The following is a 57,671-nucleotide window of genomic DNA, read 5'->3' as shown; positions in this document are numbered from 1 at the left end:
ATAATTGTACTAATTAATAAGGGTTTTAATAATATTTTTTAATTCTTCGGATTCTTTTTCGTGAAGAGGTTTTAAAGGGCTTCTCAGATTCCCGCCATCTTCACCCAGAATATTTAGTCCAGATTTCACAGCTCTTGGCAATCCTTTATTCACAATAAATTTTAAAAGATCAAACTGCTGGTAGAAAATCTTTTTTGCCTTTTCAAGATCTCCTTCTTCAACGGCATGATAAAGACTGATATTCAACTCAGGAATAAGATTGGGAGCAGCAGTACACCAACCTCTTGCACCTGCAGAAAATGCAGCCAGTGCCAGAGGATTGGAACCATTATAGAATGCTACTTCTTCTCCCAGTTCCCTTCTCAGACAATGCATTCTCTGGATGTCTCCCGTACTTTCCTTGATCATAGTTACATTGGGAATTTCAAGCAGTCTTTTCAGTAAAGCCGGTGACATATCTACTCCACTTGTTGCGGGATTATTGTACGCCATAATAGGAATTGATATTTTACTGGCTACGGCATCATAATGCGTTACAATTTCGTCGTCAGTTAGCTTCCAGTAGCTCATAGGAATGATCATCACCGCATCTGCTCCTGCTTTTTCTGCAAACTGAGCATGATGGATGGTTTTTTCTGTCGTAAGATTGGAAACCCCTACCAGTGTAGGAATTCTTCCTCTTACCTGCTGTAAAGTAGCTTCCGTAACTTCTTCTTTTTCTTCATCGGACAGATAAGGCATTACTCCTGTACTTCCCAGGGGCGCAATACCGTGACTTCCGGAAGTGATTAACCTTTCTACCAGATGCTTGAAAAGAGGAATGTCTACTTTTTCTTTTTCATCAAAAGGAGTTATGGGATACGCTATAATCCCTTTAAATGGAACATTTTTCATATGCTGTTCGTTTAAAATTTTAAAATAATTTTAAACCATTAAGAAGATTAAGCAAATTTCGCTTTGAAATGAAAATCATCTCCGATATCAAAATAGTTTAGCAATGCCAGATCTCTTAATGGTTTAAATTTCTGATATTAAAGATCTCTTCCTTCCTCTTCTCTCAATGCCACTCCCAGATTTTGTAGTTGAGGAGCATTTTCGCAGGCGATATATTTGGCAGATTCCGTATCACTTAGATTCTGATGCTTATGCCATGCCCATGAAGGAATGTAAACAGCGTCTCCAGCCTCCCAGTACACTCTTTCATCTTCTACTTCTGTCCAGCCTTTACCTTCAATCACAAATAATACAGTTTCATATGTGTGGCGGTGTCTGTTGGTTTGCTGCCCAGGAGTTAATCCACCAATGGTCATACTCACATTTTTGCTTGGCAGATCTACAAAAAAAACAGGGTGTTTTCTTTCTGTTGAAAACTGATTATGCTCTCCTGCATTTTCTACATTTTTATGGATCAAATGGCTTGGTTTTACATACTTTGGTCTTGCAAATGTTTCGTGGAAATCTTTAGAACTGAATTGTTTCTTGTCCATGATTTTAAAATTATTATGGTTTTGTGCTTTATTGCATGACAAAATTACCCTATATTTGGACTGTTTAAATGATTCAGTTTTTACATAAATAGATAGTCCAGATGTTGCGCCCTTGGAAATTGGAATTAGAAATTGATAAAAAGCTTGATAAAGCCGTTTATTTACAGATTGCGGATACCATCATCGGTGATATCCGTTCAGGAAGATTAAAAGCCGGAGACACCCTTCCCGGAAGCCGGAATCTTGCCCAGTCCTTAAAAATTAACCGGAATACGGTTGTAGAAGCCTATCAGGTGTTGATTAATGAAGAATGGGTAATTTCCAGAGAACGAAAAGGAATTTTTGTCTCTGAAAATCTTCCTGCCTTACAGGAAAAGAATGCAGATGTATTGCATCATCCTCTGGACCAGCAGACCGTTTCTAACGGAATGGTAATTAATTTTGATGATGGCCACCCGGACAGTAAAATAGCTCCCGTAACAGAGCTGGCAAGAGCCTACAGACAGATTTTTAGCATCAAAGCCAAATGGCAGATGATGGGTTATGGAAATGAGCATGGTGATGTGGAATTCCGCAAAATGATCTCTCAGATGCTCAATCATCAGCGTGGAATGCATATTCAAGAAAATGACATTTCTATCACCAGGGGAAGCCAGATGGGCATGTTTCTCACCGCCCAAAGTCTTTTGAACCCTGAAGACATAGTCATTGTAGAAGATCCCGGATATCAGCCGGCATGGCAAGCATTTCAGTATGCCGGAGCGCAGCTTTTGCCCGTTCCAGTGGATCACGACGGAATCAGTATTGAGGCTGTTGAAAAGCTCTTAAAACAGCATCAGAATATAAAAGCGATATATATTACTCCTCACAGACAATATCCTACCACGGTTACTTTAAGCCTGGCAAGAAGATTAAGATTGATTGAATTATCCAACCAATACCATATCACCATCATTGAGGATGATTATGACAACGAATTTCATTTCGGATACCGTCCTATTCTCCCGATCTCAAGCTTTCCGGAGCTTCACAATTATGTATATATCGGAACTTTAAGCAAGGTGGTAGCTCCTGCTTTAAGAATCGGCTATCTGGCTACAAAAAATCAGGAACTTCTGAAAAGAATCGGTGATCTGAGAAAGATTATTGATGTACACGGAGATGTCATCATGGAACAGGCAGTTCTTCAGCTGATTAAAGAAGGAGCCATAAAAAAGCATATCAGAAAAGCTACTGTTCATTATAAAAATAAAAGAGATTTTGTCTTTGAACTGTTGACAAAATATATGAAAGACATTGCCGATTTTACATTACCTGAAGGAGGTCTTGCTTTTTGGATCGTTCCTAAAGCAAAACCGGATTGGGATGCTATAACAGAGCTTTTACTGGAAAAAAATATTAAGATTATTCATCCTAAACAATACAGTAAAAACCATGTGAACGGATTCCGGTTAAGCTATGGAGCGCTTTCTGAAGAACAGCTGGAGCAAAGTATCCCTGTTATCGCAGAGATTATCTCGGTTTTTTAACTCCCGCGGATTTCTTTTAGATTTACACGGATGTTTGCGCAATCAAAAAAGCAAAGATTTTTTGACTTATGTAGACTTCTTTGCAGCTTATTTGTACTTAAGCCAACTTAAGTGTTTTAAACTTTTGTGGTAAAATAAATATTTTCTCCTACAGATATCACGGATTACACGGATGTTTGCGCAATCACAAAAGCAAAGATTTTTTGACTTATGTGGACTTCTTTGCAGCTTATTTGTACTTAAGCCAACTTAAGTGTTTTAAACTTTTGTAGTAAAATAAATATTTTCTCCCACAGATATCACGGATTTACACTGATGTTTGCGCAATCAAAAGCAAAGATTTTTTGACTTATGAGGACTTCTTTGCAGCTTATTTGTACTTAAGCCAACTTAAGTGTTTTAAACTTTTGTGGTAAAATAAAATTTTTCTCCCACAGATTTACACGGATGTGTGACTTTGTTGTTTAAATTGGAAAATTATTCCACTTCAAAAACTGCCTGAATCTCTACGGAAGAACCTACGGGAATGGAAGAAGCTCCCAAAGTTGCTCTGGCATGTTTTCCTTTATCTCCAAAGACTTCAACAGCCAGATCAGAAGCTACATTCATAAGGTCTGCATGTTTTGTATAGTCATCTTTGGTATTGAAAATTCCGGTAAGCTGTACACATTGTTTTACTCTGTTCAAATCTCCTCCTACAGCTTCATTTAACACTGAAATCACATTCAGCATCGTTACTTTTGTAGCTTCTTTTACCTGTTGTTCATTCACTTCAACGCCTAATTTCCCGGGATTTAAAATTTTACCGTCTTTTAAAGCGACCTGATTGATAAATACCAAATTTCCTGAACGGACGAACGGCTGATAATTTCCTGCCGGTTTGGGAACCTGAGGAAGGGTGATATTCTTTTTCTTCAGTATTTCACTGAAATTCTGGTGATTTTCAACAGCAGCTAATGTTTTTTTAGGATGCGTATCCTTTAATGCCAATGCTACTTTTGCGAAATGTCTTCCCTGGAGTTCAGCAATATTTCGTTCTCCTTTGGTAGGTCTTTCCACATCTTTTAAAGAAGCCATGCTGGTAACTCCCAAAACAGTATTTCCCTGTGGAATAGCTTTATTCAGTTCTTCTGTTCCACGAATTCCATTAGAAACCAGTACCATTCCGTGTACGGCAAGACTGTTCCAGAATGCCTGAAGAGCAAGTTCTTTTCCCGCTCCGCTTCCTGCAGACATAAAAACGGTGGCAGGTACTCCTTCCAATGCATGATTGGTCCATAACTGAACGGTTTTGGATAAAAATTCGCTCATTCCTGTACTGATATTCCCGAAATAAACAGGCGAACCAAAAGCAATCCCGTCATAAGACGTTAATTCATCCACTGTTGCTACCGGAAGATTTTTCAGGTGTGGATTTTCTGAAGCTTTGACAAGTTTGATATAAGAAACTGCATTATCTTCGCTTTCGATCCCTTTAGCGACTTCCTTAGCCAGTTCATAAGTTCCACCATTATCTGAATGGATCAGAACCAATATTTTAGCTTTATTTTGTGCCATGATGTAAGTGTTATTAAATAATAAAATTAAAATAAAAAAAAGACATAGTTTTTTCATTCTGAGTAAGATAAAGATTATAATTGATAGTAATGATGTAGTGATTACATTGACTATACAAAATTACTATTGTCGTTTTTATTAAATTTGCCAAAATATACATACCAAACGACAATATGAAATGTGGACTGACTGAAAAAACGGAGAGCCACTTTGTAGATTCTATCAACAAAGAAGCTTATGTATGGTGCGAAAAAAGCTGGAAACATGATGATTACGAGCATAAACACAGCCGTGCACAGCTTACTTTTGTAGAGGAAGGTTATCAGTATTTCCATATTGACCAGAAAATTTATCTTGTCCCACAACATCATGTCATCTGGATACCTTCAGGGAAAGCCCACAAAATAACTTCAGAAGCGCAAACGGTGAATTTGATGGTATTTCTTTTTAAATCTGTTTTTGAGGATGAATTTTATCAGAATGTTCAGGTTTTTGCTGTTCCGCCGGTTTTAAAGGAAATGCTTTTGTATGCTTCAAAATGGAATCAATCTCTGGATGAAAATGAAGAACAGGACATTTTTTTTAAAGCCATTTTAAAGAGTCTTCCCAATTTCTGCAAAGAAAGCAGCGGTCTGGAAATCCCTGTACCCACTGACACCAGGCTGATTCCCGTGTGCCATGATATTAATTCCAATTTTAAATATAATCTGGATATTGATTCATTAGCTGAAAAAGCACAGATGTCTGTGAGAAGCCTCCAGAGAATTTTTAAAATTGAAACGGGAATTACCTTACAGAAATACCTCCAGCTCACCCGAATTTTAAAAAGCATTGAGTTAATAGATACCAAACAATATACTTTGAGTGAAGTAGCTTATAAAGTGGGGTACCAAAGCCTGTCAGCATTCACAGCATCCTATTTTGCAATCATGCAGACAAAGCCAAAGGTGAATAAAAATTAAGGAGTTTCATCATGAGGCATATCAACAGGTTTTGATTCGGGAGAGCCTTTTTCACGAAGCCATATCGATAGAAGAACGAGAGAAGCTACGGCCAGAAATTCACTCTGCCAGTTCTGAAAAGATTCAAACCAGAACCTTGATTCTGACATGTATTGAATTGCCGTTATAAGGGGTTTCCCTTTCATTATTTGTTCATCATTAAAATCTTTAAGACTTCCATAGAAATGCAAAATAAAGCTTGCCAGAAATAGAATTGCAAAAGCAAGTGATAAAGAGTGTTTGTAGAGCTTCAGCCATATGCCGCCTTTTTTAACAGGCCATGGCGCTTTGGGATGTGCCACAGGTTCTTTGTCAACATCTTCCTCTTCTGTCATAGATTTTGATTCACTGGAACCTTTTTGCCGCAGAGAAATCGTTAATACAACATATAACATCATCTGGAGAAATTCGCTTTCCCAGTTTTCAAAGGTCGCCTGTATAAAATGTCCGCTATGGATATATTCACCGATCTTTAAAGCAGGCTGGCCGTTTTCAATGAGTTCTTTATTCTCTGTTCTCCAGCCCATAAAGAACTGCCCTGCAAGAAAAATAATCATCAGAGTAATCAAAACAATGCTTAAGCTGTTGCGATGAAGGAAACTGGTGCGTTGCATATTTCTGAGTTTAAAGTTTAAAGTTCAAGGTTCCAGGTTTAAGGTTTATGAATCACGTTTTTGATAAGGAAATACTTTCTGCAGATTCTTTGTGGTGGGCCCGGTAAGGATTTTCCCATTGACACTGAATCTTGATCCATGGCATGGGCAGTCCCAGCTTAGCTCAGCACTGTTCCACCTGACCTGACATCCGGCATGCGGACAGGTACTTCTGAGAAGATGCAAGGTACCGTCATTTTCTTTGTAAAGGGCATACGATTCGGACTCATACTTAATGACTTTTGCCTCTCCTTCTCCAACTTCTGAAAAAGAATCGATTTCCTCAGTTAAAATTTTATCCTTTATAAAATCAAATGCTACGGTTGCGGTTTCCTTTACAAAATCTGAAAATCCGGCAATAGGTTTTATTCTTGAAGGGTTGAACAGATCTCCATATTTACTTTTTCCGGTAATAATCAGATCATGCAATATCTGCGAGGAAATAGTCCCGAATATCATTCCGTTTCCTCTGAAACCAGTAGCTGTAAAAATTCTTTCGTTACTTCCGGGAAGTTTTCCAATATACGGAAGCCCATCTACGGGTTCATAATATTGGCTGGACCAGCTGTAAAATACAGTTTCCACATCAAAATATTTCCTGACATAATTTTCAAGAATTGAAAAACATTCTCCGGTATCATCGGCATGCCCTGTTTTGTGATCCTCACCGCCTGCAATCAATAGATTTTCACCATCAATATTCTGAATGCGGTAATAATGATAAGGTTCACAGAGATCATAGCCAAGTTCCCAGGGATATTTATCATTTTTCATGGTAAATGCCATGGCGTAGCTTCTGTAAGGTGCGTTCGTAAAATGAAGCAGATTCACTCCCGGCGGAATATGAGTGGCATAGACTACATGCTTTGCTTTTATTTCTCCCTGAGAAGTTTTTAAAATAACATAGTCTTTCTGCTCATCGTGTTCTTCAACAAGACAATTTTCCAGAATAGAACCTCCCAGTTTTATAAAAGCCTCGCAAAGTCCTTTAATATATTTTACAGGATGAAAATGCCCCTGACCCGGAATGAGCACTGCTTCTCTGAATGGGATTGGAAAAGGAATCTCATTCACATAACTCATTTCGTGCCCTACCTTAGCTGCTCCCTCTACAATATCTTTTAACTGCTCTTCCTGTTTTTCATCCAGGGCAAAGAGATAAGCTGATTTTCTTGTGAAATCACAGCTGATCTGATATTTCTGAATATTATCTTCAATAATGCTGATGGCATCAGTTCCGGATTGTGCATATAGTTGGGCATTATCCGGCCCAAAATCACGGATAACCTGATTAAAAGTTGTATCAAAGAAATCATTTAAATGGGCAGTTGTACCTCCGGTTGTCCCGAATCCAATATTCGCAGCTTCCAGGATAATGCATCTTTTTCCTGATTCCTGGAGTTTCAGCGCTGTTGAAGTTCCGGTAATCCCGCCGCCTACTATGACTGCATCATATAATGAATTGAGATCAGTTTCTGTAGAAAATTTTCTGACTTCTTCCTGCCATATGCTTTTTCTTGCACCGTCTCTGTACATAACCAAATATTTTATTGTTAAACTTATCTGATACTCAAGGTATCGCTTTCAGGCAGACCGGATTTATCGGCATTGGGCGAACTGCTTTTCTGGTCTCTTTTTCGGTTTTCATCTTCATCAATATTACATCGGCAGGAAGTAAAAGCAAACAGGCTGATAACGCCTAAAATAAGTGCTGTAGTTTTCATATTTTAACTATTTTGATGTTTTATACTTTATATACTTTAACCGTTTACTATCAGCCCTCCGTTGGGATGCAGTACCTGCCCCGTAATCTGTGAAGCATCTTTACTTGCAAGAAACAGGAAGCTGGAAGCTATTTCCTCGGGAGTAGCATTTCTTTCCAAAGGAGGTTTATCCGGATTTTCTTTCTCCTGATCAAAAGTTTCTTCGGTAAGCGGCGTAGCAACAGGTCCCGGAGCAACGGCATTGATCCTGATTCCTTTTGGCTTTGCCTGTAGTGCCAGCGAGCGGGTGAAGGAAACGATAGCGCCTTTTGTTGCGGAATAATCAATAAGTTCCGGATGTCCCTGATACGCTGAAACTGAGGTAGTGTTGATAATACTTCCGCCTTCGTTCAGATAAGGAAATACTACTTTTGTTAATAAAATCATTCCTATAATATTGGAATCAAAGGTTTGCCGGATGTTTTTCTCTTCAAGCTGCTCAATACTTTCTGCAGGAAACTGAATTCCGGCATTATTAATGAGAATGTCAATTTTTCCGAATGCCGATATCACTTCTTTTACCGTTTCTTCACAGAAATCATAATCATTGATATCTCCTTTAAAAATGATACATTTTTTATTCAGATTTTCAATTTCCGCCTTTGTTCTTCCTGCGTCGTTGTCACTGGAATGATAGATGATTGCAATATCCGCACCCTCCAGAGCAAAAAGTAGTGCTACCGCCTTACCGATTCCGCTGTCTGCTCCGGTAATTAAAACAGATTTATTTTCTAATTTTCCTGTCATACATATCCTTTTATTCTTCTGCTGAAGGCTTCTGCATTTCTGCCATTCTATGAGCTGCCATACTGTCACTGGCTATATTCGCCATTGCTACAGAAAGCTTATTTTTTAAACCTGATACTATTTTATCATCACCGTTCATCAGAGCATGATAACCATCAGCAGCCACTTCTTCAGGAGAGGCCAGATTATCTCTGTCTTCCAGTATTTTACTTCTGTTCATATCTGCTTTATTAAAGAAATCAGTATCGGTTGGTCCCGGTAAAAGTGCTGTCACTGTAATTCCTGAATCTTTAAGTTCTTCACGGATGGCTTCAGACCATGATAATACAAATGCTTTCGTACCATGATAAACCGAATGCCACGGACCAGGGGCTTTACTGGCTACAGAAGCCAGATTTAAAATTTTTCCTGAACCCTTGGGCAGACGGTCCTTTAAAAACAGTTTGGTCAATATGATGACTGAAATGATATTTAACTGAACAATGTCTACTTCTCTGTGGATATCCGTATCCTGAAATTTTCCGTACACTCCCTGCCCGGCATCATTCACCAATATTTCAGGGCTTATTCCATTCATTTTTAATTCTGAATAAAGAGAATAAACTTCTTCCTCCAGGAATAAATTTTTGGAGATGCTGATCACGTTTATTCCGTAATTTTTGAATTCATCGGCTTTCATTTTCAGCTCCTCATGATTCCTGGCCACAATAACAAGGTCATAACCATTCTTTGCAAACAGTTTTGCCAGTTCGTAGCCTATACCGCTGGTAGCACCTGTAATAAGGGCATATTGATTTTTGCGTTCCATAGATCTATTTTAAGATTAAAAGCCTGTTGAGTTCACTTTTAAAACATCCCAAAATAAATTCGGTGTAATACAGCTGGGCATTTAGAGCTTGTGTTTTCGGATGTAATTCCAGTTTTTTAGTTAAGACAATCTCACCTTTGTAAGAAAATGAGAAATAGGCAAAAATTTTATATCCTGAATTTCTGATTGGCGTGCAGTAGCCGGTAGTGGCAATAGACCAGTCGGATTCGTAAAGTCTTGCTACATTTAAAGCCATCGTCTCCGCAATATTCTCTGAAACGCAATCACATTCTTCGGCCTCCTGTCTGTCAACCTTTAGTAATTTTACTTTTTCTGACAAAGAATAGGCCGTCATTCCTCCTTTGTAGAACATAGACGCGTTGGGCATCTGTGAAAAAGCCAGCTGCAAGCATCCTGAAGTAACACTTTCTGCAATTGAAATGGTTTCATCGGTGGTCATCAGTGACTGACTTATATATTCTAAAAGATTTTTCTGAAAATCCATACTATTAAATTTTGAGTAATTGGTGTATCGTTTATTTTTAATTAAAAGCCTGTCAGCTTCCACGGGTCAAGAACGACCTTTACACATCCGTCTTCTTTTTTATCAAAAATTTCGTATCCTTTGCTTACTTCATCAAGAGATAAACGGTGGGTAATAACATCATCAAGGGTGATTTTTCCGGTCACCACATAGTCCAAGAGCTTATCGATGATAGGATGAACATTGCACTGTCCTGCTTTAAGTGTAATTCCCTTGTCAAAAATCTGTCCAAGTCTGAAATTGTCATAATTAACGGGATAAACTCCCAGAACAGAAACAATGCCACCTCTGCGTACCGCGCTCATGCATGCTTCGAGAACTTTGATTGAGCCTTTTTCAAAGTTCAAAACAGCTTTTGCACGGTCTATAAAACTTCTTTCCGGTTCAAAACCTACAGCTTCAATACAAAGATCAGCACCCCGGCCGTCTGTCATATCCCTGATTTGCTCAATAGTGCTTTCAGCATCTTCCCACAAAATGGTTTCACATCCTGTAAGCATTTTAATTCTGTCTAATCTGTACTGAAGGGTATCAATTACAATAACTTTCTTCGCATGATGAAGAACGGCGCTTTTGGCGGCCATTGTACCTACAGGGCCTGCTCCAAAAACAGCAACGGTTTCTCCTCCTTTAAGCTCTCCCCACATCACTCCTGTGTAGCCTGTGGGGAAAATATCTGTAAGGAATAATACCTGTTCATCAGTAAGGTTTTCCGGAACTTTTCTGGGGCCAAAATTTGCATATGGAACTCTTACATACTGGGCCTGTCCGCCGTTGTATCCTCCATAAAGGTCGGTATACCCGAACAAGGCACCGCCTTTTTCTTTAAAAATACCTCCTTCCGGTCCATAATAATCAGGGTTACTGTGTTCACATGCAGTAGGAAGATCATGCTGGCAGAAGAAACAGCTTCCACAAGCGATGGGAAATGGAACTACTACCCTGTCACCTACTTTTAGATGGTTGATGTTCTTCCCGGTCTCTTCTACAATACCCATAAATTCATGTCCCATTACCATGGGTCTGGCCTGCGGAATTCCTCCGGAATACATATGGAGATCACTGCCACAGATGGCTGTGGAGGTTACTCTCAGAATAATATCATTTTCATCCAGAATTCTGGGATCTTCTACGGTGTCACAGGTAATATTACCCGGTGAGTGAAAAACGGCTGCTTTCATAATCTAAAATATTTAAAGTGATTGGTGTTGGTGTGAAGGATGTTTTTATGATTACGCGTTTCTCTCCTTTTCAAGATCCCAGACTCTGTGCTGAGCAATAGCCTGGATGAATTTATCTGATGGATCACTGTCTTCCCATGTAATGATTGCAGGATCCTCATGTTGTTTCGCTGATACATTGGAATTATGATAAAGTACCTCCGTATCTTTTCCAAAGTAAATTGCTTTACAGTGTTTATAAGCTTCATTGATGAAATGCAGAACCAGGTGTTTGTTTTCAGCAATCATCAATTCTTTTACGGAATCTTCTCCCGGACAGATGGTAAGAGCATCAAAACAGACACTTGCCGTACTGGTAAGAGAATGTTTGGGAGTCAGTTCGGAACCGTCATTGAGTTTTACCGGAGCAACACTTGTTGCAATCAGTTCCACTCTGGCGCCTTCTGCTTCAAGTTTTGTTTTAAGATCATTGACAGCTCCTCCATCTGCACCGTTAGCCAGAATAAAGCCTATTTTCCGGCTCTTAATTGTATTTTTAACGGTATTCATCATGCTTAAAGCATCAGAAAACTTTGTATGTGGTTCTCTTTCTTCGCTTTGAAGGTCTATGATGTTACTATCCGCCGGCAGGCTTTGATTGGGCCATTCCAGTTTTTTAACTTCCACTCCTAATTTTTCTGCTACTTTCCATGCAAGATCCGTATCAATATAGGCAAGCTGCCCTACCAGTCTTTCTCTGATCTCAGGACGGGTTACTTTTGACAGTTCAAAGATCAATGCATTCTGAAGGTGTGTTTTCTCCGGTGCAGACTGGCTGTTATAGAATAATTTTGCCTGTGAATAATGATCTACAAAGCTTTTACTCCTTTCTCTGATTTTCACTCCTGAAACTCTTTCCTGCTGAGACGTAAAGCCGCCTTCAGACATCATGGCCTGAAAAGGACATCCGCCGCCAATGGAATTCGGTTCATAGCTGCTTTTTCCTTTCACGATCTGCTGTCTCATATGACCATCTCTTTGGTTGTTATGAACCGTATTGATGGATCTGTTGATCGGTATTTCATGGAAATTGGGCGACCCCAGTCTTGAAAGCTGGGTGTCGGTATATGAAAATAATCTTCCCTGCAGCAGCGGATCATTGGTGAAATCTATTCCTGGAATGATATGTCCCGGGTGAAAAGCAATCTGCTCGGTTTCTGCAAAGAAATTATCCGGATTTCTGTTAAGTGTTAAAGTTCCGAAGATTTCCACAGGAACTTCTTCCTCAGGAACTATTTTGGTAGGGTCAAGAAGATCAAAATCAAATTTGTGTTCATCTTCTTCAGGAATAAGCTGTACTCCGAAATCCCATTCCGGATAATCGCCGTTTTCTATGGCTTCCCAAAGATCCCGTTTATGGAAGTCAGAATCTACTCCCGAAATCATCTGAGCTTCACTCCAGGCTACGGAATGCACGCCTAATCTGGGCTTAAAATGGAATTTTACAAAATGTACTTTTCCTGCCTCATTGATGAATTTAAAAGAATGTACTCCGAAGCCTTCCATCATTCTCAGGCTTCTCGGGATGGCTCTGTCGCTCATTAGCCACATAATCATGTGCATACTTTCGGGCATCAGTGAAATAAAGTCCCAGAATGTATCATGGGCAGATGCAGCCTGTGGAATTTCATTGTCCGGCTCAGGTTTTACAGCATGCACGAGATCAGGAAACTTGATGGCATCCTGAATAAAAAATACTGGCATATTATTGGCTACCAGGTCATAATTTCCTTCTTCAGTATAAAATTTCACCGCAAATCCGCGGACATCTCTTGCAAGATCTGTACTTCCTTTACTCCCTGCTACAGTTGAAAACCGTACAAATACAGGTGTTTCTTTTCCCAGTTCTGTTAAAAATTTTGCTTTGGTGTACTCTGCAAGGCTTTTAGTTAGTTTAAAAACGCCATGTGCGCCGGAACCTCTGGCGTGAACTACTCTTTCAGGAATTCTTTCATGATCAAAATGGGTAATCTTTTCCCTCAGAATGAAATCTTCCAGTAATGAAGGGCCGCGTTCTCCGGCTTTTAAAGAATCCTGGTTGTTATTGATCTTTAAGCCCTGATTGGTAGTCAGTTTTTCATTTTCATTGGAAGTAGTGTGTACATCCAGTTGTTCTGCTTTCTTGTTGTGTTCGTTGGTGTTCATATTCATAATCTTTTTGTGGTTGGTGTATTTTCTTTCAAAAGCAGTAAATCATGGGGTACAGAAATTAATCTGTCTTATTTTCCCAGAATTTCGAGAAGCCTGTTGATATATTCTTCCTCCTTCAGAACTTTATAATAAGCTGTTTTGGCATATAAAGTAAATGCGGGAGATTCATATCTTATTTCAGCATCCATATCCGTAGTTTTCGTTGTGTTATTAGAATGAAACTCCTGGATATTGAGGATATATTCTTCGAGATAAGTATCTATAACTCCTTTCAGAACTTCACAGGTAGCATTGTTCTTAATCTTTTCTAAAGACTTAATCAGAAAAGCTGTCACTCCGTAAGAATTCATAACAGACGGAAATAAAGACTCATTCTCTATTGCATTATTTTTGTTGTTCAATTCGGACTGTTGCAAAGTGTCGTTTTCAAATGTCATATTCAAAAAATGGTATTAGTTATTGGAAACTTTCAAATACTGTTCAAAATAATGAAGGTCATTTTTATCTTTTATGGATAAATAAAACATGATCTGTTCCGGTTCTTTTAATCCTATACTGCCAAAACAGTCGAAATGAGCAATTAATGCCTGTATATTTTCAATATCAATATCTTTCAGAATAATGAATAAAAGAAAGATATTTTCTTTGATCTCTTTCGCATAAACTGCAGCTCCATCCTCGAAACACTTTCCGGTATGGGATACTTTTACAAAATCTTTATGTCTCAGTGTTTTTATAATTTTCTGACAGTCCATATATTTTGATTTCATGATTAAAATAAGCCATATAGAACAAGCTACATGGCTTATTATATAGTTTAGTCTTCTTGTTCTGCATCAAAATTGATGGATGTCTCTGCAATATCTGTAAGGTAAGAATCGGTGTCTTCTTCTTCCTGAAGTGTTCTTTCAAGGAGATCGGCTGCCTTATCATGTCCCATCGTTATGGCAAGCTGAGCCAAACCGCCATATGTGGCGATTTCGTAATGTTCTACTTTCTGTGCCGCAATAATAAGGGCGACATCTCTCGTTGCAGTACCGTCCTCTGTAGCTTTGATAACTTCTTCACCTTCTTCAATAATCCCTTTAATTGCCTTGCATTCTTTCTTTTCAGGCTTTTCATCAATGAGCTTGAAAACTTTTTCCAAACGCTTAACATGTTTTTGGGTCTGAAGGTGATGGTCTTCAAAAGCATCCTTCAATTCTTCAGCAGTAGCTGCTTCCTGCATTTTTTCCAATGCATCCAGAATTGCATTTTCAGCAAAATAAATATCCTTTAGGGCACTCACAAAGAACTTGTGAAGGGGAGAATTTTTCATTTCATCCTCATTGACAGTTGTCTTATCTGCCGTACCTTTTTTGGTGGCAGAAACTGCACTATTGGTTTCTAATATTTTATTGGGCATGGTGTGAATGGTGTTTGTTATTAAAGGATTACCTCTTTATATGGCTAAAGAGGCAATCCTGGAAAAAGAATTATGAATTACGTCTGCCTCCGAATCCGGAACGACCTGAAGATCTTCCGCCTCCGTGGGATGCCTGGCCTCCCATTCTGGCTATTCTTGTACGCTCAGATTTACTCATTGCAGCAAATCCTCTTCTTGAATTTCCTGAGTTTGAGTTTGAGTTTGAACCTCCTCTTCCTGAGCTATTACTATTGCTTCCTGATCTTGATGAACCTCCTCTTCCTGAGCCGGAACCTGAGTTAGAAGATCTGCCTCCACCATGAGAAGCCTGGCCTCCCATTCTGGCAATTCTTGTACGCTCAGCTTTGCTCATGGAAGCGAAACCTCTTCTTGAAGTACCATCTCCTGATGATGACCTGCCTCTGCCTCCTGATCTGGAGCCGGAACCAGAATTTGAACGTCCGCGGGAACCACCACCGGAGTTTCCTCCACGAGAACCGCCTCTACCGGAAGTAAATCTTCCCTGACTGTCTCTCTGCTGGTTACCGTTTCCGCCTCTGGAACTGCTTCTTCCTCCTCTACGACCTCTCTGATCATCATCGTCTTCTTCGTCATCATCATAATCTTCATCATCTTCATCATCATAATCGTCGTCGTATTCATCATAATCATCTTCATCGTAATCATCATCATCATAATCGTCATTTTCATTATCAAAATAATTTTCATATTCTGAAAAATCATCGTCATAATCTTCATCTCTGGTTGCATCATTAAAACCATGATCATATCCTAATTGATATACTTCTTCAAGGTTTTCTGGCGAATGCGAACGTCCTCTTGAGCTGTTGCTTCTTGAATTTCTAGTGTTCATAACTGAATTTTTTTTATTAATATTTAGTGATGTCTATTGCAGTCCGTGACTAGTATTAGACGGCAACAATTGGGTGTCGATAATTTTAAATAATAATAAAAGCGAAATGCTTTTTGCTTGCCTTTTACTAAGGGCTTAAGAATTGTGAAAGAATGTATGTCAAATATACGTTAGAATAATTCACTTTTTTATGACCTGAATCATGTTAATGCAGATTAATACAAAATTTTTCTGTCTTTTAGGATAATACTACCCTCTTTTTCCATTTTTTTCAGGGTGCGGATCACTGTTTCCACACGCATACCTGTAAGGTTGGCAATCTGTTGTCTTGTAAATTCAATGTGAAAACATTTTTGGCAGTCTTCATCATGATAGCTTTTAAGATATTCCAGTAAACCCTTGAGCCTCTGCATAGGGTTTTCTGATGCAAGGCTCTGTACCATTTTCAATTTATAAAAAATTTCCTGTGAAAAACAGGCATTCATTTCAAGAGAAAGATCAGGGTTCTGTGTGATCATTTCAAAGAAATTATTTTTGGGAAGTCTGATAATCCGGGAATCTTCAAGACATATGGCATTGATTGGATATTTCTGGTTGAGAAAAAGCATGGCTTCCCCAAAGCTTTGTTTTCTGCCCAGAATATTATGAATGAATTCCTTTCCGTTTTCGTTATAATTATTCAATTTTACCTTCCCTTCACTGATCTGAAAGTAATAAAGTGCATGATCCTCTTCTCTAAAAACCGCTTCCCGCTTTTTATAATCCCTGTCTTCCGCACCAAAAGAGTACAGAAGACTTTCATCAATATTCATACAGCTGATTGTTTTCATAACATCAAATAGGTTTTTAAATAAATAATGATAGAATTTAATATAAGATTTTACGATTTTCAATTCTCACGATTTTATCTCTTTCCATATGCTTAATCGTCCTTATCGCGGTTTCCACACAAAGACCTGTTAGGCTAGCCATTTGCTGCCTCGTTAATGGAATCAGGAATGAATATGGACGTGCATCTTTCTGAAAACTCTTCAAATAATCCATAAGTCCCCTAAGCCTGATGGATGGGTTTTGAGAAGAAAGATTCTGCATCATAATAAATTTATAATAAAGGCGTTCAGAAAGAAAACTGTTAACCTCCATATATAATTCAGGGTTCTGGTTCAGTAAGTTAAAAAAAATGGATTTATGAAGTCTTAGAACACTGCACTCTGTAATGGCTTCAGCGTTCATAGGATAAGGTTTCTCTATGAATAGAATAGATTCTCCACAGCTTTCTCCATCGGATAAAATGTTTTGAATAAACTCTTTTCCTTCCTCGTTATAATTGTTAAGTTTTACTTCTCCTTTAATAATCTGGTAATAATAATTAGGAATATCCCCTTCACAGAATATCACTTCTGAAGGGGTATAATGTCTCGTTTCTGCTCCCGCTGAAATCAAAATGTTTTCGTCGATAACCATAATAGTTGTTTTTGGTGTTGTTTTCTTCTTCTCCTCTTCTTAGTCTTAGTAAAAATATTGGTAATCGATTGTAATATGCATGCAAAAACCGCACCTTAATGATTATTCCTAAAGTTAAAAAAAGTTAAAAATTTTAATAACTTCAGCCATGTTTTTCATTTATTGACCAAATATCGGTAGTAAAAATGCAATTAAATTGATTTTTTGATACCACATGTTTAAGCTATAGATTGTACAGTATATTGAAATCCAATACAATAAAAACCCGTTTTCACTTAATGAAAACGGGTTTTTCAAAGTAATAACAGAAAAAACTACTATTTCTTTGGGATTTTATTTTGATGGGCTCCTGTAGTATCTGTAAGTTTTTTTGAGGAAACCGTATCACGATGGATTGTATCGGAAGCGATTGGACTTACGGGAGAAACAGAATCCGTCCTTATGGTATCAGCTATGACAGTGTCTGTCGTAACATGGGTTTCTGTTTTGGATTCTTTTTTACAACTCAGGACAATAATTGCTATAAGCAGGCTTGACATAATAATCTTCATAATACTCTATTTTGTGGTGATAGTTCAAAGGTAGACTATTGTAAAGCAGCTTTCTTATGACTTAAGTCATAATGCTTTATATTTAATTATTTCGCAAATTTCTTAGTTCCTGCAACACATAAAATCACCCCTACTGTCACCCCTAGTATTCCTATACTTACCTGCTCATGAAGAAGCCATGCCGCCAATGCCAGCCCAAAGAAAGGCTGAAGTAACTGAAGCTGACCAACAGTAGCTATTCCTCCCTGTGCTAATCCTTTATACCAGAATATAAATCCAATAAACATACTGAAGAGAGAAATATAAGCCATTCCAAACCATCCCTGAAAACTCACATTTTGAATATCATCAGGAAAATAAATAAAAAATAAAGGAATCATAATTGGTAGTGCCAATACCAAAGCCCAGGAAATAACCTGCCATCCTCCTAAGGTTTTGGATAATTTAGCTCCTTCAGCATAGCCCATACCACATAAAATTACGGCAAGCAGCATTAGAATATCGCCAACAGGTGAGGCTGATATTCCCTGCGAAACAGCATAGCCGATAACCAGAAGACTTCCTACAATTGAAAAAAACCAAAATACAGGATGAGGTCTTTCTCCGCCACGCATCACGCCAAATACGGCAGTTGCCAGAGGAAGCATTCCCAGAAATACTATAGAATGGGCAGAAGTAAGATACTGAAGAGCCAATGCAGAAAGAAGGGGAAATCCTACCACACAGCCAAGAGAAACCAGCAATAATGGGATCAAATCTTTTTTGACGGGACGTTTTTCTTTTCCCAGCCACAAAACGGTAAGCGCCAAGACTCCAGCGACAGCTGCACGGACAATTGTTACAAAAGTAGGGCTCATTTCCATTACGGCTAACTTAGTGGCCGGCAAACCACCACTAAATAAGACCACCCCTATAAAACCATTGATCCAGCCACTTATATTTTCATCCTTTGAGATTTGTTTTGTCATCATTTTATTCAAGCTTTTAATTGATATTCAAAATTAGAAAGGATAATTAAATAAACACAGTATCAGTTTTGTATATTTGCATGAGCACAGTTTAAAAATATGAGCAAGGAATTTTTATATACGGAAATTGCAGATGGCATTGCAGGACAGATAAGAAGTGGTATTCTAAAGACGGGAGACAAGCTTCCTTCCGTAAGAATGCTATGCCAGGAACATCAGGTAAGTATGAATACAGCCAAGCGTGTTTTTCTGGAACTGGAATCCCAGTCTTTGGTAGAATCTAAGCCACAGTCTGGTTATTTTGTAAGCCAGCTGCTCTCTGTAAAACTTCCTTTGCCGGAAGTAAGCCGCCCGTCCTTGATCGCCAATAACGATGAACCGGATGAACTGATCAGTAAAGTGTATGAAAATATGGGTAAAAAGGACCTTACCTTTTTCTCTATTGGAATTCCATCAGGAGATCTTTTACCTCAGGCTAAACTGAAGAAAGAAATTATAAACGCTACCAGGGAATTAAAAGATGGTGGTACTGAATATGAAGAACTTCAGGGAAATCTGAAATTAAGAAGGATGATTGCAGTACGTTCCTTACAATGGGGAGGAAATCTGAGCGAAAATGATCTGATTACCACCAATGGTGGGATGAATGCCTTATCTTTCTGTTTGATGGCTTTGGGAAAACCGGGAGATACTGTTGCGATTGAAAGTCCCTGCTATCCTGGAATCCTTCAGTTGGCCAACGGATTGGGTTTAAAAGTTCTGGAACTTCCTACCCATCCTACGACCGGAATAGAAATTGAGGCTTTAAAAAAATTAATTCCCAAAATAGATCTGTGCCTGTTGATTCCCAATTTTAATTCACCTTTGGGAAGCTGTATGCCTGATGAAAATAAAAAAGAAATTGTAAAAATACTTTCCGAAAATAATATTCCGTTGATAGAAGATGATGTCTATGGAGACCTTTATTTTGGTTCAAGCCGTCCGAAATGCTGTAAATCTTTCGATAAAGACGGAAATGTACTGTACTGCAGCTCTATTTCAAAAACCCTGGCTCCCGGCTATCGTGTGGGCTGGATTGCTCCGGGGAAATATAAAGACAAAATCATGAAACTTAAGCTTCTGCATTCTACATCTTCTATTTCTATTGTGAATGAAGCTGTTGCCAACTTTCTGAAATCCGGAAAATATGAAAAGCATCTCCAGCAGCTTCGCAGAACATTACAGTTCAATTATCAGAATTATGTACAAACCATTGCAGAATCTTTTCCTGAAGGAACAAAAACCAGCCGTCCGCAGGGAGGCTTGTCCTTATGGGTAGAATTTGATAAAAAGATTCGCACAACAGAATTATACGATCTGGCTATCAAGCAGAATATAAGTATTGCCCCCGGAAGAATGTTCACTTTTCAGGAGCAGTTTGAAAACTGTATGAGGCTCTGCATAGGGCTTCCATGGTCGGAAGATACACAGGCAAAACTCAGACAGGTGGGACAGCTTGCCAAAAGGATTTATTTGAAGTAAGGAAGATGGAAGCTAAAATAGTTTTAAAATAATTGATCTCAACTTTTATTGATAAATCTAAACAAGAGCTGTTAAAGTTCTTTTATATTCACCAGAATTTCAAGCCTCCATCTCCCAGCCTTTTCTATTTGTTATCCGGGATGAAATTTTTTCTTGCCAACTCCTTTCTTACACGGCTCAGGCTCTCAGGAGTAATTCCCAGGTAAGAGGCAATCATCCATTGTGGAACTCTCAGCAGTAAGTCCGGATACATTTTGATGAATTTCATATATCTTTCTTCTGCAGTCTCTCCCAACAAGGAATTGATCCTGTTTTGAAGGCTTCTGATGTGTTTCTGAAGAAGGAAATCACTCCTTTCTATGCTATTCGGAAACTGTTCTACCAATTTGTTGAAGAAATCAGGATGAAGAAACAAAACTTCAGAATCTTCTACTGCTTCTATATAATAAATGGATTTCTCATTGAAATAAAGGCTGCTTCGGTCAGAGATCAGCCAGCTTTCCGGAGCAAACTGAATAATATGCTCCTTCCCGTTTTTATCAATAGAATACATCTTTATCAGTCCCTTTTCTACAAAGAAAATATGTCTGCAGATTTCGCCATACTGGAGAAGAAACTGATTTTTAGGGATTTTCTTTACTTCATAGTGCAGGCTGCAGGTGTTCACATTCTGGAGCGGAACATTTAAAACTTTAGCTAGATAATTATTTATATTCTTCATGATACAATCTGGCTTAAGGAAATATCCTGATGTGAAGCACTGTTAACAGGTTTTCCGTTTTCTATGACAATCAGCTGCGGACTTTCATGTCTGATTTCAAAATCTGCTGCAATTTTGTTAGAAACAGGTCTGTGAGCTAACAAATCCAGATAGTATACATTCACTGGCTGTTCTGAGTTTTCTACTTCTTTTTCAAAATTTTTCAGAACAGTTCTGCTGATAAAGCAACTTGTAGAATGTTTAAATATTGCGATCTTATTCTGAAAGGAATCTTCTATAGCTTTAGTAAGATCCTCTTCAGATTCTATCTTTTTCCAGAATGTTTTTTGGTTAGGGGTTTCGCTTTTACCGCCAAATATTTTATCAAAAAAACTCATACATTAAATTGTTTTAGATGGTGATCCAGATGCTTGTATTCTAAAAATGTCCAGTCTTTTTCAGTCATTTTACCGAATAGTCTGTGGCGGTCCGGCAGCCTGTTTTTTTCACAGAGTTCCCGGAATTCTTCCAGCGTTTTCAGCAGATTGGCTTTTGATACATCAAAATCACATTCAAAATTAACGATTAGTTTTCGAAAAGTAGGCATATTTCTGGGAATTCCATTATTGAAAATATGCATTTCAATTTTAGTAAAAATCCCAATTGTCTTAAACGTCACATTAATACGGGGAAGTTCCACCTTTTCCAAAGCTACCTGAAGAACCAGGTCACAATGTTTTAGCATTTGACATACATTCATTCTCCCCCATTTTCCATGAGAATTTTCAGATAACAGGGAAATTCTTTCTATAATTTCCTGATAGTATATTGGATTATTGAGACTCTTCCTTACCAACCTTTTTCTATCTTCAGATTTTCAATATGGGCAAAATGATGATTACAATGCCACACGTATAAAGCCAGGCTTTCTCTTAAATTATAATTCTTATTGTGTTCAGGATGATGGAAAGTTCGTTCAAATTGTTTATTGGTAAGGCTTTTAAGAAGTGTCACCCATCTTTGGTGTGTTCCTTTCAACATTCTCATTGCCGGCTTTACAGGCATATGAAAACTGTCCTGAAGTTCCGCCCATTTCGCTTCATCATAAGGCTTTATGGTAGGGTTTTCTTCTGTGAGAGCCAGTTTGAAACGGATAAAACTGTTCATATGGCTGTCAGAAAGATGATTCACAAGCTGTCTTACCGTCCAACCTCCTTCTCTGTAAGGAGTATCCAACTGATCGTCTGTAAAATGTTCAATGAGATTCTTTAGCCGGCCAGGAAAGTCTTTGATCACTTTGATATAAGTATCCAATGTAGTATCACAGATGTTTTCAGGCACTTCAAACGGTCCTATGGGAAACTTTTTTTTCTCTAAATCACTCATTATTCAGGGTTTATTTTTTTTAAATTATTGCCGATTTGTACTCTCATTATTTAGTAAAATAACTTGTGAATATCAGCTTGTGCGAATTTATCAAAAATTCAAGAATTTAAAGTGAATAAAGCATTAATTATACCGATAATGATTTTTGTGGTATCGGTTTTTCATTAAAAAAGGTTTCAATTGTATAGACTGAAACCTTTTTATTTATTGTTAATAATTAATATCCGTGTAAATCAATACCTTCTGTTCTTTGCAGCGTAACTTTTCTACCCATTTTCTTTTGGATGACTCTGAAATGCTGCAATTCATCATCCGTCAAAATGGTGATTGCTGTTCCTTTTTCATAGGCACGTCCTGTTCTACCAATGCGGTGGATATAATCCAGCGGCGAACGGGGTAACTCGTAATTGATAACACATGGCAGCGATTCAATATGAATCCCACGCCCGATTAAATCTGTAGCCACCAAGATCTGAGCTCCGTTTACTTTAAATTCTTCCAGATTATTTCTTCGTGCTCCCTGAGATTTCTGGCTGTGGATGGCCACCGCTTTTATTTTATTCTTTTTAAGCTTCTCCACCAGATTATCCGCAGATCTTGTAGAGGAAACAAAAATCAAAGCTTTTTCTACTTTCTTTTCTTTGATCAGATATCGTAAAAATGGACCTTTGTTCTCCGGAGCAACATGATAGGCCAGCTGTTCGATATTATCAATTTCAACTTCTTCTTTTTTAATTTCAATAATCGTAGGATTGATAGAAAGACGTTCTTTCATTTCTGAAACTTTATCATTCAAAGTAGCTGAAAACAATGTAGTTTGCTTTGCTACAGGCATCATGGCAAAAAGTTTATTCATTTCTTCACCAAAGCCTAGCTGAAACATTTTATCAGCTTCATCAATCACCAAATGTTTAATTCCTGAAATACTTAACGCATTATGATCAATTAAATCCAGCAAACGTCCCGGAGTAGCAATCAAAACTTCCACCCCAAACATTCCCTTCATCTGTGGATTAATAGAAACTCCTCCATACACTGCCATTGTGCGGACTTCTCTCTTTAGATTATCTGTGAATGCCCTGAACACTTCATCGATCTGAATAGCCAGTTCACGCGTAGGAACCAATATCAAAACCTGAACATTACGGTCTTTTTTTACTTCCGCATTCTGTAATTTTTCTAAAATCGGCATCACAAAACAAGCTGTTTTACCGGAACCTGTCTGGGCAATTCCCATAAGATCTTTCCCTTGTAAAATGACAGGAACGGCCTGTTCCTGTATGGGGAAAGGTTTTAAATACCCTAATTTTTTGACAGAACGAATAATATTGTGCGATAATCCTAACGATTCAAATGACATAAAAAATACTTATTTCCTGCAAAGATAAGCTATTGATTTTTGGTTTAAGCCTCAAAATACAACAGGCTGCAGACAAAATTCAAATATTGTAATTTTTATACCCTTCATGGATAAGCATTGAAAATTTATGTTGCCGATTTGTCCGATAATTCGGGTTTGGACAAATTTTTGAAGATTAGTTTTGTAAATTTATCAAAAATTCGAGAAATCAAAATATGAAAAAAGCGTTAATAATAGTCGATGTACAGAATGATTTTTGTGAAGGCGGAGCACTTGCAGTCCCTGGAGCCAGCGAAATTATTCCATACATCAATCTCTTGATGGAGGAAAATGCATATGATCAGATAGTTCTTACACAAGACTGGCATCCTGCCGGTCACAAAAGTTTTGCAAGCAGCAATGGAAGAAAGGTAGGAGAAAGTATTATTTTAAATGGTGTTCCACAGTTTATGTGGCCGGATCACTGTATTCAGGGAACTTTCGGAGCAGAATTCCATAAAGATCTGAACAGAGACAAAGTAACCCATATCGTACAGAAAGGTAAAAATATTGAGATAGACAGCTACAGTGGTTTCCAGGATAATAACCATTTCATGAAAACCGGACTGGATGATTTCCTGAAGTATCACGACATTCAATTGGTAGAAATCGTAGGTCTTGCATTAGATTATTGTGTCAAGTTCACAGCACAGGATGCGGTAGCTAACGGATATGTTACGTGTCTTCATTTCAACGGAACACGTGCAGTAAATGTAAAACCTGACAATGGCAGAGATGCTATCTATGAAATGATTGAGAAAGGAGTAACCGTGTTAGGGTAATTCTTTTTAATGATGAGTTATGAATTTTGGAATTCACAGCTTACTACAATAAAAAAGCGCAGAAAACAATTCTGCGCTTTTTGTTTTTTATCCTGAAGATACTTTTTGAAAGAATGAACTAAGTTACAATCCCTGAATCTATAATTCATCATTTATAACTCATATTCATCATTATATTAAAGCATTTTAAGGTTGTTCACTTCCAGCTCTGTAAGGATTCTCCAGTGTCCTCTTTTGATATTCTTCTTCGTTAATCCGGCAAACATTACTCTGTCTAAAGATTCTACTTCATACCCTAATCTTTGGAAAATTCTTCTGATAACACGGTTCCATCCGATGTGGATCTCAATTCCAATTTCATTCTTAGGTTTCCCTTCAATATATGAAATCTGATCAACAACAGCTACTCCTTCATCAAGACGGATTCCTTCTGCAATAAGACGTAAATCTTCACCAGTAAGCTTTTTATCCAATGTTACATGATAAATCTTTTTAGCATCAAAAGAAGGATGCGTCAGTTTTTTAGTCATGTGACCGTCATTGGTCAGTAAGATAACTCCTGTTGTGGAACGATCCAGTCTTCCCACCGGGAAAAGTCTGTAAGGAGAAGCATTGGCTACAAGATCCATTACAGTTTTTCTTGCTTTATCATCTTTTGTAGTAGAAATATAACCTTTAGGCTTATTCAAAAGTACATATACAGGTTTTTCAGGAGTAATACTTTGTCCGTCAAAAACCACTCTGTCTGTTTTCTGTACCTGATATCCCATCTCAGTTACCACCTTTCCGTTGACTTCTACCAACCCCTGAGTAATCAGGTCATCAGCTTCTCTTCTGCTGCAGATTCCGGAGTTAGCGATATACTTGTTAAGACGGATGCTGTCTTTATGAACATCTTTTTCAATTTTATTCAGCCTTCTTTTCTGTACAAAAGATCTTGTTTTGTCATCATTTCTTTCTTCACCATTAGATGGTCTTCTTCCGTATTTCAGGCTGCCTCTTTCGTACTTATCTCTTGTATCGAAATTCTTTCCTCCTCTCTTAGGCTTTCCAAAAGATTTCTTCTCATAGCTCTCACTTTTATTCGTGATATAAGGTTTTCTTTCAGATTTTGATCCTGATTCGTCATTGGAATTTTCGAAACTGTCGGTATTTCTTTTGAAAGGTTTCTTTTCAAATCTTGAGTTGGATCCTTTATGTTCCGGGCCTTTTTTTCCTCCATCTTTAGAGAAAGGCTTTTTAAAAGGTTTTGATCCTGAAGAATTTCCAGATCTGGAAGCACGAGAATCATCAGAACTTTTCTTGGTTGAAATTCTTGGTCTCTTTGGTCTATCTGAATTATTATTATCTCTGCTCATTCTAAAAATTTATGCAAAGATAGTAATTTAGTTACGAGTTAAAAATTAAGAATCATAACTTTGCACTATAGTTTACATTTTTAACTTTACATACAATAGAAGATGATAACAATATTAAACGATAATTTTTCTCAACTAAACGAGTTTCTTCACGAAAAAAAATTCAGTAAAATTTTCATTCTGGTAGATGAAAACACGCATGAATACTGTCTTCCTATTCTTTTAGGAAATATGGAAACAGACCTTGGATTTGAAATTTTGGAGATTGAAGCCGGGGAGGAAATGAAAAATATCCAGACAGCCAATCAGCTTTGGGAAATTCTTACAGAAATGCAGGCAGACAGAAAAGCATTGGTTATCAACCTTGGTGGTGGAGTAATTACGGATATGGGCGGATTTGTTGCATCTACTTATAAAAGAGGAATACAGTTTATCAACATCCCTACTACCCTTTTATCCATGTGTGATGCTTCTATTGGTGGAAAAACCGGGATCGATCTGATGCACTATAAAAATATGGTGGGAACTTTTGCTTTCCCTGAGCAAATCTTTATTTTCCCAAAATTCTTAGAAACATTACCATTTAAAGAATTAAGAAGTGGATTCGCGGAAATGCTGAAGCATGGATTAATTGCTGATAAAAATCATTGGGATCAGCTGATTCAGATCCGTAAGCTGGAAGTGGAAACAGTCGTTCCCCATATCCAAGCTTCTATGAATATTAAACAAAATGTGGTAGATCAGGATTTCCATGAGCAGAACATTAGAAAAACACTTAATTTCGGACATACCATAGGCCATGCTGTGGAAAGTTTATGTTTACAGCAGGAAAATCCAATTCTTCACGGCGAAGCTGTAGCTATGGGAATGATTGCTGAAGCTCATCTGGCTTATCTTGAAAACCTTATTTCACAGGAAGATTCAAAAATAATCATTGAAAACATTCAGAGGTATTATCCTTACCTTGATATCAGTGATTTTAAAGATGAAGATATCACGGCATTATTACTGAATGATAAAAAGAATACAGACAGTAAAATCAATTTTTCCCTGCTTTCAGGAGTAGGTTCTTGCCATTACGATCATCAGTGCAGCCAGGAAAATATCCTTGAATCTTTATCTTTTTATAGAAAATTGAACGATGCTTAACATTTTTTTCAAAAAATAAATTTGATTTACGGCTTGTTTTTGACAAAATTGTCAATTTAGATCATGTCTAAACAAACATTTATTTAAAATTGCAAAATATTGATAACCAACAATATATTTTAAAAATCACTTAAACACTAAGTGATTTTTTTATTGATTTTAATCATAAAAAATATTTTTGGCAAGCAATTTGAAAGATACTCTGCGTTCAACTGAAAATGCTGAACAGTAGTAAAATTTAAAATTAAGAAAGAGTAAAATTAAAAAAATTAAAGTTATGAAAAAGTTAATTTTAGGATTAGCGTTAACTGCAGGAACATTCGCATTCGCTCAACAGACAGGAAACACATCTTCTAATCCGGTAACATTTGGGGTAAAAGGAGGTATGAACGTTTCTTCCCTTTCAAAAGATAGCGGTCTTGATGATCAGAAATCTAAAATAGGATTCAACGCAGGTGTATTTGCCAACATTCCATTAGCAGCTTCATTCAGCGTTCAGCCGGAGGTTCAATATTCACAATATGGTAATAAATCAGATTATACAGTAGCAGGAACAAAATATTCCGCTTCTACTAAATTAGATTATATTACTGTACCGGTAATGTTCCAGTACAACCTGATCCCAAATCTTTATGTAGAAGCAGGACCGGAATTTGGTTTCATGGTAAGTGCTAAAAACAAGTTCAAAAATGAATCAAATGGACAGTCTAACACTACAGATAACTACAAAGACAATCTAAATACATTTAACTTTGGTATTGGTCTTGGTGCAGGATATTATTTCACTCCGAACCTAGGACTTACTGCCAGATATGTAGCAGGTTTAACAGATGTGGCGAAAAACAGACCTAGCGGATCCGATGCTACAAGAAACAACCTATTCCAGGTAGGATTAGCTTATAAATTTAAATAAGCTATACATTCACTAACAAATTTTATATTCAATAGAAAAGAACAGATTAATTTTTTAATCTGTTCTTTTTTTATGTTAAAATAACAAAGAGTTCATAAAACAGCGAAAATACATCCCATTTTGATGAATTATCGATTTGTTAAAAACCCATAAAGTCTTTATACATGGGGTTTAGCGGCATATTGTTTGTTGCTTCTCGGACGTTAAACAACATAAAAAATTAAACTAATCTATGAAAAAGATTTTTCTAGGCCTGGCACTTATTGCAGGTACTTTTACTTTTGCTCAAAGCACTTCAACTTCTACTGAAGCTACTACTCCATCTTCTTCTAAAATCAAATTCGGTTTGAAAGCAGGATTGAATGTTTCTAATCTTTCTAATATGGATATGAAGTCAAGAGCCGGATTCTATGGTGGTGTCTTTGTAAACATTCCTGTCGCTAAGGATTTCTCTGTTCAGCCGGAAGTATTATATAGTGCTGTGGGAGCTAAAGAGAAAGGAGGAAGTAATGCAAAACTTGAATTGGAATATATTTCTGTTCCTGTAATGTTTCAATATAAAGCACTCCCTAATTTTTATGTAGAAGCCGGGCCTCAATTTAGCTTCTTAATGGATGCCAGACTGAAAAACAATGTGGGAAGTTTACACCTTAAAGATGCGACCAGAGGTTTTGATTTTGGAATCGGATTGGGCGCTGGCTACGATTTCACTAAAAATATCGGTGTGAATGTAAGATATACTGCAGGATTATCTGATATTGTAAATAAAAGTCATCGATATCTTTACGGATATGACAGAGAGGGCTCTGTGAAAAATGGCGTATTCCAGGTAGGAGTAAATTACAAATTCTAAAGCTTTAGTAAGCTTTTTTCATTAAGTTTTTATAATTAAAGTGGAGTCGGATTAATTTAATCCGACTTTTTTAGCATCAATGAAAAAAATTATTCTTATAAACATATGTTGAATAGCAGATTTACAACATACTATAACTTTGGCACACCGTTTGATTCTTAATGAAATGTTAAATAAAACTTAATAACTATTAAAATATAAAACTTATGAAAAAAATTCTTTTAGGTCTTGCCCTAGTAGCAGGTACTTTTACTTTCGCTCAAAAGACTTCAACTTCTACTGCTTCATCTTCTCCAGTTAGATTTGGAATAAAAGCAGGTCTTAATATCTCTACTCTTACCGAGAATGACTTCAATTCTAAAGCTGGATTCTACGGAGGATTGTTTGCTAACATTCCTGTAGCTCAGGACTTCTCTTTCCAACCGGAAGTATTGTACAGCGGAATGGGAGCAAAGATCAAAGGAAGTAATGATGTAAAAGTAAATCTGGATTATATTTCTGTACCATTAATGCTTCAATATAATGCTCTTCCTAACCTATATCTGGAAGCAGGACCTCAGTTCAGCTTTTTGGTTAACTCAAAACTGAAAGCTAATTCCAATTCTGCAGATGCTAAAGATCTTTTCAAAGGTTTTGACTTCGGAATTGGCCTTGGAGCAGGATACTACTTCACACAGAACATCGGAGTTACTGCAAGATATGTTGCAGGTTTAACAGACGTTGCTAAAAACAGACCAGATCTATCTGAAGATAAAGCTAAAAATGGTGTATTCCAGTTTGGTTTAGCTTATAAATTCTAAGAAATCAGTTTAGCTTTTAAAGCAAACTACTCATCAATACAAAGCCGGATTTAATATAATCCGGCTTTTTTATTATTTGTATATTTTTTGGCAAGAAATTTGCGTGTTGAATAATTGATTGTACTCTATCCGGAAATTTCCAACTTACGGTCTTGTTTTCACAATGAGTATGCTTTGATTCAGTTGATATTCAATTGAATATCAAAATTAAAATCTAACTATTACCATCACCTTTTAACGAGAACTGTGTCAGGTTGGGCTGTCCAATAGAGTGCACAACAGAATATTGAGGATATTTTGTTTTATCAATAGAATACATTTTGATTTCAATAGAAAAAGTCAGGTTTATTAGTTTAAGCTTGACTTTTTCGCATACAGCATGATTTTTATCATTTCTCATCTTTATGGCAGATATTTTGCCGCAAAACAAAAAAATAACTTAAACCATGAAAAAATTTTTTCTAGGACTTACATTTGTCGGCTCTTTTTTAATGAATGCTCAGGAAAAAGAACAGCCTGTCACCACAGCACCTTCAGTTAGATTTGGGATTAAGGCCGGTTTCAACGGCTCTACTTTCAGCAGAGGCGAAAGAAACGAAGTAGATAATAGTGAAAAAGTGAAAGCTGGTTCATATATCGGAGTATTTGCGAATATTCCTCTTGCTGAAAAATTCAGTATACAACCCGAACTTCTTTTCAGTCAATTAGGTTCAAAAACCGAAGATATTTTCATTCATCATTCAGAAAATTCTTACACAAAGCAGGAATATACTTATAAGACAAATTTAAATTATCTTACCCTTCCTGTAATGGTTCAATACCACATTCTTCCTCAATTGTATGTGGAAGCAGGGCCGGAATTCGGCTTACTTTTAGGAGGAAAAATAGAAGGAGACGGAAGAAATGAAATAAGATACAATGATACAACGAGTACCAGTACTGAAAGTTTCGACAATAAAATTCCAATGAAATTATATAATAAGTTCAATTTCGGAATCGGAATTGGTGCAGGATATTATTTCACTCAAAATTTTGGAGTGACAGCCAGATTTACAGCGGGAGTAACAGGAATTTTCAAAAACGATTATGGTACTAAAGTCAGAAATAATGCACTTCAGATTGGCGTAGCTTATCAATTTAAATAGAGATATTTATTATTTTCAAAAACTGGTCCCGGGCTTTAATAGTCCGGTTTTTTTATTTCCGTCTCTCAATAAAATCCAAGAAGGCTGAGTAATTCCTGAAAATAGTACTCTGTTTCTTTTTTTTTATCATTTTAATTATCAACAATAAAGCTTATTGAGCATTCAACTATTTTCATAAAACAGTCATTTTACAATATGTTTATTCATCAAAAAGGGATAAATGATTAAAAAAAAACTTTCCAAAAACCATCTGAAAACCCTTATAAACAGGCATTTTTCAACTTTGGCAAGCATTTTGCAAAATAATTCGAGTCTGATTGAGAGATTATCCGACACACAAATAGTAAAATTAAAAAAATAAAATTATGAAGAAGTTATTTTTAGGATTAGCATTAACTGCTGGTACGCTAGCTTTTGCTCAGGAGACAGAAACAAAGACAGAAACGAAAACAGTAAATGCATCACCACTAAAAAATGATGTTCAGCCTATTAGATTCGGGATCAAAGCCGGAGGAAACTCAGCTTATTTCAGCCAGCAGAAGTTTGGAATCAACACTCAACAACTAGGTTTCCACGCGGGTGTATTCGTTAATATTCCAATTTCAAAACAATTCAGCTTCCAGCCAGAGGTATTATATAACCAAATGGGTGCAAAAGATGTAATGTATTCTACAGAAACTGACAATGGAGTAACGAATGTAAAAACTAAGGTACAGAGCAGAGTAAAAATGGATTACATTTCAGTTCCGTTAATGGTTCAGATGAGACCTACTGATAAGTTTTATATCGAAGCAGGACCTGAATTCAGTTATTTCATCAACGGAAAAAATAAAGGAGAATCTACTGTAGCAAGTACTACAGGAGGTGTTACAACTACCACTTCAAGTTCTCACTCTACAGATATTGATAAAGACATGATCAACAAATTCAACTTCGGTTTAGGCCTTGGTTTAGGATATGACATCACTTCCAATATCGGTATCAATGCAAGATATGTAAACAGCTTAACAAAGATTGATAAGAGCATGTCTGCAGCTGAAAATAACAACAGAGTATTTCAGTTAGGCCTGAATTATAAATTCTAATCAACGACCAATTTTTTAACCCTAAGTGCAGCGTAATCTGCACGCATAAAATAGCCGGAAGTTTTCTTCCGGCTATTTATATTAAAAAGGGTTATTCGAATATTCTCGGATCATCACTGATAACACCGTCTATTCCTATGTCTTTTAATTCCTTCAGTCTTTCTCTGGTATTCACAGTCCATGGGATTACTTTCATGCCTAATGAATGACATTCCTGCACTAATTGCGGGGTAACAAGACTATGTTCAGGGCTGTAAATAGTGGGAGTAAAACTCAGGAACTTCATATCTCCGGCTACTCCACTCAAATGATTGGGATACATTTTGAATTTTTCCACAGAAATATTTTTAAAATAAGCCTGCTGCTGAGCCCGTTTTTTATCATCTACTTTTTCCACGAGTAAAGCAGTCCTGATTTTAGGATATTGTTGATGAAGGATTTCCAGCGTTCTTGGATCAAATGACTGGATAATTACCCTGTCATGAATCTTTTTTTCTATAATAATCTTCATCATCAGATCTACAAATTCTTTTGGCTCAGGATGAAAAATGTTATCAGAAAAAGGACGTGTCTTTGTTTCAATATTGTAAAAAGGCAGTGGTCTTTTCAATTCACGGGAATAGGCTTCACAAGCATCTATAACCTCTGAAAAAAGAGGTTTCTGAGCTTTCATTTTCTTTTGATCCGGATAGTTATTCAGTTTTTTTAATCCTACATCAAATGTTTTGATTTTTGCATAAGGCATTTCATAAATTTTGTAATAAAAACCTGAATCTTTGGGAATGTAAGTTCCATCCGGTTTTGTAACGAGCTCCGGTGAGAGAAAAGCATCGTGAGAAAGAATAACTTTTTTGTCCTTCGTTATGGCCAGATCCATTTCCAGGGTGGTCACATTCATTTTCAAAGCATTTTTCATGGCCGGGATTGTATTTTCGGGGTAAAGGGATTTCCCTCCGCGGTGCGCCTGCTTATCAAAAGTCTGTGAAAAATAAAGCTGGGCAAATATCAGAAAAATGCCCGAAAAAAATAGATGTTTCATATCCTGAAGTTTTAATCCATCAAAATTAAAACTCCATTATATACTGTATAATACAGGAATATTAAGCTTTTGCTACATTTAAACAACAAAAGAGCCGGATTACAAACCCGGCTCTTCTATTTATTATTTCAATAAAGAGATTAGTTGAATAAATCTACCTCTTCTCCTTTTCCTACAGGATATTCTTCTGTAAAGCATCCGAAGCAGTGGTTGGCAGATCCTAAAATAGTTTTCAGGTTATCTATGCTTAAAAACTCCAAGGAATCTACTCCTAAATAATTTTTAAGTTCTTCTGTCGTCATGTTGGCAGAGATCAGATCATCTTTAGACGGAGTATCAATTCCCAGATAACATGGTGCAATGATTGGCGGAGAAACACTTCTGAAGTGGATTTCCTTTACTCCTGCATCTTTTAGAATTTTAACCAGTCTTTTAGAAGTTGTCCCTCGAACAATAGAATCATCAATAATCACTACTCTTTTATCCTTCATCTCAGAGATGATAGGGTTCAGTTTAAGGTTCACTACCCTTTCTCTCATTTCCTGTGTAGGAACAATGAAGCTTCTTCCGATATATCTGTTTTTGATCAAAACCGGACGGAAAGGTATTCCTGAAGCTTTAGAGAAACCAATAGCAGCAGGAACTCCGGAATCCGGAACTCCAATCACCAAATCAGCTTCTACAGGAGCCTGTTCCCAGATTTTCTCTCCAGATTTTTCTCTGATCTCGTATACATTGATATTTTCTAAGGTAGAGTCCGGTCTTGCAAAATAAATATATTCGAAAGAACAGATTCTCTGCTTACCTTTTGCTTCATCCATCATATAAGAATGAAGTTTTCCGGGCTCATTTTCATTGGTATAAATGATCTCTCCCGGAAGGATATCACGCACATACTGAGCGCCTACAGCATCTAATGCAACAGATTCTGAAGCCACTACATATGATCTCTCATCGATCGCTCCCAACACCAACGGACGGATACCGTTGAAGTCTCTGAACGCAAAGAATTTATTTCTGGTCATCCCAACTACAGAATATGCTCCTTCAATCTTTTCCATTGTTGCTTTAATAGCTCCACGAAGACCTAAATCAAGGTTTTTCTGGATCAGTCTCAGGATCACTTCAGAATCGGAAGTAGCTCTGAAAACTACGCCTTCAGCCTCTAATTCTGCTTTTAATTCTTTTGCATTGGTAAGGTTACCATTATGTGCTATTGAGAGTATAATCTGGTCATATTCGTTTTTGGCGAAAAATGGCTGAAAATTATATTTCTTTTTATCTCCTGCAGTGGTATAACGGGTATGCCCAATTGCAGAATTTCCCATAAAAGTTTCAGGTTCCTGAATTTCTTTATAAACATCTAAAACCAGTCCTTCGTCTTTCATGTTTGTGATTCTGCCCTCTTTTAAAACGGAAATACCACAAGCTTCCTGACCTCTGTGCTGTAATGCAAAAAGACCAAACTGAGAAAGAGAGAAAGTATCCAGATCATTATCTGAATACAATCCGAAGATCCCACATTCTTCATTGGGAGCATCCAGTCTTTCCTCTTCCTGAGTTCTGAAAAGATTTCTTCCGTAAGTCTGGGTTTCAAACTGTTTTAAATATTCACTTTTATGAATGTCTAAACTTTTCATTTCTATTTTTTCTAATGATTAGAAGTTAGATATTAGATGTTAGAAATTAGTCTAAGTTAACTTCAGTTTTTAATTTTTGTTTTAAATAACAAATTGTTTTCAGAATAATAACCCTTCTCTGAAAGCTTATTTCTGTAAAAGATTTTTAAGACGGTTGTAGATTTCTACATAAGCCTCAGTAACTTCTCCTAAGTCTCTTCTAAATCTGTCTTTGTCAAGCTTCTTCATAGTATCTTTGTCCCAAAGTCTGCAGGTATCCGGAGAAATCTCGTCAGCAAGGATAATTTCACCGTCTGAAGTTTTACCTAATTCGATTTTGAAATCTACCAGGATGATATTGATTTTGTCAAACAGGTCGATAAGGATATCATTGATATCTGAAGATAACTCATACATCTCGTCAAGCTCTTCATAAGTAGCTGCTCCTAAGAAAACGGCATGGTGGTCATTGATAAGCGGATCTCCCAACTCATCTTTTTTATAGCAGATATCGAAGATCGTTACCGGAGATTTAATTCCTTCTTCTACTCCTAATCTTTGTGCCATACTTCCTGCAGAGTAGTTTCTTACTACCATTTCCAAAGGAATGATAGAAACCTTTCTTACCAGCTGCTCTCTTTCGTCTAATTTTTGGATGAAATGAGTTTTGATCCCTTTTTCATTTAAATATTCAAAAATAAGAGTTGTGATCGCGTTGTTCATTTCTCCTTTAAGGTCTACCTGACCTCTTTTTTGAGCATTAAATGCTGTAGCATCGTCTTTGAAACGTACTACTACTTCATCAGGATTATCGGTTGCAAATACTTGTTTTGCTTTCCCCTCGTACAACATTTCTTTCTTTTGACTCATAATTTTACTTTCTAAATTGTAGTTAGATTTATTGATTTATTTTATTATTATTCCTGTTAAGACAGCCAGTCCAAAACTCAGCAGTGTACCAATTAATACATATTCTGTAAGTTTTCTCTGTTTTGCCTGTGCAAGGTCGCTGAACCTGAAAACAGATTTGGCAGCTACCATGAACCCTACGCCTTCCCAGTGATTCACCATAATAAAGGTGAAAACCAGCAGACGTTCTAAAATTCCGATATATTTTCCAGCACTTGATAAAGATTCGGTTTGAATAGTGTTGGGGCCATCCGGAGCAGGTGTCCAGGATGACAATAAGATTTTGATAAAAATAGAAGCAGGTGTCGTTAAGAACAGTGCTGCCATAATGATCTTTAAAAATTCCTGATTCTGTAAAAATCCGAAGCTGAATTCCCGGAAATAAAAAGAAACTCCGGCAATCACAAGAATATGCAGCAGCTGATCAATGAAAAACCATCTTTTCTTAGTCTTTACATTCTGGAAAATAAGCTTGGCTGCATCAATAATAAAGTGAGTGATTCCCACTAATACGGCAACCCACCAAAGCTGAAGATCCCAAAGAAAAATCAGACTTAAAACAATGTGAATCAGAACATGAATGTATAAAAACTTACTTTTCAGTTTATAGTTTTCCTTATCTGCAACCCATGAATTTGGCTGAAGTATAAAATCTCCAAGTAGATGTGCCAATATGAGTTTGATGAAGATCATGCCTATAATTCTGAGATTTTCTTTCTGAAATACTGATTGGTTTCCACAATAAGCTCATAGTTGGCTCGTTTCAGTCTCTGGCTTACCGAAGACTGTGAAATAGCAAATCTTTTAGCAAGATCTTCCTGCGTGATATCCTGATTCATAATCATTTCATGAATAATCTCTGCTGTAGCCATGGTCCAGTTATCAAAATCCTTGGAAGACCATTTCAGCAGGATATTAAGATCCCTGTCCACCGGGTCACTGGATGTTTTGATAGCAACGGTATGACCGTCACTTTTAAGATCATTAAGCAATCTTCCTGAATTAACATAAGCTGTACCGTTAGATTCAGTGATTTTCTCAGAAGAGAAACTTTCCTCACCAATACCTATGGCCATTCTTACATCCAGATTTTCGACACTTTTAATAAGAGATTTTATAGCTAGAAAACGCCAGAAAACTTCATCAATTTTGCACTTGAACTGAAACTCGTCTCCCCTGTAGATTTCCCATGTGTGAGGAGCGCTTCCCCATTTTTCGAGAAGATGTTTAAGCCTGGTAATCCAAACTTCAGTGTCCGCATGCTGTGAATTTATAATATCACCGGTAATGACCGCTATCATACTGCAAATATAAGCATAATTACTTATATATAAAAAATATAAGCAGAAACACTTATAGATATTGATTATTAGTGAATCAGCTTATATCAATAATGCAGTAAACACAAGGTTTTTAAGAAGTTACATAAAACCGCAAAATTACAGAAATGTAAAAAAATGTTTGATGTTTTGTTATTATATTAACTTTAACTCTACTTTTTTCTTTTTTTTTAAGAAGCTGTTCCTGCTATCCGCTCGTACTCCTCGCTCCTTACTGTTCCGGCTGCTTAACCCTTCAACTCTCCCACTTATACTCCGGGGTAACCGCTCCTATCAGGCTAGGAAAGTCATTGCGAGCAAAGCGAAGCAATCTCTTGAATTATTTCTACACCATATAAAAATAAACCTAACAGGTTTTAAAAACCTGTTAGGTTTGGCTTGTCACAAAAATGATATTGTTTAAATCCTTAGATGATTTACTTTTTAATAAACTGATGGGCTTTTTCATCAAGCTTTAAGAAATATATTCCTGCTGGAATCCCTTGTACAGATATATTTTTCTTATATCTGAAAGGATCTTTTTCGGTATAGATTGTTTTTCCTGAAAGATCTATAATCTGAGCTGTTTTCACATTGGTAACTTCTCCATTCACATATAAATTATCATAAACAGGATTCGGATATATTACAAACTCTGTATTAACAGTAATCAAATCTGCTGTAGACAATGTACTACCCGGATTCTGGCAGTAATTGGACGGATAGGAATCCCATTCACTGATAGTAAACGTATCGTTAGGCTGATGAATTGTACTCTTTCTGTATAAAGATACATTCCCATTGTTATTGGTGGTGTATTTTACCCCAATTGCATCTATGGTAACTGTTTTATTATATGCAAGCTCCACATAATTCCCTCCCGCAAACATCATAGGATCAGAAGCCGTTACAAACCTTGCTTCATCAGGATTATAGCATGATAAAGTACCTTTTGGATTCAGGATGACAAACGTTTCGTTGTTTCCTACTTTGCCTTCCAGTTCATACGTATCACCATTATAGAAGGCCCCTGATATATTATTTTTAAACTGAATATTAATTCTGTAATTATTTAAATTAACCTCGTGCCCTGTTTTATTTACGATTTCCAGAGCATTGTTCTTCACAAATTCCGTATTGGTTCCGGATATGTATTTTGTAATCATCAGATCCGGAGCATATGAATCAGAAGCAATCGTTGAAGCGGTCACCGTATTGCTGAATGGAGATTCCAGATAGGCTTTATCAAAAGCTTTCACTGTAAAAGTATAAGTGGTTGACGGAGTCAAATGATCTATACTAATGGAAGTCCCTTTGGTAACCGCAACAGGTGTCGTGGAGCCATTCATATAAATCCTGTATCCTAAAATATCAGCACCAGGAGACGCCGTCCAGTTCAAATTTACAAAATAAGCGTTCTGCTGTGTTGAAACCAGTGATCCTGGAGCAGCAGGAGGAATATTGTCAGGCGTTTCGGACCAGATCATATCAATCCATTCAGGATGATCAATAAATGGATTTCTGTTTTTTTGTATGACATAAACAGCATTGTTGCGGTCAATTTCTCTTTGCGAAACCGGATCTGCCGTACTCCACTGTTTCAGCATAGCAATATAAGCAGGTTCTACCGCTCTTTCTTCCGTACCATCCAGGGGACACTGATCCGTAGCAGGAGTAAGATTAGCAGAAGTCGTATAAGCCGTATTGAATGAGCCTAACTTCCCTTCATACCGTACAACAAAGTACAACAATGACCTTGCGATATCACCTTTAAACTCATTGACAGGCTCATACACCCTTCCGGTATATGGATAATTTGGAATAGCTGCGTTTGATATCCTCGAAGTGTTGGAAAAAATATAATGATTCGTGTTATTTCCTATTCCATAAGGATAATTGCTTCTCCGCTGATTGATATAGCCATCCACCGGAATAATAAAATTCAGATCCGAATACATAGGATAATCGCTGATGGAAGAGCTTGTACTGAATGTACTTTGCGGCATCATGTGTTCTCTGTTATACCCTTGCCCCTCCATACCGACACCTGCTACCAGCTGATCAGCAGTATATTCATAAGAATCTGGCCCTGAAGGAATTTCAGAATAGATATCCAGTAAGTATTGAGTGTTAGAGGCATCGTGATCATAATATTTATCCAGATCAGTCTGAGCATATAACACCTTAAGGTCGTCATAATGCCAGTTGATCATTTTTTCCGAAATGATATCGTGGATTTTTGATTTCAAGGCATATCCCGTCAGTCCGGCTGTCCCGTCATAATATCCGGCAGGGATCTGCGCAGAAATATAAGAAGAAATCAAAATGATAGGAAGTAGAATTTTTTTCATGCCTTAAAAATTGGGGAACTAAAATAGTGAAATAAAACATGGAAAAGATTGAATATTTTATTAAGAAAGTATTAATTATTTAAATATAAAATTTTGATAATTAAAGGAATTACCCTTTACATAGTATGAATGAAATAATTTATTTTAGCATTCCATCAATTTGGTTATCTTTGGGAACTAACTATTATTATATGAATACAGAGACTATTGACAACATCAAAATGATAGCGGAAACCGCTAGAGAATTCGCAGAAAAGAACATCAGACCGAATATTATGGAATGGGATGAAAGCCAAACGTTTCCAAAAGACTTATTCCACCAATTAGGGGAGATGGGTTTTATGGGAATTGTAGTTCCTGAACAATATGGAGGTTCCGGCTTAGGTTATCATGAGTATGTTACTATTCTGGACGAAATTTCTCAGGTTGACCCATCTATTGGTCTTTCTGTAGCAGCACACAACTCACTTTGCACCAACCATATTTATGAATTTGGAAATGAAGAACAAAGACACAAATGGCTTCCTCAGCTGGCTTCCGGAAAAGTAATCGGGGCCTGGGGACTTACTGAGCACAACACGGGCTCAGATTCAGGAGGCATGTCTACCACTGCTGTAAAAGATGGTGATGAGTGGATCATCAACGGAGCTAAAAACTTTATCACACACGCTATTTCAGGAGATATTGCGGTAGTCATGACAAGAACAGGAGAAATAGGAGCTAAAAATAACTCTACAGCTTTTGTTTTGGAAAAAGGAATGCCTGGTTTTACTTCCGGAAAAAAAGAAAATAAATTAGGAATGCGTGCTTCTGAAACAGCAGAATTAATTTTTGATAATGTACGTGTACCGGATTCTCACCGTTTAGGAGAAGTTGGGGAAGGTTTCAAACAGGCTATGAAAGTGTTGGATGGCGGTAGAATCTCTATTGCTGCATTAAGTTTAGGTACTGCAAGAGGAGCTTATAAAGCGGCTTTGAAATATGCTAAAGAAAGACATCAGTTCGGGAAACCTATTGCAGATTTCCAGGCAATTAACTTTATGTTAGCAGATATGGCAACAGAAATTGATGCTGCTGAACTTCTTATCCAGAGAGCTTCTACTCTTAAAAATGCAAAACAAAAAATGACAAAAGAAGGAGCTATGGCAAAACTATATGCTTCTGAAGCTTGCGTGAGAATTTCAAACAATGCGGTTCAGATCTTTGGAGGGTACGGTTATACAAAAGACTTCCCTGCTGAAAAGTTCTATAGAGATTCTAAACTTTGTACTATAGGCGAAGGAACTTCTGAGATCCAGAGACTGGTAATCGGAAGAGATATTACGAAATAACATGTTAAAATCCCAATACAAATGATTAAACAGGCACTTTTAGGTGAATTTCTGCATGAAGCTGAAAACACCAGAAAAATTTTACAGGCAATCCCCGACAGCGCACTGGACTGGAAACCATCCGAAAAAAACTGGACAACCGGTCAGCTGGCTTCTCACATTGCTGAAGTATACAATTGGTACGACTCCACTTTCAATAAGGATATTTTTGATATGGGTACGTACAGGTATGACAAAGGAGATATTTCCAAAGCGGAGAATATCCTTGCGAAATTTGAAGAAAATGTTGCCAACGCACAGAAAGTTCTTGAAAACTCTGATGAAAACACTTATTTCAATGAGTGGAAAATGGAAATGGATGGAAATGTACTTTTCCCTCCCATGCCGAAAGTTCAGGTGATAAGAGCTTTTCTTTACAATCATTTGTACCATCACAGAGGCGAGCTGGTTGTTTACTTAAGATCAACCGGAAATAAAGTTCCCGGACTTTACGGCCCTACTGCTGACGATAAAATGTAATTAATAATTGTATTAATATAATAAGCTGTTTCATTTTGAAACAGCTTTTTTTATTGATAGAATCACGGCATATGGCAATATTTATCAAAAGTCAACTTACTAATATTATTTACATATAATTAAATAATAAGTAAATTTTATTGTCTCATTTTAATAAATTAATAAAAAAAATACATTTATTTCTTTTTTTTACAAATTAAAACTCTTTTGTCGCTTTCACTTTTCTTTTATTAATGAGCTTTTTCAATTATATTCAATGCATCACATAATATATTAGGTGAAAAGTTTAAATTTTCCTTAAAAAATTTCGTTTTTCGTAATATATTTTTTATTAGCTTTGATATTCCACAATCAAATTTAATATTTAATATGAAAAAACAATTAACGCTGATTGGAATGCTCCTTATCTCGGGTATTTCTTTCGCACAGACTGACCGTCTTTGGTCTGAAGGTTCAAAAAAAACTTCATCAGAGATCTTTGAAAACAAAACCAGTATCAGCAATCCCAAGGTATACAACCTGGACATCAACGGATTGAAAAACATACTGGCTAAAGCTCCCAAAAGACTGGCTGCAGGCGAAAAATCTGAACTCATTATTTCTTTTCCCAATTCTGAAGGCAGAATGGAAAATTTCAAAGTGAGGGAGAATTCCAATTTTGCCCCTGAGTTGGCAGCAAAATATCCGGATATCAAATCCTATGTTGGACAAGGTCTGGATGATCCTAATTCCACAGTCTATTTCAGTGTTTCTCCACTAGGACTGTCTTCTATGGAAATTTATGGTGATAAATCGGCTGTTTTCATCGAGCCTTACACCAAAGATCTTTCTTCGTACGTAGTATACCGAAAATCTGACAAAAAAGATGATCTTAACAAATTTGAATGTACTGTGGTAGATGCTGCACAGAAAGGAGTTTCCAATTCTGCTCTTGCTGCAAGACCCAATGCTGATGATGCCAAATTGAGAACATTCAGACTGGCACTATCCTGTACAGGAGAATACACCACTTACTTCGGAGGAACAAAAGCTCAGGCTTTAGCGGCAATGAATACCACGATGACCCGCGTAAACGGTGTTTTTGAAAAAGATTTCGCAGCCAGAATGGTTCTTATCGCCAACAATGATGCTGTCATCTACACCAATGCTTCTACAGACCCTTACTCTGCAGCTTCAGGAATGAGCAGCTGGAACTCTCAACTACAAAGTACATTAACTTCTGTGATTGGTGAAGCCAATTATGACATCGGTCACTTGTTCGGTGCTTCAGGAGGTGGTGGAAACGCAGGATGTATCGGCTGTATCTGTACCAACGGATCTAAAGGAAGCGGATACACTTCTCCGGCGGACGCCATCCCTTCAGGAGATAATTTCGATATCGACTATGTGGCTCACGAAATGGGACACCAGTTCGGCGGAAACCACACCTTCTCCATGAACAATGAAGGAACAGGTGCCAATATGGAGCCGGGTTCAGGATCAACAATCATGGGTTATGCTGGAATTACCAGCCAGGATATTCAACCACATTCTGATGCATTTTTCCATGCAATAAGTATCCAGCAGATCACTAATAATATTAAAGCTAAAACCTGCTCTGTTAATACCAACACAGGAAATGCAATCCCAACAGCTAATGCAGGATTAGATTATACCATTCCGAAAGGAACTCCATTCGTACTGACAGGTACAGGAACGGATGCCGATGGAGATTCATTAACATACATCTGGGAACAAATGGATAACGCTTCTTCTTCTCAAACAGGAGCAAGTTCAGCAGCCAGTGCAACAAAAGCTTCAGGGCCTAACTTCAGATCATGGACTCCAACGACTTCCCCGGCAAGATACTTCCCTAGAATGGCTTCCGTTCTGGCAGGAGCAACCACTACCGCAGGTTCTGAAATTACAGTAGAAGCACTTTCTTCAGTTGCCAGAACATTGAATTTCAGATTTACCGTTCGCGACAACAAAGCAGGAGGTTCAGGAAATAATTCCGATGATGCTGTAATCACCGTTAACGGAACTGCAGGACCATTTAACATCACTTCACAGAATTCAGCAACAACGTATGCCGGAGGAAGTTCTCAAACTATTACCTGGAACGTTGCAGGAACTACAGCCAACGGAGTCAATGCTGCTAACGTAGATATCCTTTGGTCTACAGACAGCGGAAATACATGGACTACTCTATTGGCAGGAACACCAAATGACGGTTCACAGGCAGTAACGATTCCTAATGCCAATACAACGACAGGAAGAATTATGGTAAAAGGATCAAACCACATTTTCTTTGATGTTAACAATGCCAACATCTCTGTAAATGCAGGTTCGGGAACTCCTGATACTGTTGCACCTACGGCTCCTACCCTTGCTGCGTCAGGAACTACTTCTACTACCACTAACCTTTCATGGTCCGGAGCTACAGACAATGTTGGAGTTACAGGATATGATGTATATCAGGGAGCTTCATTAATCGGTTCTACAGCTTCTACAACCTATACTGTAACCGGACTTACTCCGGCTACTACTTATTCTTTCTCTGTTAAGGCAAAAGATGCAGCAGGAAATGCTTCTGTTTCCAGCAACGCTGTAAGTGTTACAACTCTTTCAGGAGGAACGGTTACTTACTGTTCTTCTTCAGCATCCAATACAGCAGATGAAAGAATTGGAAATGTAACATTCGGATCTATTAACAATACTTCTACAGGAACTGCAGGTTACGAAAACTTCACTTCAGTCTCTACAAATGTTACCAGAGGAAGTGCTTATACAATTTCTATCACTCCGGTATGGACTTCTACAAAATATAGCGAAGCCTATGCAGTTTATATTGACTACAACGGAGATGGAGACTTCACCGACAGCGGAGAATTGACCTGGACAAAAGCAGGTTCTACCACCAGCCCGGTTACAGGATCTATTACAATCCCGGCTACTGCTACCGTTGGCTCTACAAGAATGAGAGTAATGATGAAGTATAGCTCAATTCCTACTTCTTCATGTGAAGCATTTACTTACGGACAGGTAGAAGACTATACGCTTAATATTGTTTCTTCAGGAAAAGGAGATCTTCATAATACAAAAGATCTGATCACAGATGTGAAGCTTTATCCAAACCCTGTGAGAGATATGCTTTATATTTCCAATACAACTTCAGAAGATTATAAGATCTTCGATATGGGTGGAAAACTAATTGACTCAGGAAAACTTCAAAGAGGTTCTGTAAACGTAAGCAATCTTATCAAAGGAGCTTATATGATTCAAATTGGAGAATCTTCTAAGAGATTTATTAAAAATTAGTAACTAATACACTTTTTAAAATTAAACGATGGGAAAAACCGTTCTGCATAGAACGGTTTTTCTTTTTTATAATCTTTTACGCTCTCCTCTTTTTTCCGTATGGAGATGGCTGGCAAAAAATATATTTCAAGAATGCATTTTCACTGAGTTTTTTACTATTTTTGCTGAAAATACATTTAAGTGAAAAAACAATTATTGATGACGGGAATGCTCGCATTGTCAGGTATTTCTTTTGCACAGACCGATCGTTTATGGACTTCCAGCTCCATCAAAATTTCCTCTCCCGTTTTTGAAAACATGTCAGCTTTTAAAAATCCGCAGCTTTTTCACCTGAATATGACTGGATTAAAAAATGTATTAGCAAAGGCTCCAAAAAGATTAGCAGAGAAATCCGAAGTCATTATCTCTTTTCCCAATTCAACAGGGAAAATGGAAAATTTCAACGTAACGGAAAATTCTAATTTTGATCCGGAACTGGCTTCTAAATATCCGGATATCAAATCTTATATTGGTGAAAGTATAAAAAATCCTGCCTCAAAAGTTTATTTCAGCATTTCTCCTTTAGGATTATCTTCTATGGAAATCCATGGAGATAAATCTGCCGTTTTTATTCAGCCTTATACCACAGACCTTTCCACTTATATTATTTATAAAAAATCTGACAGCAAAGACCATTTGAATAAACTTGAATGTACAGTTTTAGATGCTGCCCAAAAAGGTAATTCAAGCGTCCTAACCCATAAAAATGCGGATGATGCTATCCTAAGAACGTTCAGACTTGCCCTTTCCTGTACAGGAGAATACGCCTCTTATTTTGGAGGAACAAAAGCTCAGGCTTTAGCCGCCATGAATAACACGATGACCCGCGTGAATGGTATTTTTGAAAATGATTTTGCAGCGAGAATGATCCTGATTGCCAATAATGATGATCTTATTTACACCAATGCCGCTACAGACCCTTATTCTCCCTCTTCACAAATGAAAAACTGGAATCTGGAGCTGATGAACAATCTGAGTTCTTCCATCGGAAATAATAATTTTGACATAGGACATCTTTTCGGCAGAGATGGCGGCGGCGGTAATGCAGGATGTATCGGATGTATCTGTGACAATGACATGTCTACTTACCAAAATCAGGGCATCACCTACCCAAGCAGCTATAAAGGAAGCGGATATACTTCTCCGGCCAACGGTCATCCTTCGGGCGACACGTTTGATATAGATTTTGTTGCTCATGAAATGGGACATCAGTTCGGTGGAAATCATACATCTTCTTACCGTGTTGAAATGGACTTAAAGCCCGTAGAACCAGGTTCAGGATCTACTATTATGGGATATGCCGGTGTTACCAATTATGATATTCAGAATAACTCAGATCCGTTTTTTCATGCCATAAGCATCGAACAGATCACCAATAATATCAAAGCAAAAGCCTGTTCTGTCAATACCAATACCGGAAACTCCATTCCTACAGCCAATGCAGGTCCGGATTATATTATTCCTAAAAGCACTCCTTTTATGCTTACCGGATCAGGAACTGATGCAGATGGAGACCAGCTTACCTATATCTGGGAACAGATGGATAAAGGAACTTCTTCTGAAACTGGAGCTAATTCTGCAGCGCAGGAATCAAAGATTCCAGGGCCAATATTCAGATCGTGGACGCCTTCAGGTTCTCCGATAAGGTATTTTCCAACCATGTCTTCCATTTTGGCAGGCGCTCTCAAAACTGCAGGAACAGAAATAGATGTTGAAGCACTTCCTTCTGTAGCCAGAAACTTAAATTTCAGGTTCACGGTTCGTGATAATAAAGCCGGAGGTGGAGGTAATAATTCTGATGACACAAAACTAACAGTGAATCCAGCAGCCGGACCTTTTATGATCACCTCACAAAACACAGCAGTTTCTTATGTAAAAGAAAGTTCACAAACAGTTACATGGGATGTAGCAGGAACTACAGCGAATGGCGTGAATACAGCTAATGTAGATATTCTCTGGTCAACAGATAACGGCAACACATGGGTAGCACTTTTGACAGGAACTCCTAATGACGGTTCGGAGAGTATTACAATTCCTGAGACTTTAACAAACTCCGGAAGAATAATGATCAAAGGAAGCAATCATATTTTCTTTGATATCAATAATGCCAGTATTTCTGTAAAAAATTCTAATGATGATGCTGCTTCATTTTCAACCGAAATCAAACTGTATCCCAATCCTGTAAAAAGTATTCTTACCCTTACCAATACCAGTAATGAAGAATATAAAATCTACGACATGTCCGGCAGGCTTGTAAGTGGAGGAACCTTGAAAGTGGAACGGTCAATGTAAATAAACTAACCAATGGAACTTACATCATCCAGATCCCGGGATTTACAAAACAATTCATTAAAAAATAAAAAATAAACTTGAAACAAAAGCTGCTCATTCGGGCAGCTTTTTTCGTTGATTTAAATGAAAAATATTAGCGTAAACACATTTATTATTAAAATTAATTTCAAAATAATAATTTATTATAGTCAAAATAACCAGTATATGAGTTTTTTGATTTAAATTTATCGCATAACAATATTTTATTGTACCGTTTACCCAGATTGTATTTAAGGGAGCTCCAGGCCGTTTTTAAGACACCGGATGCAATTGCTTCTTTTGATTTTATTTTGGCGTGAATTGCTGTTTCGATAATTTACTGTCTGAAAAGAATATTATTAAAACAAATTTCAGTTCTGCAACATCTGTTACCGACTGATCATTAATAATATTCACACTTAAGATCTTTCTAAAGAAAATAATGTTTCAAAAGGTATCCCTTCTCATACCTCTATCATTTTAAACAATTTAAAATTTTTATATGAAACATTTATTTAAGTACTTATTTTTTTTAGCCATTACTTCGCTCTCGGTTGCCTGTAATTCAGATAGAGATGATGAACCCAACACTAACCCGGATGTCACCACGGTATTCTACAAAAACGCTGATGAACTGGCCGTAACTTATGATCCCAATAATTCGGTGAGCCAGGCGCTTAAAAATCAAGCTTATGATTTATACAAAAGAGGCCAATGGAGTGAGCTGGAATCACTTTTTAAGGCCAATAATTTAAATGGAGGATGGCCGCCTGCCAACGGAGGTTATAATATTGTTGATGATGTTCCTTTACAGGTTGGACAGAAGTTTGACAGATACAGCGGAGCTGTCAGTAGTTATAATGGTACCGGAGTTCCTACACTGGGAGGAAGTTTCACAAGCCCTATCATCAATGGATACACCTATACCTTTACACAGAGAGCACTAAATCAACCGGAAGACAAATACGATTTTTATTATGAAATTGATGTTTTGAATAATTCTATGCAGTTTAAAACCCAGACAGCAGACATCATTCCTTGGTTCAGCCAGGCAGGAAAAGGAAAACAAACGATGTGGAAAATTCCTGTCGATATCAATACAGGCTATCAGAAAACCTGGAATAAGCTGGCAGAAGAAGGGTATATTAAAATTACCATTAAGAAAAGTCCCAGCGGAAAATATCCTAACTTAGCAGGCACGGTTATTCAGCCATAAATTAACTCAGATGTATTCGATATCAGAAAAAATAAACATTACCGGAAAAGTTCCTGTTGAAAAAAGCTCCTTTATCAATGATGAGGCACTTCCATCAGCAACAACAATTTTCACGTGCTCTCATTGCGGAAACCAAAACACAATTAAGATAGCACCTTATGCATCAGGATTTCCTGTTCTGCAGCTTTATCATGAAGATAAAGTATTATCTAAAGATGAACTGTTACAACAAGGAATCGTCAACGGAACCTCTCGGAGCATGTTTCATTTCGGAGAATTGACTGTTAATAATCTGCCCACTTTGTATTTTGGAACAGATTGTTCTTCCTGTCATTCAAAATATATCTGTGTGTTCAGCTATGGAGAAAAACAACCGGGACTGATGATATTGACCATCTCCGGAGTCTGGAAATATGAGCAATTACAATAATTGAATAGAATTAAAATATGTCATAGTAAAACCACAATTTTTATAGTTGTGGTTTTTTTTGACTTTACAGATTAAATTTTGGTTTGAAGAATTTCCCTACAATTCTTTATTCACACATTTAGTCCCCGTACATTTCACATTTTACAAATCCTTTTCTATCTTTGTGGGAAATAAAAAAATTCATGGATAAAATTGATAGTCTGAACCAAGTAGCAGAATTCCATACTACTTTCAAAGCCCCTATTTTAGATACCCCACAAATTCCTTCACCAGAAAGATGCAATCTTAGAGTAGAACTTTTACAGGAAGAATTAAACGAACTGAAGCAAGCCATTGCAGATAATAATATTGTAGAAATTGCAGATGCATTGTGTGATCTTCAGTATGTATTAAGTGGTGCTGTACTGGAATTCGGACTTGGCAACAAATTTGTAGAGCTATTCAACGAAGTTCAACGTTCCAATATGTCGAAAGCGTGTGATAATGAAGAACAGGCGAAAGAAACTGTAGAATTTTACAAAGAAAAGGAAGTAGAATCTTTTTATGAAAAGTCCGGAGAAAAATTCAATGTTTACAGACAGGCAGATCATAAAGTATTAAAAAACAAATACTACTCTCCTGCTGATTTAAAATCAATTATCGAAAAATAAAATATGAAAAAATTTATTACCAATATTGTTGCCTTTTCAAGCTTATTTTTAGCTGCACAACAGCTTACTGCACAAAAAGTAGTGGTAAACCGTGAAGTTGAAACTCAGAATGATGGCAAAATGCTTTTAGGAAACCAATTGAAAGAGCAGTTTTTGAAAGCTCCTTATGCAGATTGGTATGTAAAGGAACATGATGAGTATGTTCTTGACCAAAAAGCAGTCAGTGAATTAAAAAAAGAGAAAATCGGTACTTATGACATTATTGTTTTCATGGGAACCTGGTGTGAAGACAGCCACAGAGATTTTCCAAGACTGATGAAAATATTGGAAGCCGTAAGTTATCCGGAGAGTAAATTGAATATTATTGCTGTTAACCGTAAGAAGGAATCTCCTACCGGGGATGAAAGTCTTTACAATCTTCAGAAAGTTCCTACCATTATCCTGAAAAGATATGGAAAAGAAGTAGGCAGAATTATCGAAATGCCTACGACAGGATATATTGAAAGGGATTTGGTTCAAATTCTTAAAAAGAACGATTCGTCTGTCATTAAAGAAATTTTTAAATAGATTTTGAGAAATTATAGAACAATATTATCCTTTGCAGCGGGAGCCGGCGCGATGGTGCTGCTGTTTTTTGGTCTGAAGTCCTGCCTGAATCTTGGGAATAAAACTGAAAAGTCAGATTATTATATTCTGACCAATCAAATTTCCAAGATGAATAAAATGGTGGTGATGGAACAGAATACCTCCAGTATGCAGAAAACCAAAATGGGCTATGAAGTTTTTGGGAAGGAAATTTCCAGCAACAGCATTATTACTTATACCAAAACCAATGCGCAAGTTTCGTATGATCTTAATAAAATGAAGATCGAAGTAGATTCCATCAACAAAAAGCTTATTATTACCGAGCTTCCTGATGCTGAGATCAGAATTACTCCAAGTGTTGAAATCCAATCTCTGGATGATTCTTTTATTAACAGAATCTCTGAAAAAGACATTAAAAACGTTACCGCTAAAGCTAAAGAAACAGCTGAAAAATCAATTGATCAGAATCAGTTGAGAACAGAAGGTCGTAAACAGCTGATGGAAAACCTGAATAATGTTTTTGTTCTGGCCAAGGCTTTGAATTATGAAATAGAAGACAAAACCGGAAAAATAGGTATTCTGGGACTTTAGAAGAAAATATTTCTGTTTGGCAAACCCTTTGAATGATAGTATTCATATTGTTGAAATTTAAAATTCAAAGTCATGGATACAAAAGGAAAAACCAACAGGAAAGAATCTGCCAATACCGCAGAAACCCAAAAGCAAAATCAGGATTTCCAGAATATTCCTGCAGCCTCAAAAAAGACCAATCCGCCTGATATTGATAAAGAAGATATTCAGAAGTCTTCCAAAAACAAATCAGGAAAAACGGATAATACAAAAAAATAAAAGGGCTCCTAAGGCTTTATTTATAATGAAAAACGAAAAGTTCCGTCTCATATGAGGCGGAACTTTTCTTTCTAACTATCTAACTGAACTTTTGTTTCTATACAATGGTGGATTTTCCTATCTTGATATTTTCAAAATTGTAATAGGACTTCTCGGAATATCTGATATGGTCGGCAATAAAGCTTCCCACTTCACTTGTTGAGTAATATTGTTTGGTGTTAAGATCAATCGTGACATACTTATTTTCAATAGCATGTTCTACAGACTGTCTTAATTTATCTGCTGCTGCCTGTAAATTAAGATGATCCAACATCATGGCCACACTTAAAATAGAGGCAACAGGATTGGCAATTCCTTTTCCTTTTGCCTGTGGATATGATCCATGAATAGGTTCAAACAAAGCATTCTTCTCTCCTACTGAAGCCGATGGTAATAATCCGATAGAACCTCCGATCACACTTGCTTCATCTGAAATAATATCACCAAACATATTTTCCGTTAAAATGACATCAAAATGTTTAGGATTAAGAATCAGCTGCATGGCTGCATTGTCTACAAACATGTAATCCAGCTGTACATCCGGATATTCCGGTGCAATTTCCTGACATGTTTTTCTCCATAATCTGGAAGTATCCAGAACATTGGCTTTATCAATAAGCGTAAGTTTTTTCTTTCTTTTCTGAGCTTCCTGAAATGCCATATGGGCAATCGGAATAATATCTTCACGACTGTATTTGCAGACATCATAAGCATAAGCTCCTTCCGGATCTGTAAATTTTTCACCGAAATAGATTCCGCTCACCAGTTCTCTGAAAATCTGGATATCAGCGCCTTCAATGATTTCTCTTTTCAGTGGACTTTTATCAATCAGTGACGCATAGGTTTTCAAGGGACGGATATTGGCAAACAATCCTAACTCTTTACGAAGTTTCAGTAACCCCTGTTCCGGTCTTACCTTCGCTTCAGGATTATTATCAAAAACCGGATCACCAATAGCCCCGAAAAGCACAGCATCAGATTCTTTACAGATTTTCAGTGTTTCTTCGGGCAAAGGATTTCCTGTTTTAAAAATAGCCTCTGCACCGATTAATCCATAATCAAAATGGAATTTATATTGAAAAACTTCAGCAATAACATCTAATATTTTAATGCTTTGACTGATGATTTCCGGGCCGATCCCATCTCCTGGAAGGACCGCGATTTTAAAATAATTGTCGCTCATTTGCTTTTTGTGTTTTTAATTCAAATTCTGTGATCGTCTGCTTTCTGCTGATTAAAAAATCAATATCATCATAACCGTTCAGCAGGCATATTTTTTTATAGGAATCAAGTTCAAAGGTTTCAGTGGTATCTTTAAAGCTGATCGACTGTAATTCCACATCAATAGCAATTTCATTATCAGGATTTTCATTGATTCCTTCTAAGATTTCTTTTAAAAATTCTTCGGAAACTTTAACAGGAAGAAGTCCGTTATTCAGAGCATTTCCTTTAAAGATATCTGCAAAATAACTTGAAACAATTACTTTAAACCCATAATCTGTTAAAGACCAGGCTGCATGTTCACGGCTGCTTCCACAACCGAAATTATTTCCTGCCACAAGAATCTCACCGCTGAATCTGGGATTGTTTAAAACAAAGTCCGGATTGGGTTCTCCTGTATGAATATTAAACCTCCAGTCTCTGAACAGGTTCTCTCCGAACCTTTTTCTGTCTATACTTTTCAGGAATCTAGCCGGAATAATCTGGTCTGTATCTATATTTTCTGCCGGCAATGGAACTGCGCGGGATTTTAAAACAACTAATTTTTGCATGCGTTCTACATTGTTAGACTTTAACCACAAAAGTTTTTCTTTGTGGTTAAAACATAATTTAAAATTACTTTTAGTTTAAACTTTCAAAAGCTGAGATTTTACCTTCTATGGCTGCTTTTGCTGCAGTAAGCGGGCTGGCAAGAATTGTTCTTGAACCTTGTCCCTGTCTGCCTTCAAAGTTTCTGTTGGAAGTGGAAACACAATATTCTCCTTCCGGGATTTTATCATCATTCATCGCCAGACATGCTGAACATCCCGGCTGACGAATCTGAAATCCTGCATCACTGAATATTTTATCCAGACCTTCCTCATAAATCTGCTTAACCACCTGCTGAGATCCGGGAACAATAAGTGCCTTTACAGCCTCAGATTTGCTTTTCCCTTTAATATACTGAGCCGCAGAGCGGAAATCTTCTATTCTGGCATTGGTACAGCTTCCTATGAAAACATAATTAACTTTGATACTGTTAACTGTTTGTCCAGCCTCCAGTCCCATATATTTCAAAGCTTTCTCTTCAGATTCATTTTGCGGTGCCGGAATAACTTCACGAATTGATATACCCATTCCCGGATTGGTACCGTAAGTAATCATTGGGTAGATGTCTGCAGCATCAAAGCTGAGTTCCTGATCAAAAACAGCTCCTTCATCTGTTTTCAAAGTTTTCCAATAGGCTACTTTTTCATTCCAGTCTTCTCCTTGCGGGGCAAATCTTCTTCCCTTTACGTATTCAAAAGTAGTTTCATCCGGAGCAATCATTCCGCCTCTGGCGCCCATTTCAATACTCATGTTACAGACGGTCATTCTTCCTTCCATTGACATTTCCTCGAAAACATTGCCTGCATATTCACAGAAATATCCTGTTCCGCCGTCTGTCCCTATTTTTGAAATGATATAAAGAATCACATCTTTAGGCTGAACATTTTCATTTAATTTGCCATTAACCGTAATTCTCATTGATTTCGGCTTATTCAGCAATAAACACTGGCTGGCAAATACCTGTGCCACCTGGCTGGTTCCAATCCCGAAGGCAATAGATCCAAATGCGCCGTGGGTAGACGTATGGCTGTCACCACACACAATACTCATTCCCGGCTGGGTAATCCCCAATTCCGGAGCGATGATATGAACAATTCCCTGATATTGATGTCCCAATCCGAAAAGTTCAATATTATTTTTCTTACAATTTTCTGTAAGCTGTTCTACCTGATTTCTTGAAAGTTCATCTTTAATAGGTTCTTCCTGATCTAAAGTAGGTACATTGTGGTCCGCAGTGGCTACAATCTGTTCAGGCCTGAATATTTCCAGATTTCTGGATTCAAGTTCGGCAAAAGCCTGAGGACTTGTTACCTCATGAATAAGATGTTTGTCTATATAAATGATCTGAGGTCCGTCAGGAATGGTTTCTACCACGTGGGCATCCCATACTTTATCAAAAAGTGTCTTTTTATTGTTGTTCATTTTTACTTTATCTTGATTTTAAATCAAACCTATCCTATTTTTCTGGTGAAAGAATCCATCATAACACTCAGATCATCGTTGTCAATTTCTTTTTTAAGATCCGCAATTTTCAAAAATTCCTGATATAGAAAATCGAGTTCATTTTTGGTAACCTCGTAGCCTATATGCTTAAAACGGTAGGCCAATGCTGAACGTCCGCTTCTGGCAGTAAGAATAATTGAAGATGCATTCACACCTACTTCTGCAGGATCAATGATTTCATAAGTTTCCCTGTTTTTAATCACGCCGTCCTGATGAATTCCTGAGCTGTGGGCAAAGGCATTAGCTCCTACAATAGCTTTGTTTGGCTGTACAGACATTCCCATAAGATCAGATACCATTGCACTCATTTCATTCAGCATTCTGGAATTCACATCGGTATGCAGATTCAAATCTTTATGCTGTTTTAAAATCATGACAACTTCCTCCAAAGCTGTATTCCCTGCTCTTTCTCCTAATCCGTTAATGGTACATTCAATCTGACGCGCTCCATTAATCGCTCCGGCAATAGAATTGGCTGTAGCCAGCCCAAGATCATTATGGCAATGGCATGAAAGTACCGCTTTTTCAATTCCTTTTACATTTTCTCTCAGGTACTTTATTTTCTGGCCATATTCTTCCGGCAAACAATATCCTGTAGTATCAGGGATATTCAGGACCGTTGCTCCTGCTTTTATTACCGCTTCACAAACTCTTGCCAGATATTCATTATCCGTTCTTCCGGCATCTTCAGCATAAAATTCTACGTCTTCCACATATGTTTTTGCATACCTTACGGCATCTGCTGCCCTTTCAATAATATCTTCTCTTGTTGAGTTGAATTTATATTTAATATGAGAATCAGAAGTTCCGATTCCTGTGTGGATTCTTGGTTTCTTTGCAAACTTCAGCGCTTCTGCTGCGGTATCAATATCTTTTTTATTGGCTCTTGTGAGTCCGCATACCTTCGCATTTTTCACCAGCTTTGAAATTTCTGAAACAGATTCAAAGTCTCCGGGGCTGGAAATCGGGAATCCCGCCTCGATAATATCAATCCCTAATTCATCAAGCCTTTCAGCAATAATCAGTTTTTGTTCCGTATTCAGTTTGCATCCCGGAACCTGCTCCCCATCTCTCAGTGTCGTATCAAAAATTTCGATTTTTTCGGAATTCATAAGTGAAGTTTTTTACTTAATTTTGGCTCAAAACTACAGCTTGCGATATTTTTTTAATTTCACTTTTTCTGAAAATTACAATATTCAACAGCTCAAAAAACAATTGTATTTATTTATTAATCAACAATTTAATCCCCAAAAATTTACAATGGCAGAATTGCAGAAAGATTTTTTGTTTGTATTGGTAAAGTCATTGACCACCTCTGAAAAAAGACAGTTTAAGCTCTACGTAAACCGGCTCGGAATTAACGTAGATGCCAAATTTCTTTTGTTATTTTCTGAAATGGATAAAATGAAAGAATATGATGAAAGTATTATTATTGAGAAAAAAATATCTACAAAACAACAGCTTTCCAATCTTAAAGCACATCTTTACAAGCAGATTCTTGTCAGTCTCCGAATGAACCCGAGTCATCAGAACTATAGAATCCAGCTTCGTGAGCAGTTGGATTTTGCTAATATCCTGTATCAGAAAGGACTTTACAAACAGGCTTTAAAAATACTCGACAAAACGAAACAGACAGCACTTGAACTGGATGAAAAAAGCATCGCATCGGAGATCATAGACCTTGAAAAAGTAATTGAATCACAATTTATTACACGAAGTATTGAAGGTCGTGCAGAAGAGCTTATCAAACAGTCTCAGGAGATCAGCAAACAAAACCGCTATACTACAAAACTGTCTAATCTTTCCCTGAAATTATACAGCGAAATGCTTACGCATGGGTATGTAAAAAATGATGCAGACCGACAGGAAGTACTGGATATCTTCAACGCTGAAATAAAAAATATTAACCCTGAGAAACTGAATTTCACGGAGAAATTATGGTATTACAAAGCCCACGTCTGGAAAAACCAGCTATTACAGGATTATAAATACACCTTGAAATATGCTTACCAATGGGTAGATCTTTTTCATAAGAAACCAGAAATGATCTACAGCCACCCGGTTTGGTACATCAAAGGGAATACTTACCTCCTGAAAATTCTGTTTTTATACGGGAATATTGATATTCTGGAGGAGCATTTTCAGAATTTCAATACAATGGTGCATGCGGAGAATTTTGTTCAGAATGAGAACCTTCAGTCACTTATTTTCCTTACCCAATATAATACATTGATGAATATTCATTTTGTAAAAGGAGAATTCTTTACAGGAACCAAGCTTATTCCTGAAGTTGAATTAAAAATGGAAAGACTTAGAGAAAGAATTGATGAGCATCATTTTATGATTCTTTACCTCAAAATGGCAGCTATGTTTTTCGGAAGTAAAATGTTTGATAAATCCATTGAGTATTCTATGAGGGTGATAGAATCCAAAGGAAATGTACAGGAAGACCTCCTGTTCCATACACGAATCCTGATCTTAATGGCAAAATATGAGTCTGGAAATGATGAAGATTATGATGAATTTATTGCTTCCACTCTGAAATTTGCTAAAAAAATGAAGAAGCCGGAAGAATTCCATTTTGAAAGCATTCAGTTTTTCAAGAACCTTAATAATCAGGTGCCGGATCAGAGACAGAAAGCATTTGAAAGTTTTGATAAAAAGCTGGAAGAGTATTCGAACAATGAATATTACCGACGATCATTATTCTATATTGACATCCATGGATGGATCAAATCTAAAGTCCAGAATGTGGACGTTATTGAGATTATCAAGCAGAAAGTTAAGTATAAAAGAAAGCATTAAATAATAATACATAAGATTCTATATTACAATATTCTACAATATTTTATCTAATGTAAAATAAAACATAGAAAAAACATTTTTATCTTATCATTAGGTATTAACAGGCCGCTCCTCCGGAGCTTTAATTTTAAAACAAAATACTTTCTATTAACAGTTAGCTCTTATTGGAGTTAGTTTGACCCCATCGGGATCTTCTGTTAATAGACATCATGAAGTCCGGTGAAAATAAAGCTCCGGAGGAGCGACCTGTTCATTATGCTTTGATGTAATCAAACAAGAATGGTTTATTGATACATATTCTCTATAAAATTCAATGCATTTTTGTGACTGATCTTTTCTAACAATTCGGAAGAGAAACGCTTTTCAATTTCTTTATTGATCGCATTAAAAGCAGATGCATCATCGTATCCTTCAAAGAAAAATGGATGCCGGGATTTATCCGGGTGATTTTTGCAGAAGAAAAAATCAGCTCCATAAGCAATCGCATCTTCTGCTCCTAAATCAAGACCGTATTGAATATGTTCATATAACATTTCCGGGTTGGTATCATCAACACAATTACGGATAAAATTGAGTCCGATTAATCCTTTTCTTTTAATGACCTCTTTTGCCAGTTCATCAGGAAGATTTCTTTTTTTATCATGTACCTGTCTGTAATTGGAATGACTTGCCAAAATAGGAATTCTGTAGTTTCTCTGATCTATATAATTAAGAATTCCATAAGCAAGCTGATCACTGGTATGGGCAAGATCAATAGCAATATTTTTCTCTGATAAATAATCCAACAGGACTTTTCCGTCATCTTTAAGCCCTGCATCAGAATTATTTCCACCTCCAAATCGGTTTTCAGTATGATGAGTTATTCCGAGGTAAAGAATCCGCTGTGTTTTTTCAATGATCGCTTCCAGATTTTTAAATCCGTTTTCCAAAGTATCATCTTCGCCACAGAAGCCGGACGCATTTTCAACAGAAGCGATAACCCCTACTTTGCCTGTATTCTCAGGATTCTTATAATTTTCACCATCCCATAAGAAAAAACTTTCATTTTGAAGGAGATCGGAAAATATTTCGCTCTGCTTTGCTCCGTAAACAGTGCTGTTTTTATCTGTTGCGGAGTATATAGCCATCACCTGAAGCTTTACATTCCCTTCCTGTAAATATGGAAGGGAGCAGCCAAGCTCTTTGTCATCGATTAATGACTCCGGCTGCAGTAAATAGCATAATAAATCGCAGTGC

The 57,671-nt window shown here is 37.1% G+C and carries 58 protein-coding genes (1 of these 58 cut by a window edge); 21 read left to right on the top strand and 37 right to left on the bottom strand.

What is annotated here, in order from left to right:
- Positions 1–9: 9 nt before the first annotated feature.
- Both J2786_RS05400 and J2786_RS05395 read right to left on the bottom strand, forming a co-directional pair.
- Positions 10–894, bottom strand: a complete 885-nt coding sequence (locus J2786_RS05400; RefSeq protein ID WP_047430595.1) for a dihydrodipicolinate synthase family protein — start codon at positions 892–894, stop codon at positions 10–12.
- A gap of 137 nt (positions 895–1,031) precedes the next feature.
- Positions 1,032–1,487 carry a cupin domain-containing protein gene (locus tag J2786_RS05395; RefSeq protein ID WP_047430598.1) on the bottom strand — a complete coding sequence of 152 codons (456 nt, stop codon included), beginning with the start codon at positions 1,485–1,487 and terminating at the stop codon, positions 1,032–1,034.
- A 101-nt stretch (positions 1,488–1,588) separates the two neighbouring features.
- Between J2786_RS05395 and pdxR the strand changes: the two genes are divergently transcribed.
- Positions 1,589–3,016 carry a MocR-like pyridoxine biosynthesis transcription factor PdxR gene (gene pdxR, locus J2786_RS05390; protein WP_047430601.1) on the top strand — a complete coding sequence of 476 codons (1,428 nt, stop codon included), beginning with the start codon at positions 1,589–1,591 and terminating at the stop codon, positions 3,014–3,016.
- Between the two features lie 477 nt (positions 3,017–3,493).
- On the opposite strand, the gene J2786_RS05385 is transcribed toward pdxR, so the two are convergent.
- Positions 3,494–4,630, bottom strand: coding sequence for an NAD(P)H:quinone oxidoreductase (locus J2786_RS05385; RefSeq protein ID WP_047430603.1), 1,137 nt, complete (start codon positions 4,628–4,630; stop codon positions 3,494–3,496).
- Positions 4,631–4,746: 116 nt separating this feature from the next.
- Between J2786_RS05385 and J2786_RS05380 the strand changes: the two genes are divergently transcribed.
- On the top strand, positions 4,747–5,535 hold the full coding sequence (locus J2786_RS05380) for an AraC family transcriptional regulator (protein ID WP_185097536.1): 789 nt from the start codon (positions 4,747–4,749) through the stop codon (positions 5,533–5,535).
- Here the strand turns inward: J2786_RS05380 and J2786_RS05375 are convergent.
- The 16 genes from J2786_RS05375 to J2786_RS05300 all read right to left on the bottom strand — a co-directional run bounded on the left by J2786_RS05375 (position 5,532) and on the right by J2786_RS05300 (position 18,725).
- Positions 5,532–6,188 carry a DUF6766 family protein gene (locus J2786_RS05375; protein WP_047430608.1) on the bottom strand — a complete coding sequence of 219 codons (657 nt, stop codon included), beginning with the start codon at positions 6,186–6,188 and terminating at the stop codon, positions 5,532–5,534. The genes J2786_RS05380 and J2786_RS05375 overlap by 4 nt on opposite strands.
- A gap of 45 nt (positions 6,189–6,233) precedes the next feature.
- Complete coding sequence (locus tag J2786_RS05370) at positions 6,234–7,763, bottom strand: FAD-dependent oxidoreductase (RefSeq protein WP_047430610.1); 1,530 nt, start codon at positions 7,761–7,763, stop codon at positions 6,234–6,236.
- Between the two features lie 23 nt (positions 7,764–7,786).
- Positions 7,787–7,951, bottom strand: a complete 165-nt coding sequence (locus tag J2786_RS05365; protein WP_156121418.1) for a hypothetical protein — start codon at positions 7,949–7,951, stop codon at positions 7,787–7,789.
- A 36-nt stretch (positions 7,952–7,987) separates the two neighbouring features.
- Positions 7,988–8,737, bottom strand: a complete 750-nt coding sequence (locus tag J2786_RS05360) for an SDR family oxidoreductase (protein WP_047430612.1) — start codon at positions 8,735–8,737, stop codon at positions 7,988–7,990.
- Positions 8,738–8,747: 10 nt separating this feature from the next.
- Entirely contained in the window at positions 8,748–9,545 is a 798-nt protein-coding gene (locus J2786_RS05355; protein ID WP_047430614.1) for an SDR family NAD(P)-dependent oxidoreductase, read from the bottom strand.
- Positions 9,546–9,549: 4 nt separating this feature from the next.
- The gene (locus J2786_RS05350; RefSeq protein WP_047430617.1) at positions 9,550–10,050 is read right to left on the bottom strand and encodes a CinA family protein; all 501 of its coding nucleotides are present in this window, start codon (positions 10,048–10,050) and stop codon (positions 9,550–9,552) included.
- A 41-nt stretch (positions 10,051–10,091) separates the two neighbouring features.
- Entirely contained in the window at positions 10,092–11,270 is a 1,179-nt protein-coding gene (locus J2786_RS05345) for a zinc-dependent alcohol dehydrogenase (RefSeq protein ID WP_047430620.1), read from the bottom strand.
- A gap of 51 nt (positions 11,271–11,321) precedes the next feature.
- Positions 11,322–13,460, bottom strand: a complete 2,139-nt coding sequence (locus J2786_RS05340) for a catalase (RefSeq protein WP_047430625.1) — start codon at positions 13,458–13,460, stop codon at positions 11,322–11,324.
- 68 nt (positions 13,461–13,528) lie between these two features.
- A complete protein-coding gene (locus tag J2786_RS05335; RefSeq protein ID WP_047430628.1) occupies positions 13,529–13,897 on the bottom strand; it encodes a hypothetical protein in 369 nt (122 codons plus the stop codon).
- Between the two features lie 15 nt (positions 13,898–13,912).
- The gene (locus J2786_RS05330) at positions 13,913–14,215 is read right to left on the bottom strand and encodes a hypothetical protein (protein WP_142015913.1); all 303 of its coding nucleotides are present in this window, start codon (positions 14,213–14,215) and stop codon (positions 13,913–13,915) included.
- Positions 14,216–14,277: 62 nt separating this feature from the next.
- Positions 14,278–14,865, bottom strand: coding sequence for a ferritin-like domain-containing protein (locus J2786_RS05325; RefSeq protein WP_047430634.1), 588 nt, complete (start codon positions 14,863–14,865; stop codon positions 14,278–14,280).
- Between the two features lie 70 nt (positions 14,866–14,935).
- Entirely contained in the window at positions 14,936–15,739 is an 804-nt protein-coding gene (locus J2786_RS05320) for a KGG domain-containing protein (protein ID WP_310024183.1), read from the bottom strand.
- Positions 15,740–15,954: 215 nt separating this feature from the next.
- The gene (locus tag J2786_RS05315; RefSeq protein WP_052186963.1) at positions 15,955–16,569 is read right to left on the bottom strand and encodes a Crp/Fnr family transcriptional regulator; all 615 of its coding nucleotides are present in this window, start codon (positions 16,567–16,569) and stop codon (positions 15,955–15,957) included.
- A gap of 37 nt (positions 16,570–16,606) precedes the next feature.
- Positions 16,607–17,203, bottom strand: coding sequence for a Crp/Fnr family transcriptional regulator (locus J2786_RS05310; RefSeq protein ID WP_047430637.1), 597 nt, complete (start codon positions 17,201–17,203; stop codon positions 16,607–16,609).
- Positions 17,204–17,520: 317 nt separating this feature from the next.
- Positions 17,521–17,754 carry a hypothetical protein gene (locus J2786_RS05305; protein ID WP_047430641.1) on the bottom strand — a complete coding sequence of 78 codons (234 nt, stop codon included), beginning with the start codon at positions 17,752–17,754 and terminating at the stop codon, positions 17,521–17,523.
- 86 nt (positions 17,755–17,840) lie between these two features.
- Positions 17,841–18,725, bottom strand: coding sequence for a DMT family transporter (locus J2786_RS05300; protein ID WP_310024178.1), 885 nt, complete (start codon positions 18,723–18,725; stop codon positions 17,841–17,843).
- Between the two features lie 96 nt (positions 18,726–18,821).
- On the opposite strand from J2786_RS05300, the gene J2786_RS05295 reads away from it, so the two are divergent.
- The gene (locus J2786_RS05295) at positions 18,822–20,243 is read left to right on the top strand and encodes an aminotransferase-like domain-containing protein (protein WP_047430647.1); all 1,422 of its coding nucleotides are present in this window, start codon (positions 18,822–18,824) and stop codon (positions 20,241–20,243) included.
- A 124-nt stretch (positions 20,244–20,367) separates the two neighbouring features.
- On the opposite strand, the gene J2786_RS05290 is transcribed toward J2786_RS05295, so the two are convergent.
- The 5 genes from J2786_RS05290 to J2786_RS05270 all read right to left on the bottom strand — a co-directional run bounded on the left by J2786_RS05290 (position 20,368) and on the right by J2786_RS05270 (position 23,689).
- Positions 20,368–20,964: a Crp/Fnr family transcriptional regulator gene (locus J2786_RS05290; protein WP_034698263.1), complete on the bottom strand. Its 597-nt coding sequence runs from the start codon at positions 20,962–20,964 to the stop codon at positions 20,368–20,370.
- Entirely contained in the window at positions 20,961–21,341 is a 381-nt protein-coding gene (gene ytxJ, locus J2786_RS05285; protein ID WP_047430650.1) for a bacillithiol system redox-active protein YtxJ, read from the bottom strand. The genes J2786_RS05290 and ytxJ overlap by 4 nt, the downstream gene beginning before the upstream one ends.
- A complete protein-coding gene (locus tag J2786_RS05280; RefSeq protein ID WP_226798626.1) occupies positions 21,338–21,799 on the bottom strand; it encodes a DUF1569 domain-containing protein in 462 nt (153 codons plus the stop codon). Before J2786_RS05280 ends, ytxJ begins: the two co-directional genes overlap by 4 nt.
- Entirely contained in the window at positions 21,793–22,329 is a 537-nt protein-coding gene (locus tag J2786_RS05275) for a YfiT family bacillithiol transferase (RefSeq protein ID WP_047430653.1), read from the bottom strand. Before J2786_RS05275 ends, J2786_RS05280 begins: the two co-directional genes overlap by 7 nt.
- 217 nt (positions 22,330–22,546) lie before the next feature.
- On the bottom strand, positions 22,547–23,689 hold the full coding sequence (locus J2786_RS05270) for a DEAD/DEAH box helicase (RefSeq protein WP_047430654.1): 1,143 nt from the start codon (positions 23,687–23,689) through the stop codon (positions 22,547–22,549).
- Between the two features lie 215 nt (positions 23,690–23,904).
- On the opposite strand from J2786_RS05270, the gene pncA reads away from it, so the two are divergent.
- Positions 23,905–24,510 (top strand): bifunctional nicotinamidase/pyrazinamidase, encoded by a 606-nt coding sequence (pncA, locus tag J2786_RS05265; RefSeq protein WP_047430657.1) that lies wholly within the window; start codon positions 23,905–23,907, stop codon positions 24,508–24,510.
- Between the two features lie 176 nt (positions 24,511–24,686).
- Here the strand turns inward: pncA and J2786_RS05260 are convergent, their stop codons facing one another.
- Positions 24,687–25,868, bottom strand: coding sequence for a pseudouridine synthase (locus tag J2786_RS05260; protein ID WP_226798625.1), 1,182 nt, complete (start codon positions 25,866–25,868; stop codon positions 24,687–24,689).
- 102 nt (positions 25,869–25,970) lie between these two features.
- Here J2786_RS05260 and aroB point away from each other — a divergent pair, with 102 nt between their 5' ends.
- The 4 genes from aroB to J2786_RS05240 all read left to right on the top strand — a co-directional run bounded on the left by aroB (position 25,971) and on the right by J2786_RS05240 (position 29,583).
- Positions 25,971–27,017 (top strand): 3-dehydroquinate synthase, encoded by a 1,047-nt coding sequence (gene aroB / locus J2786_RS05255; protein ID WP_142015897.1) that lies wholly within the window; start codon positions 25,971–25,973, stop codon positions 27,015–27,017.
- Positions 27,018–27,294: 277 nt separating this feature from the next.
- Complete coding sequence (locus tag J2786_RS05250; protein WP_142015894.1) at positions 27,295–27,930, top strand: porin family protein; 636 nt, start codon at positions 27,295–27,297, stop codon at positions 27,928–27,930.
- A 232-nt stretch (positions 27,931–28,162) separates the two neighbouring features.
- Positions 28,163–28,783, top strand: a complete 621-nt coding sequence (locus J2786_RS05245) for a porin family protein (protein ID WP_047430665.1) — start codon at positions 28,163–28,165, stop codon at positions 28,781–28,783.
- Positions 28,784–28,989: 206 nt separating this feature from the next.
- Positions 28,990–29,583 (top strand): porin family protein, encoded by a 594-nt coding sequence (locus J2786_RS05240; protein ID WP_047430668.1) that lies wholly within the window; start codon positions 28,990–28,992, stop codon positions 29,581–29,583.
- A gap of 214 nt (positions 29,584–29,797) precedes the next feature.
- Here J2786_RS05240 and J2786_RS05235 read toward each other — a convergent pair whose 3' ends face one another.
- Positions 29,798–29,983, bottom strand: a complete 186-nt coding sequence (locus tag J2786_RS05235; protein WP_047430671.1) for a hypothetical protein — start codon at positions 29,981–29,983, stop codon at positions 29,798–29,800.
- Between the two features lie 46 nt (positions 29,984–30,029).
- On the opposite strand from J2786_RS05235, the gene J2786_RS05230 reads away from it, so the two are divergent.
- Positions 30,030–30,728 carry a porin family protein gene (locus tag J2786_RS05230; protein WP_047430674.1) on the top strand — a complete coding sequence of 233 codons (699 nt, stop codon included), beginning with the start codon at positions 30,030–30,032 and terminating at the stop codon, positions 30,726–30,728.
- 365 nt (positions 30,729–31,093) lie between these two features.
- Positions 31,094–31,813 carry a porin family protein gene (locus tag J2786_RS05225; RefSeq protein WP_047430678.1) on the top strand — a complete coding sequence of 240 codons (720 nt, stop codon included), beginning with the start codon at positions 31,094–31,096 and terminating at the stop codon, positions 31,811–31,813.
- A gap of 91 nt (positions 31,814–31,904) precedes the next feature.
- Here J2786_RS05225 and J2786_RS05220 read toward each other — a convergent pair whose 3' ends face one another.
- The 6 genes from J2786_RS05220 to J2786_RS05195 all read right to left on the bottom strand — a co-directional run bounded on the left by J2786_RS05220 (position 31,905) and on the right by J2786_RS05195 (position 39,050).
- Positions 31,905–32,852, bottom strand: a complete 948-nt coding sequence (locus J2786_RS05220) for a glycerophosphodiester phosphodiesterase family protein (RefSeq protein ID WP_310024170.1) — start codon at positions 32,850–32,852, stop codon at positions 31,905–31,907.
- Positions 32,853–32,992: 140 nt separating this feature from the next.
- On the bottom strand, positions 32,993–34,492 hold the full coding sequence (gene purF / locus J2786_RS05215; protein ID WP_047430682.1) for an amidophosphoribosyltransferase: 1,500 nt from the start codon (positions 34,490–34,492) through the stop codon (positions 32,993–32,995).
- Positions 34,493–34,618: 126 nt separating this feature from the next.
- Positions 34,619–35,341: a phosphoribosylaminoimidazolesuccinocarboxamide synthase gene (gene purC, locus J2786_RS05210; protein ID WP_047430685.1), complete on the bottom strand. Its 723-nt coding sequence runs from the start codon at positions 35,339–35,341 to the stop codon at positions 34,619–34,621.
- A gap of 36 nt (positions 35,342–35,377) precedes the next feature.
- On the bottom strand, positions 35,378–36,073 hold the full coding sequence (locus J2786_RS05205) for a DUF3307 domain-containing protein (RefSeq protein ID WP_047430688.1): 696 nt from the start codon (positions 36,071–36,073) through the stop codon (positions 35,378–35,380).
- 2 nt (positions 36,074–36,075) lie between these two features.
- Positions 36,076–36,681 (bottom strand): SatD family protein, encoded by a 606-nt coding sequence (locus J2786_RS05200; protein WP_047430691.1) that lies wholly within the window; start codon positions 36,679–36,681, stop codon positions 36,076–36,078.
- Positions 36,682–37,136: 455 nt separating this feature from the next.
- Complete coding sequence (locus tag J2786_RS05195) at positions 37,137–39,050, bottom strand: endonuclease (RefSeq protein WP_047430694.1); 1,914 nt, start codon at positions 39,048–39,050, stop codon at positions 37,137–37,139.
- A 191-nt stretch (positions 39,051–39,241) separates the two neighbouring features.
- On the opposite strand from J2786_RS05195, the gene J2786_RS05190 reads away from it, so the two are divergent.
- The 10 genes from J2786_RS05190 to J2786_RS05145 all read left to right on the top strand — a co-directional run bounded on the left by J2786_RS05190 (position 39,242) and on the right by J2786_RS05145 (position 50,279).
- Positions 39,242–40,381 carry an acyl-CoA dehydrogenase family protein gene (locus J2786_RS05190; protein ID WP_034698301.1) on the top strand — a complete coding sequence of 380 codons (1,140 nt, stop codon included), beginning with the start codon at positions 39,242–39,244 and terminating at the stop codon, positions 40,379–40,381.
- Positions 40,382–40,402: 21 nt separating this feature from the next.
- A complete protein-coding gene (locus J2786_RS05185; RefSeq protein ID WP_047430696.1) occupies positions 40,403–40,900 on the top strand; it encodes a DinB family protein in 498 nt (165 codons plus the stop codon).
- Between the two features lie 369 nt (positions 40,901–41,269).
- Entirely contained in the window at positions 41,270–44,200 is a 2,931-nt protein-coding gene (locus tag J2786_RS05180) for a reprolysin-like metallopeptidase (protein ID WP_310024165.1), read from the top strand.
- A gap of 180 nt (positions 44,201–44,380) precedes the next feature.
- Complete coding sequence (locus tag J2786_RS05175; RefSeq protein WP_082001951.1) at positions 44,381–46,531, top strand: reprolysin-like metallopeptidase; 2,151 nt, start codon at positions 44,381–44,383, stop codon at positions 46,529–46,531.
- A 520-nt stretch (positions 46,532–47,051) separates the two neighbouring features.
- Complete coding sequence (locus tag J2786_RS05170; RefSeq protein ID WP_047430699.1) at positions 47,052–47,765, top strand: glycohydrolase toxin TNT-related protein; 714 nt, start codon at positions 47,052–47,054, stop codon at positions 47,763–47,765.
- 10 nt (positions 47,766–47,775) lie between these two features.
- Positions 47,776–48,195: a hypothetical protein gene (locus J2786_RS05165; protein ID WP_047430701.1), complete on the top strand. Its 420-nt coding sequence runs from the start codon at positions 47,776–47,778 to the stop codon at positions 48,193–48,195.
- Positions 48,196–48,377: 182 nt separating this feature from the next.
- Positions 48,378–48,845: a pyrophosphohydrolase domain-containing protein gene (locus tag J2786_RS05160; protein WP_034694493.1), complete on the top strand. Its 468-nt coding sequence runs from the start codon at positions 48,378–48,380 to the stop codon at positions 48,843–48,845.
- A 3-nt stretch (positions 48,846–48,848) separates the two neighbouring features.
- Complete coding sequence (locus J2786_RS05155) at positions 48,849–49,412, top strand: TlpA family protein disulfide reductase (protein ID WP_047430702.1); 564 nt, start codon at positions 48,849–48,851, stop codon at positions 49,410–49,412.
- Between the two features lie 3 nt (positions 49,413–49,415).
- Positions 49,416–50,021, top strand: coding sequence for a DUF4230 domain-containing protein (locus J2786_RS05150; RefSeq protein ID WP_047430704.1), 606 nt, complete (start codon positions 49,416–49,418; stop codon positions 50,019–50,021).
- 72 nt (positions 50,022–50,093) lie between these two features.
- Positions 50,094–50,279, top strand: coding sequence for a hypothetical protein (locus J2786_RS05145; RefSeq protein ID WP_047430706.1), 186 nt, complete (start codon positions 50,094–50,096; stop codon positions 50,277–50,279).
- A gap of 97 nt (positions 50,280–50,376) precedes the next feature.
- On the opposite strand, the gene leuB is transcribed toward J2786_RS05145, so the two are convergent.
- The 4 genes from leuB to J2786_RS05125 all read right to left on the bottom strand — a co-directional run bounded on the left by leuB (position 50,377) and on the right by J2786_RS05125 (position 54,742).
- Complete coding sequence (gene leuB, locus J2786_RS05140; protein ID WP_047430708.1) at positions 50,377–51,501, bottom strand: 3-isopropylmalate dehydrogenase; 1,125 nt, start codon at positions 51,499–51,501, stop codon at positions 50,377–50,379.
- Positions 51,482–52,090 (bottom strand): 3-isopropylmalate dehydratase small subunit, encoded by a 609-nt coding sequence (gene leuD, locus J2786_RS05135; protein WP_310024161.1) that lies wholly within the window; start codon positions 52,088–52,090, stop codon positions 51,482–51,484. The genes leuB and leuD overlap by 20 nt, the downstream gene beginning before the upstream one ends.
- A 70-nt stretch (positions 52,091–52,160) precedes the next feature.
- Positions 52,161–53,549 (bottom strand): 3-isopropylmalate dehydratase large subunit, encoded by a 1,389-nt coding sequence (leuC, locus tag J2786_RS05130; protein ID WP_047430711.1) that lies wholly within the window; start codon positions 53,547–53,549, stop codon positions 52,161–52,163.
- Between the two features lie 29 nt (positions 53,550–53,578).
- Positions 53,579–54,742, bottom strand: a complete 1,164-nt coding sequence (locus tag J2786_RS05125) for a 2-isopropylmalate synthase (protein WP_082001952.1) — start codon at positions 54,740–54,742, stop codon at positions 53,579–53,581.
- Between the two features lie 148 nt (positions 54,743–54,890).
- Here J2786_RS05125 and J2786_RS05120 point away from each other — a divergent pair, with 148 nt between their 5' ends.
- Positions 54,891–56,435 carry a hypothetical protein gene (locus J2786_RS05120; RefSeq protein WP_047430713.1) on the top strand — a complete coding sequence of 515 codons (1,545 nt, stop codon included), beginning with the start codon at positions 54,891–54,893 and terminating at the stop codon, positions 56,433–56,435.
- 284 nt (positions 56,436–56,719) lie between these two features.
- Here the strand turns inward: J2786_RS05120 and J2786_RS05115 are convergent, their stop codons facing one another.
- Positions 56,720–57,671, bottom strand: the 3' portion of a protein-coding gene (locus J2786_RS05115) for a dipeptidase (RefSeq protein ID WP_047430715.1). The gene runs 23 nt beyond the window's last position; only the last 952 of its 975 coding nucleotides appear in the window; its start codon lies beyond the right edge, outside the window; the stop codon is at positions 56,720–56,722.

The organism is Chryseobacterium vietnamense, from assembly GCF_031454475.1.
In the GTDB taxonomy this organism is placed as follows: Bacteria; Bacteroidota; Bacteroidia; order Flavobacteriales; family Weeksellaceae; genus Chryseobacterium; species Chryseobacterium vietnamense.
This window is presented reverse-complemented; position numbering and strand designations above follow the sequence as displayed.

Coding starts and splice junctions, on each gene's coding strand:
- J2786_RS05325 (WP_047430634.1), bottom strand. CDS start 14,865: ATGCCCAATAAAATATTAGAAACCAATAGTGCAGTTTCTGCCACCAAA.
- J2786_RS05305 (WP_047430641.1), bottom strand. CDS start 17,754: ATGAAGATTATTATGTCAAGCCTGCTTATAGCAATTATTGTCCTGAGT.
- J2786_RS05395 (WP_047430598.1), bottom strand. CDS start 1,487: ATGGACAAGAAACAATTCAGTTCTAAAGATTTCCACGAAACATTTGCA.
- J2786_RS05235 (WP_047430671.1), bottom strand. CDS start 29,983: ATGAGAAATGATAAAAATCATGCTGTATGCGAAAAAGTCAAGCTTAAA.
- J2786_RS05220 (WP_310024170.1), bottom strand. CDS start 32,852: ATGAAACATCTATTTTTTTCGGGCATTTTTCTGATATTTGCCCAGCTT.
- J2786_RS05155 (WP_047430702.1), top strand. CDS start 48,849: ATGAAAAAATTTATTACCAATATTGTTGCCTTTTCAAGCTTATTTTTA.
- J2786_RS05145 (WP_047430706.1), top strand. CDS start 50,094: ATGGATACAAAAGGAAAAACCAACAGGAAAGAATCTGCCAATACCGCA.
- J2786_RS05310 (WP_047430637.1), bottom strand. CDS start 17,203: ATGGTTATCGACGAAAACATTTTGATTTCAGCGGGAGCAGAAACGAGA.
- aroB (WP_142015897.1), top strand. CDS start 25,971: ATGATAACAATATTAAACGATAATTTTTCTCAACTAAACGAGTTTCTT.
- J2786_RS05120 (WP_047430713.1), top strand. CDS start 54,891: ATGGCAGAATTGCAGAAAGATTTTTTGTTTGTATTGGTAAAGTCATTG.
- J2786_RS05380 (WP_185097536.1), top strand. CDS start 4,747: ATGAAATGTGGACTGACTGAAAAAACGGAGAGCCACTTTGTAGATTCT.
- J2786_RS05270 (WP_047430654.1), bottom strand. CDS start 23,689: ATGTCATTTGAATCGTTAGGATTATCGCACAATATTATTCGTTCTGTC.
- J2786_RS05340 (WP_047430625.1), bottom strand. CDS start 13,460: ATGAATATGAACACCAACGAACACAACAAGAAAGCAGAACAACTGGAT.
- J2786_RS05160 (WP_034694493.1), top strand. CDS start 48,378: ATGGATAAAATTGATAGTCTGAACCAAGTAGCAGAATTCCATACTACT.
- J2786_RS05385 (WP_047430603.1), bottom strand. CDS start 4,630: ATGAAAAAACTATGTCTTTTTTTTATTTTAATTTTATTATTTAATAAC.
- J2786_RS05330 (WP_142015913.1), bottom strand. CDS start 14,215: ATGGACTGTCAGAAAATTATAAAAACACTGAGACATAAAGATTTTGTA.
- leuD (WP_310024161.1), bottom strand. CDS start 52,090: ATGCAAAAATTAGTTGTTTTAAAATCCCGCGCAGTTCCATTGCCGGCA.
- J2786_RS05370 (WP_047430610.1), bottom strand. CDS start 7,763: ATGTACAGAGACGGTGCAAGAAAAAGCATATGGCAGGAAGAAGTCAGA.
- leuC (WP_047430711.1), bottom strand. CDS start 53,549: ATGAACAACAATAAAAAGACACTTTTTGATAAAGTATGGGATGCCCAC.
- J2786_RS05290 (WP_034698263.1), bottom strand. CDS start 20,964: ATGAAGAATATAAATAATTATCTAGCTAAAGTTTTAAATGTTCCGCTC.
- J2786_RS05355 (WP_047430614.1), bottom strand. CDS start 9,545: ATGGAACGCAAAAATCAATATGCCCTTATTACAGGTGCTACCAGCGGT.
- J2786_RS05400 (WP_047430595.1), bottom strand. CDS start 894: ATGAAAAATGTTCCATTTAAAGGGATTATAGCGTATCCCATAACTCCT.
- J2786_RS05360 (WP_047430612.1), bottom strand. CDS start 8,737: ATGACAGGAAAATTAGAAAATAAATCTGTTTTAATTACCGGAGCAGAC.
- leuB (WP_047430708.1), bottom strand. CDS start 51,501: ATGAGCGACAATTATTTTAAAATCGCGGTCCTTCCAGGAGATGGGATC.
- J2786_RS05195 (WP_047430694.1), bottom strand. CDS start 39,050: ATGAAAAAAATTCTACTTCCTATCATTTTGATTTCTTCTTATATTTCT.
- pncA (WP_047430657.1), top strand. CDS start 23,905: ATGAAAAAAGCGTTAATAATAGTCGATGTACAGAATGATTTTTGTGAA.
- J2786_RS05320 (WP_310024183.1), bottom strand. CDS start 15,739: ATGAACACTAGAAATTCAAGAAGCAACAGCTCAAGAGGACGTTCGCAT.
- purF (WP_047430682.1), bottom strand. CDS start 34,492: ATGAAAAGTTTAGACATTCATAAAAGTGAATATTTAAAACAGTTTGAA.
- J2786_RS05230 (WP_047430674.1), top strand. CDS start 30,030: ATGAAAAAATTTTTTCTAGGACTTACATTTGTCGGCTCTTTTTTAATG.
- J2786_RS05170 (WP_047430699.1), top strand. CDS start 47,052: ATGAAACATTTATTTAAGTACTTATTTTTTTTAGCCATTACTTCGCTC.
- J2786_RS05125 (WP_082001952.1), bottom strand. CDS start 54,742: ATGAATTCCGAAAAAATCGAAATTTTTGATACGACACTGAGAGATGGG.
- ytxJ (WP_047430650.1), bottom strand. CDS start 21,341: ATGAGTTTTTTTGATAAAATATTTGGCGGTAAAAGCGAAACCCCTAAC.
- J2786_RS05205 (WP_047430688.1), bottom strand. CDS start 36,073: ATGATCTTCATCAAACTCATATTGGCACATCTACTTGGAGATTTTATA.
- J2786_RS05350 (WP_047430617.1), bottom strand. CDS start 10,050: ATGGATTTTCAGAAAAATCTTTTAGAATATATAAGTCAGTCACTGATG.
- J2786_RS05375 (WP_047430608.1), bottom strand. CDS start 6,188: ATGCAACGCACCAGTTTCCTTCATCGCAACAGCTTAAGCATTGTTTTG.
- J2786_RS05250 (WP_142015894.1), top strand. CDS start 27,295: ATGAAAAAGTTAATTTTAGGATTAGCGTTAACTGCAGGAACATTCGCA.
- J2786_RS05240 (WP_047430668.1), top strand. CDS start 28,990: ATGAAAAAAATTCTTTTAGGTCTTGCCCTAGTAGCAGGTACTTTTACT.
- purC (WP_047430685.1), bottom strand. CDS start 35,341: ATGAGTCAAAAGAAAGAAATGTTGTACGAGGGGAAAGCAAAACAAGTA.
- J2786_RS05345 (WP_047430620.1), bottom strand. CDS start 11,270: ATGAAAGCAGCCGTTTTTCACTCACCGGGTAATATTACCTGTGACACC.
- J2786_RS05275 (WP_047430653.1), bottom strand. CDS start 22,329: ATGAGTGATTTAGAGAAAAAAAAGTTTCCCATAGGACCGTTTGAAGTG.
- J2786_RS05295 (WP_047430647.1), top strand. CDS start 18,822: ATGAGCAAGGAATTTTTATATACGGAAATTGCAGATGGCATTGCAGGA.
- J2786_RS05245 (WP_047430665.1), top strand. CDS start 28,163: ATGAAAAAGATTTTTCTAGGCCTGGCACTTATTGCAGGTACTTTTACT.
- pdxR (WP_047430601.1), top strand. CDS start 1,589: ATGTTGCGCCCTTGGAAATTGGAATTAGAAATTGATAAAAAGCTTGAT.
- J2786_RS05300 (WP_310024178.1), bottom strand. CDS start 18,725: ATGATGACAAAACAAATCTCAAAGGATGAAAATATAAGTGGCTGGATC.
- J2786_RS05185 (WP_047430696.1), top strand. CDS start 40,403: ATGATTAAACAGGCACTTTTAGGTGAATTTCTGCATGAAGCTGAAAAC.
- J2786_RS05315 (WP_052186963.1), bottom strand. CDS start 16,569: ATGAAAACAATCAGCTGTATGAATATTGATGAAAGTCTTCTGTACTCT.
- J2786_RS05165 (WP_047430701.1), top strand. CDS start 47,776: ATGTATTCGATATCAGAAAAAATAAACATTACCGGAAAAGTTCCTGTT.
- J2786_RS05200 (WP_047430691.1), bottom strand. CDS start 36,681: ATGATAGCGGTCATTACCGGTGATATTATAAATTCACAGCATGCGGAC.
- J2786_RS05260 (WP_226798625.1), bottom strand. CDS start 25,868: ATGAGCAGAGATAATAATAATTCAGATAGACCAAAGAGACCAAGAATT.
- J2786_RS05365 (WP_156121418.1), bottom strand. CDS start 7,951: ATGAAAACTACAGCACTTATTTTAGGCGTTATCAGCCTGTTTGCTTTT.
- J2786_RS05335 (WP_047430628.1), bottom strand. CDS start 13,897: ATGACATTTGAAAACGACACTTTGCAACAGTCCGAATTGAACAACAAA.
- J2786_RS05190 (WP_034698301.1), top strand. CDS start 39,242: ATGAATACAGAGACTATTGACAACATCAAAATGATAGCGGAAACCGCT.
- J2786_RS05180 (WP_310024165.1), top strand. CDS start 41,270: ATGAAAAAACAATTAACGCTGATTGGAATGCTCCTTATCTCGGGTATT.
- J2786_RS05225 (WP_047430678.1), top strand. CDS start 31,094: ATGAAGAAGTTATTTTTAGGATTAGCATTAACTGCTGGTACGCTAGCT.